Here is a 53,016-nt window from a genome sequence, read left to right as displayed (position 1 = left end):
CGGCCAGGAACTGGCCAGGCAGCGGGGCCTTATCCTCGTCGACACCAAGTACGAATTCGGCACGGACAGGGAAGGCAATATCGTCCTCGCCGACGAGATCCATACGCCGGACAGCAGCCGCTACTGGATCGCCGAGAGCTACGAAGAAGCCTTCCGGAACGGCACGCGCCCGAAAAGTTTCGACAAGGATTTCATCCGCGCCTGGGTGGTCGAGCGCTGCGACCCATATAAGGACGAGATCCCCCCGATCCCGGCGGAGCTGGTCGAGGACACTGCGAAAGTCTATCGCACCGCCTACGAAACGATCACCGGAGAGGTTTTCGTCCCCGACACCAGCGGCACGACCGTGCTCGATCGCATCCGCGGAAACCTGAAGCCCTATTTCAGCGCGCGTTGAACGGCCGTCCGAAAGCCGTCCGGCAGTTTTTGAAGAGGTGAGAGTGCGAAGACCCAGGCGCAAGGCTGAAGAGACGCGGGAGGATATCCTCGCTACGGCGGAAACCCTGTTCCGCGAGCGGGGCATCGCCAAGTGCTCGATCGCCGATGTCGCCCATGCGCTGCAGATGTCGCCCGCCAACGTCTTCAAGCATTTCCACTCCAAGGCGGCGCTGGCGGACGCCATCTGCGACCGGCATATCAGCCGCATGATCGGCCGGTTCGGGACGCTTGACGAACCGGCGCCGGCGCCCGAGCGGCTTGCGATCGTCGTTCGCAGGCTCATGGAGGCACATCTTCAGGACATTCGCGAAAACCCCTTCCTGTTCGAAATGATCTTCCTGATGTCCGAAGCCGATCTGCCGAGCGGACGGCACTACAAGGCCTTGATCGAAGACCTGTTCTTCGATCTCATCCGCCAGGGCGTCGAGAGCGGCGCCTACAAATGCGCCGAACCCCACGCGGTCAGCCGGCATGTGGCCGCCGCCTTCGCGAGCGTGCTGCATCCCGTCATTCTGGCCAAGTCCGACGAAGCCGAGCTCTACGACCGGTGCGAAGGTCTTGCCAGGCTTGTGAATGCTGCGCTGCAAAATCCTCTTGTAAAGTGACGATTTTTAACTTACGTCACTTTCCCGCAATGGAACGCTGGTTGGATCGTCTTTCGGCCACCACTGGTCTGACCGCTTAAGACGGGTTAACTTCCCCGACCTCCGCCCCGGCATATCGTCTGCCGTGGCAACTGCCCGAACGCTTTGCCTTGGATGACGCCATGACCGCACGCAAATTGATCCTTCCCCTGCTTCTTTCCGCGCTGCTCGCGGCTTGCAGCGATTCGGGCCAGCAGACCGCCGAAGGCGGCGGCGCGCCGCAGCGCCCGCCTCAGCCGGTCAGCGTCGTCGCCATGAAGAAATCCGTGCAGCCGATCACCGCCGTCCTGCCTGGCCGCGCTTCCGCCTTCCAGATCGCCGACATCCGGCCGCGGGTGACGGGAGAGATAAAGGAGATCGCCTTCAAGCAGGGCAGCGAGGTCAAGGCCGGCGATCTTCTCTACAAGATCGAGGACAGCACCTATGCGGCCGAGGTTGCGCAGGCGCGCGCCAGCGTTTCCAAGGCGGAAGCGAGCATTCCGAGCGCCCAGGCCAACCTTTCCCGCTACGAGCGGCTGGTCAACAGCGGCGCGACGCAGATCGAATACGAGAACGCGCGCGTGACGCTGCTTCAGGCCGAGGCCGATGTCGAACAGTCGAAGGCCGCGCTCCAGGCCGCCGAGATCAATCTCGGCCTCACGGAAATCCGCGCACCCTTCGACGGCGTTACCGCGATTTCCAATGTCAGCATCGGCAATATCGTCACGGCCAATCAGACGACCGCTCTGACGACGCTCCGCCAGCTGGATCCGATCTATATCGATCTGATCGATTCGAGCACCAATCTTCTGGAACTGCGCTCCGCCATGGCTTCGGGCCGGCTGAGCGGCGACCCGCGCAAGGCGGACATACGCCTCACCCTGGAAGACGGGACGGAATATTCCCACACGGGCAAGCTGGATATGTCGGAAATGGCGGTCAGCGAAACCACCGGCACCTACCAGATCCGCGCGCAGTTCGACAATCCCGATAACATAATCCTGCCGGGCATGTATGTGCGTGCGACGGTCACGCTCGGCAACGAGAATGGCTACCTCATCCCGCAGCGGGCCGCGACCCGCAACGCCCGCGGCGAGCTTTCCGCCAAGTTCGTGACCGCCGACAGCAAGGTCGAGACCCGTATTTTCCCCACCAGCAATGTTTCCGGCAACAATTGGCTCGTCACGGAAGGAGTTGCCGATGGCGACCGGTTGATCGTCGACGGCTTCCAGTGGATCGCCGATGGCGCCGCCGTCCAGCCGGTCGAGGCGACGGTCGACGATCAGGGCTTTGTCGTCGAAGCGGCAAAGCCTGCAGCCGCCCAGCCTTGAGCCAGCGTTGAGAATGACAGCAGAACCGGCAACGACGAACGCCGCAAGGAACAATTGAATGGCCAACTTCTTCATCCGGCGACCGGTCTTCGCCTGGGTCATCGCGATCGTTATCATGCTGGGAGGCGCGCTTGCCATCGCGACCCTGTCCATTTCGCAATACCCTGAGATCGCCCCGACAACGGTTCGCATTTCCGCGTCCTACAACGGCGCGAGCGCCGAAACGGTCGAGAAATCGGTAACGAGCATCATTGAGGACGGCATGACCGGGCTCGATGACCTGACTTACATGACCTCTTCGTCGTCGACGGGACGTTCCGAAGTGAGCTTGACCTTCGGCAACAGCATCCTGCCGGACATCGCCCAGGTTCAGGTGCAGAACAAGCTGCAGCTTGTGCAGTCCCAGCTGCCGGACGTGGTCCAGCAGGCGGGCATTCAGGTGGCGCGCTCCACCTCCAGCATCCTGATGGTCGGCGCGCTCGTTTCCACGGACGGCAAACGCAGCTCGGTGGATCTCGGCGACGTCTTCGCCACGCAGATCGAAGACCAGGTGAAGCGGCTCGAAGGCGTCGGCAGCATCGATATCTTCGGCTCCGGCTATGCCATGCGCGTCTGGCTCGATCCCTTCAAACTGCAGAAGTACCAGCTGACCGCAGCCGACGTGACCTCCGCCATTGAGGCGCAGAACACGCAGGTGTCGGTCGGCGCCCTCGGAGGCCTTCCGGCGACGGAAGGCCAGCAGCTGACCGTCACCATGACGGCGCAGAGCCAGTTGACCACGGTCGACGAGTTCGAGCGGATCATCCTGAAGGTCGAGCAGGACGGCGCTACCGTACGCCTGAGCGATGTCGCCCGTGTCGAGATCGGCCAGGAGTCCTATGGCGGAAGCTCGCGCCAGAACGGCCTTCCCTCCACCGGTTTTGCCGTCAACCTGGCAACCGGCGCGAATGCTCTCGATACGGCTGCCCGCGTGAAGGCGCAGCTGGCTGAGCTTGCCCCCAATCTCCCTGACGGCGTGGAAATCACCTATCCCTATGACACTACGCCATTTGTTCAGCTTTCCATCGAAAAGGTCGTCCATACACTGATCGAGGCCATCATCCTCGTCTTCGTTGTGCTTTTGATCTTCCTGCAGAACCTCAGGGCAACATTCATTCCGATGATCGCGGTGCCGGTGGTGCTGCTCGGCACCTTCGGCATCCTGGCGATCACCGGCTATTCGATCAACACGCTCACCATGTTCGCCATGGTTCTGGCGATCGGCCTGCTGGTCGACGACGCCATCGTCGTGGTCGAAAACGTCGAGCGCATCATGGACGAGGAGGGCCTGGGCCCTCTCGAAGCGACCGAAAAATCCATGGGCGAGATCACCGGCGCGATCATCGGCATCGCGCTCGTATTGACCGCCGTCTTCATTCCGATGGCTTTCTTCGGCGGTTCGACAGGCGTCATCTACCGCCAGTTCTCGGTTACCATCGTTTCGGCCATGCTCCTGTCGGCGCTGGTCGCCATCGTGCTGACGCCGGCGCTCTGCGCCACCATGCTGAAGCCGATCGATCATCACAAGAAGCGGCGCGGCATCGGCGCCTGGTTCAATCGCGGCTTCGACCGCACGACCAGGGGATACGTCTCTACGATCGGCTACCTGCTGAAGCGTCCGCTGCGGGTGATGTTGATGTTCGCTCTAGTCATCGGCGGCTGCGCCTGGTTCTTCACAAGGCTTCCGAGCTCCTTCCTGCCGCAGGAGGACCAGGGCGTCTTGCTGACCATTATCCAGACGCCCACGGGCTCCACCACCACGCGCACGGATGAGGTCGTCAAGAAGGTCGAGGCCTATTTCAAGGAGCAGGAGAAGGATAGCGTCGACACCGTGTTCGGCGTCCTCGGCTTCAGCTTCGGCGGCAGCGGGCAGAACAATGCGATCGTCTTCACGAAACTCAAGGACTTCGCGGAACGCACGAGGCCGGAACAATCGGCTGCGGCCGTCGTGCAGCGTGCCAGCGGCTACTTCTTCACGCTGCGCGATGCCCAGGTTTTCGCGCTGCTGCCGCCCGCCATCCAGGGCCTCGGCACGTCGAGCGGCTTCTCCATGTATCTCGTGGACAGCGGCAACAACGGCAATGACGCCCTGACGCAGGCATCGCAGCAGCTCATGCAGGCCGGCACGGGCAACCCGAACATCAGCTCGCTGCGCAGCAGCACCCAGCGTTCCGAAACCCAGTTGAAAATCCTGCTCGACCAGGAAAAGCTCGGTGCCATGGGCGTCGATCTGGCGTCGGTCAACTCGATGCTCGCCACCATCTTCGCCGGCCGCGACGTCAACGATTTCACGTTGAACAACGAGCTGAAACCGGTCTACGTCCAGGGCGATGCGGCCTATCGCATGCAACCGGACGACCTGAAGCACTGGTATGCGCGCAACAACCAAGGCGAAATGGTTCCCTTCTCGTCCTTCAGCACCGTCGAATGGATCAGCGGCACCCCGCAGCTCGCACGCTTCAACGGCACGAGCGCGATCCCGCTGGAAGGCGCGGCAGGTCCCGGCGTCAGCACCGGTCAGGCGATGGACGAAATGGAACGGCTGACGGCGCAACTGCCGGGCGGCTATTCGGTGGCCTGGCAGGGGATCTCCTATCAGGAACGGCTTTCAGGCTCGCAGGCGCCGATGCTCTATGCGCTGTCGGTGCTGATCGTCTTCCTCTGCCTGGCGGCGCTCTATGAAAGCTGGTCGATTCCCTTTTCGGTCATTCTGGCAGTCCCGGTCGGCGTGCTCGGCGCGCTCACCGCGGCGCATTTCTTCGGGCAGGAGAATGACGTCTACTTCAAGGTCGGTCTTCTGACGACGATCGGCCTGGCGGCGAAGAACGCGATCCTGATCGTGGAATTCGCCAAGGACCGTCAGGAGGGCGGAATGAGCATGATCGAGGCGACTTTGGAGGCGGCGCGGCTGCGTCTGAGGCCGATCGTCATGACCTCGCTCGCCTTCATTCTGGGCGTCGTCCCGCTGGCGATCGCCACCGGCGCCGGCTCCGCCGCCCAGAACGCGATCGGCATCGGGGTGCTGGGTGGTATGCTTTCTGCAACACTCCTCGGAATTTTCTTCGTTCCGTCCTTCTTTGTTGTCGTTAGACGGTTATCAAACCGTGAAAAAGCGTAGCATAAGGCATACGTTCGTTAACGTATTGGACGTTTAATGCCGTCAGGGGCCGCACGAATCGCTCCTGACGGTGCAAATCGGAAGCGGCATGAATGTCTGACTTCCACGCGTTGTAGGGCACCGGGACAGAAAAATGTTATTCATTCGTGTTGTCGCTCCTCTGACCACCGTACTCCTCCTCTCGGGCTGCGTTGTTGGCCCCAACCACACGCCGCCGGAAATCGCCCTTCCGGGCAAGTTTGCGGAAGCCGGCGCCACCAGCAATGGAGACGTGTCGCAGGTCGCCTGGTGGAAGGCCTTCAACGACAGCCGCCTGAACGGCTATGTTCAGCAGGGTCTGGGCCAGAACCTGGACGTGCTGCAGGCACTGGAGCGAATCAATCAGGCCCAGGCCTCCGTCGTCAGCGCCGGCGCCGGCTCCCTGCCGTCCCTCGATCTCGGCGGTTCGGCTGAACGGAGCGGCACCAAGGACATCGGAGGACCGCTCAGCCCGACATCGGCCAGCCCCCAGACGACGGTCAGCGGCAATCTGACTGCCTCCTGGTTCCTCGATCTTTTCGGGCTTTATCGCCGTTCCAAGGAATCGGCCCTCGCAAACCTCGATGCGGCCTATGCCAATGTCGACGTGGCGCGGCTGACGCTCCTGTCGCAGGTCGCTTCGTCCTATATCGATGTGCGGTATTATCAGGAACGGATCGCCATTGCCCGGCAGAACCTCGAATCACGCCGCGAAACGCTGAACCTCACGAAGCTGCAGCTCGAAGCGGGCGCCGCATCCAGGCTGGACGTCGTCCAGTCGGAAGGTCTCGTGAACTCGACGCTTGCGGAGCTGCCCGGCCTCGAGACCCAGTTCCGAACTGCCGCCCACCGCATCGCCACCCTTCTCGGCCTGCCGGCGTCGTCCCTCGTTCCCGAGCTTCAGAAGGGTGCGCGCCAGCCGGTCGCACGCTTCAACGCAAGGGCCGGCATTCCGGCGGACCTCATCCGCAACCGGCCCGACATCCGGGCTGCCGAACGCCAGCTCGCAGCCGCCGTTGCGCAGATCGGCGTCGCGGAAGCCCAGCTTTATCCGGCCATCACGCTCGGCGGCTCGATCACTCCGTCCTACACCAGGATTGCCGCAGGCGAGAGCGGCGTTCTCGGCTGGTCGTTCGGACCGGGTCTCAGCCTGCCCATTTTCGATGGCGGCGCGCTCCGTGCGAACCTGTCCAGCTCCGAGTCCGCGGCCCGCGAACAGTATCTCGCCTGGAAGCAGACGGTGCTGAACGCCGTCGAAGAGGTGGAAAACGCGCTTGCCGCCGTCGCCCGCGACCGCCGTACGGTCGAGGCCCTGCAGGCGACCGTAAGGTCCTACCAGGAAGCGCTGCAGCTCGCGACCGCGAGCTATCGCGACGGCGCGTCCTCGCTGCTCGACGTCCTCGATGCCCAGCGCCAGGTCTCGACCGCTCAGGCAAACCTGGCTCAGGCGGTGCAGCAGGTCGCCCAGGACTTTGTCGCCCTCAACGTGGCGATCGGCGGCGGCTACGGCTTCGGCCAGGTCGATGCCAAGGTCGCCGCGGCACTCGCCAAGAAATAAGTCCCGGCATCCGCCGGCAAGAAAAAACCTCCGGAGCCGCGGCTCCGGAGGCTTTTTTGTGTCAGCTTGAAGAAGCCGGAGAAATCAGTTCTTGGCGCGCTCGACGTAGGAATTGTCTTCCGTCGCGATGACAACCCGGGTGCCGGCATCGATATGCGGCGGCACCATGGTGCGGATGCCGTTGGAGAGGATGGCCGGCTTGTAGGAAGAGGATGCCGTCTGCCCTTTGACGACCGGTTCCGTCTCGACGATCTCGAGCGTCACATGGCGGGGCAGTTCGATCGCCAGCGGCACGCCTTCATGGATCGAGAGGATGCAGGTCATGCCTTCCTGCAGATAGGCCTTCTGATCGCCCATGGTATCGACATCGACCACGACCTGATCGTAGGTTTCCGGGTTCATGAAATGGAAGCCTTCGCCATCCTCGTAGAGATACTGGAAGTTCACGTCCTCGACGAAAGCGCGCTCCACCTGCTCGGTGGTCCGCCAGCGTTCCGACACCTTCACGCCATCGACGATGCGGCGCATGTCCACCTGGGTGACGGGCGTGCCCTTGCCCGGGTGGAAGTTCTGGGCAGTGAGAACGACATAGAGCTTGCCGTCGACTTCGAGGACATTGCCCTTGCGGACGGAAGAGGCGATGATCTTGACCATGATATTCCCTTGTGGTGCCGGCTTGTCACTGCCGAAAATGCATCGTAGAGGACCGGGCGATAACCGGCCCGAAGGACGGCCTTCGTGACCGAGTGTGTGTTTTCCGGGCGGAACTACCCTAAAACCGCGCGAAGTGGAAGCCTTGCCGGCAAGAACCGGCGAAGAAAGCCGCAAATGAGCCTGTCCCGAGCCGCTCCGTCCCGTTCGTCCTGGTGGACGCCGGAAAACCATGCGGACCGCCGGCCCTTCCTGATGGGCCGCAATGCGGTCCAGGCGGCGCTGCGCGGTTTCTTCACCCGCAACGATTTCATCGAGGTGGACACGGCGGCGCTGCAGGCCTCGCCGGGCAACGAGACGCATCTGCATGCCTTCGCGACGGAGGCGGTGGCGATCGACGGCACGAGAGCACCGCTCTATCTGCACACCTCGCCGGAATTCGCATGCAAGAAGCTGCTGGCGGCCGGCGAGACGCGCATCTTCACCTTCGCGCATGTCTACCGCAACCGGGAGCGCGGGCCGCTGCACCATCCGGAATTCACCATGCTGGAATGGTATCGCGCCGGCGAGAGTTACGGGCAGCTCATGACCGACTGCGCCGAGATGCTGGCGCTTGCGGCAGAGACCGCGAAGACGAAGCGCTTTGCCTTCCGCGACATGGAGATTGATCCGTTTGCAGAGCCGGAGCGCCTGACGCTCGCGGAAGCCTTCGACCGCTTCGCGGGCATCGATCTGCTGGCTTCCGTTGCCCCGGATGGCGGGACCGACCGCGATTTGCTGGCGGCGGGTCTGCAGCAATCCGGGATCCGGTTTGCCGCGGACGACACCTGGGCCGATCTTTTCAGCAAGGTTCTGGTGGAAAGGATCGAGCCCCATCTTGGCCGGGGCCGCGCGACGATCCTTTGCGAATACCCCGTTTCCGAAGCGGCCCTTGCCCGGCCTTCTGGCCGCGACCGACGCGTGGCGGAACGTTTCGAGCTCTATGCCTGCGGCGTCGAACTGGCCAACGCTTTCGGCGAGCTGACCGATGCCGGCGAACAGCGCCGCCGCTTCGAGCACGAGATGGCGGAAAAAGCGCGTATCTACGGCGAGCGCTATCCAATCGACGAGGATTTCCTCGACGCGCTTGCGGTCATGCCGGAGGCGAGCGGCGCCGCGCTCGGCTTCGACCGGCTCGCCATGCTGGCGACGGGCGCGACCCGTATCGACCAGGTGATGTGGGCGCCCGTCGCGGAGGTGTTCGAATGACGGCGGCCGCACGCTCGCTGAAAACGCCCGAGGATCTGGCATCGGCCGGGCTGATCGAGCCGGCGAGGCTCGACGGCATCCGCGCCGTGGCCGACCGCTATGCGATCGCGCTGACGCCGACGGTCGTCTCGCTGATCGACCGCGCCGATCCGGAAGACCCGATCGCGCGCCAGTTCGTGCCCGATCCGGGTGAGCTGCTGACCACGCCGGAGGAACGCCTCGACCCGATCGGCGACCATGCGCACAGCCCCGTCAAGGGAATCGTGCATCGTTATCCCGACCGGGTGCTGATGAAGGCGGTGCATGTCTGCCCGGTCTATTGCCGCTTCTGTTTCCGCCGCGAGATGGTCGGCCCCGAGGGCGACGGCACGCTTTCGCCGGACGAGCTTGCGGCCGCTCTCGGCTATATCCGCGAACACGCGGACGTCTGGGAAGTCATCCTCACCGGCGGTGACCCGCTGGTGCTGTCGCCGCGCCGGCTTTCCGCCATCATGCGCGGGCTTGCCGACATCCCGCATGTGAAGATCGTCCGCTTCCACACCCGCGTTCCTGTGGTCGAGCCGGATCGCGTGGACGAGGCGCTGATCGCCGCGTTGAGGGAGAGCCGCAAGGTGGTCTATGTAGCGCTGCACGCCAACCACCCGCGCGAACTGACCGAACCGGCTCGGGCCGCCTGCGCCCGGCTGATCGATGCCGGCTTTCCGATGGTCAGCCAGACGGTGTTGCTGAAGGGCGTCAACGACGATCCAATCGTGCTCGGCGAATTGATGAAAGCCTTCGTCGAGACGCGGATCAAGCCCTATTACCTGCATCATCCGGACCTCGCGCCCGGCACCGGCCACTTCCGGCTGGACATCGCCGAAGGCCAGAAGATCGTCTCGGCGCTGCGCGGCAATATTTCCGGCCTCTGCCAGCCGACCTACGTGCTGGATATTCCAGGCGGCCACGGCAAGGCGGTGATCGGCGAGAGCGCCGCGCGGCGCGAAGGCGGCTGTTATTCCGTCAGCGATTTCCACGGCGAAGAGCATATCTATCCTCCGAGATGACGAGCGCCGGCGTTCACGCGGCAGATTCTACCCGTGTTCTGGAGAGCCCACACGAATGCGGAACCTCATTGTATTTGTATAAAGCGGCTCCGCATTCGCGTGGCCTTCGGCGTTCTCTCGGGGCTTCCGGCCCCTACAGGTGATCATCTCGCCTCGCTGCGTGGCCTTTTCAGACCACTTGCACGGCTCAACCGAACCTGGCCTGGCGACCAGGGGGAGGCTTGATAGGAAAGCCCGTCTTTCGACGAACTCTCCATGGCTTTCACCTCTTCCATCTTCCCCGCACGTTACGGTTCCGATGGAAGCGCCGGCCCCCGCCTGCCCGCGAACGTCTCGCGAAACACTCCGGCGACGGAAGCAAGCGGATTGTAGGCATGGGTTCGGAGGGCGGGGATGAGAAAGAGGTTAAGTGGTTGATAAGACTTGAGTGGCCTTGAATTTTATCCATCAGTTCGGTGGATGCGGCCACACCCCCCTCTGCCCTGCCGGGCATCTCCCCCTCAAGGGGGGAGATCGGATGGGCACACCGGCTTCCCCAAACAAATAACAGCAAACTCCTACGAGCCGGTAGTTGGGCGGGAAGGTCATGCCGCTTGTGATCTCCCCACCTGTGGGGGAGATGTCCGGCAGGACAGAGGGGGGCGGAACGGTACGCCATTCATCCGCTCGCGGCTCGGCGCAGTCAGCCCCCGTCCGCAAGATAGCCCATCAATCCTCCCCGACCGGCATATAAAGATCGCCGCCGTCGCGATATTTGGCGGCCATGGCTTCCAGTCCTTCCTTCTGCGCCTCGGAACGGATGTCGTGCGAGATCCGCATCGAGCAGAATTTCGGCCCGCACATGGAGCAGAAATGCGCCACCTTGTGCGCCTCCTTCGGCAGCGTCTCGTCATGGAAGGAGCGCGCCGTTTCCGGGTCCAGCGACAGGTTGAACTGGTCTTCCCAGCGGAATTCGAACCGGGCGCGCGACAGCGCATCGTCCCGGATGCGCGCCGCCGGATGTCCCTTGGCGAGATCGGCGGCATGCGCTGCGATCTTGTAGGTGACGACGCCCGTCTTCACGTCGTCGCGGTCCGGCAGGCCCAGATGTTCCTTGGGCGTGACGTAGCAGAGCATGGCCGTGCCGAACCAGCCGATCATCGCCGCCCCGATGCCGGAGGTGATGTGGTCGTAACCGGGTGCGATGTCGGTCGTCAGCGGTCCGAGCGTGTAGAAGGGCGCCTCGCCGCAGGTCGCAAGCTGCTTGTCCATGTTCTCCTTGATCTTGTGCATCGGCACATGGCCGGGACCTTCGATCATCACCTGGCAGTCCTTCGCCCAGGCGATTTTCGTGAGCTCGCCAAGGGTTTCCAGTTCCGCGAACTGCGCCGCGTCGTTGGCGTCCGCGATCGAACCGGGGCGCAACCCGTCGCCGAGCGAGAAGGAGACGTCGTAAGCGCTGCAGATGTCGCAGATCTCCTCGAAGTGCTCGTAGAGAAAGCTCTCCCTGTGGTGATGCAGACACCACTTGGCCATGATGGAGCCGCCGCGCGACACGATGCCGGTGACGCGGTTGACGGTGAGCGGGATATAAGCGAGCCGCACGCCCGCATGGATGGTGAAATAGTCGACGCCCTGTTCCGCCTGCTCGATGAGCGTGTCGCGATAGACCTCCCAGGTGAGGTCCTCGGCTATGCCGTTCACCTTTTCGAGCGCCTGGTAGAGCGGCACGGTGCCGATCGGAACCGGCGAGTTGCGGATGATCCATTCGCGGATGTTGTGGATGTTGCGGCCGGTCGAGAGATCCATGACCGTATCGGCGCCCCAGCGGATCGCCCAGACCATCTTCTCCACCTCTTCCGCCATGGACGAGGTCACGGCCGAATTGCCGATATTGGCATTGATCTTCACCAGGAAATTCCGGCCGATGATCATCGGTTCGGATTCGGGATGGTTGATGTTGGCGGGGATGATCGCCCGACCCTCGGCGACTTCGCGGCGCACGAATTCCGGCGTCACGAAATCCGGAATATGCGCGCCGAAGCTTTCGCCATCCCTTGCCAGGGCTTCCTTGGCCGCTTGCCGGCCGAGATTCTCGCGAATGGCGATGAATTCCATCTCCGGCGTGACGATGCCGGCGCGCGCATAGGCGAGCTGGGTGACGGCTTTTCCGCTCTTTGCCTTGAGCGGTGCATTGCGAAGCGGAAATTCCGGCGTCAGGCGGTCGCCGGTGGCAAACCCGTTGTCTTCCGGCTTTACGATGCGGCCTTCATAGGATTCCACGTCGCCGCGTGCGCGAATCCAGCGCTCGCGAAGCCGCGGCAGGCCGGATTCGATCGCCGGCGTGTGAGCGGGATCGGTATAGGGACCGGAAGAATCATAGACGGTCACCGGCGGTTCGCCAGCCGTCGGATGCAGGGCGATCTCGCGCATCGGCACCCGGATATCCGGATGCATGGTGCCGGGCTTGAAGACTTTCGTGGAGGCCGGAAGCGGGCCGGTGGTGACGACCGGGGTGAGCTTGGGTGGGACAATATTCATGGTCGAGGCTCCAAGGTTTGACGTTTGGAGACCCAGTTCCAGTGTTGGAATGATGGAAAAGCGCCTGAGCGGATGAAACGGGAATCCCGCCATTGCCGTGAGCGCTCGCACCGTCCCTACGCCAGTATGAACTGGATCAGGTTCAACGGGTCACTGCGCCGCAATCGGCAAAGCCTGAATTGCCCAGCAGTATCTCAGCCCCTTGCCGGGACCCCCCTGGTGAATACCGGCATCAAAAACCCCGGCGCCTTCGCTGTCAAGCCGGCCTCTTTGCGGCCGGTCGCTCGAATTTGAACGAATCCCGCAGCCCTAATTTCATTACGTTTCTTACCGGAATCTTATGCTTTCCGGCCTAAACATGCACCCAGCGATGAACGCAACACCATCCGGGGGATGTCTGATGAACGAGACCATTCGCGAATTGCTGACACGGGTTGGCGGCCTCCCCGTCGCCGTGAGCGAGCTTGAGAACGGCGGCGACCTTTATGCGGCGGGCCTTTCTTCGTTCGCATCCGTGCAGCTCATGCTGGCGATCGAAGAGGCCTTCGATATCGAGTTTCCCGACAATCTCCTGAATCGCAAGTCTTTCGCCAGCATCTCGGCGATCGAAGAGACCGTATCCCGGATCCTGAAAGCCCGCGAGGCCGCGTGATGAGCCTCGCCGCCGTCGCAACCGATATGAGCCTTGGCGCACGCGCCCATCGTGTTGCGATGGTGGCCGCCGAATTCGCCGACCGCGTCGATCAGGAAGGCCGCTTCCCGCGCGAGGCGGTCGAGGCCCTGAAGGCCGAGCGGCTGCTGGGCATCCAGATTCCCTCTGCCTTTGGCGGCGAAGGCGCAACGACGCAGGAAATCGCCGAAGTCTGCTCCATTCTGGGCCAGGCCTGCGCCGCGAGCGCCATGGTCTTCGCCATGCACCAGATCAAGGTTTCCAGCCTTGTCGAGCACGGAACGGAAAGCGCCTGGCATAAGGATTTCATGCGCGAGCTCGCCGCCCGGCAGCTTCTGGTCGCCTCGGCGACGACGGAAGCCGGCATCGGCGGCAACATGCGCAACTCCATCTGCGCGATCGAAATCGACGGCGACATCTGCCGGCTGACGAAGGACGCGACCGTCATCTCCTACGGCGCCCATGCCGATGCGATCATGGTCACTTCGCGCAGCCACGAGAAGGCCGCTTCGGGCGACCAGGTCATGACCGTTTTCAGGAAGGGTCAGTACACGCTCCAGAAGACGGTCGACTGGGATACGCTCGGCATGCGCGGCACCTGCTCCGACGGCTTCCTGTTCAAGGGCGAAGCGCCGGCGGTCCAGGTATTCCCGAAGCCTTTCGCCGAGATCGCCGCGCAATCCATGCTCGCGACCTCGCATCTCCTCTGGAGCGCGGTGTGGTACGGCATCGCCGCCGACGCGGTCCTTCGCGCCCAGGCCTTCGTGCGCGCCGCCGCCCGCAAGGCGAACGGCGCCCAGCCGCCCGGCGCCGTCAGGCTGGCTGAAGCCTCGAACCTGCTGCAGCTCCTGAAGGCCAACATCCTTTCCGGCCTGAAGGTCTATGCGGATGCCAAGGCCGACCCGGACCAGCTCTCCTCGATGGCGTTTTCGATCGCCATGAACAACGTCAAGCTCGCCTCTTCCGAGACGATCCTGACGATCATCAACCAGGCTATGATCATCTGCGGCATCATGGGCTACAAGAACGGCACGCCCTACAGCCTCGGCCGGCACCTGCGCGATGCCCATTCCGCCCAGCTGATGATCTCCAACGACCGCATCCTCGGCAACACGTCGACCATGCTGCTCGTGCAGAAACCGGACACCAGCCTGCTCGGCTGACGCCCACCCGTCAAATGAATTGCCCTCAAGCGAATTGGATGAGGTGAAGCCATGGATATGCAAGTTTCCTTTCTCGACCGCCTGTTCGATGCGGGCCTTCTGATCGAGACCGGCGTCGACGGGCTCTATGGCCGCAGCGGCCAGTTCGAGGACGTGATCGCCGCCTTCGAACGGCTGATCGACAAGGTCGGCGGCGCCGATGGGGCGGAAGCCATGCGTTTTCCGCCCGGCATGAACCGCGAATTCTTCGAGACGAGCGGCTATATGAAGAGCTTCCCCCAGCTCGCCGGCACCGTGCATTCCTTCTGCGGCAGCGAGCTCGACCACATGAGCCTCCTGAAATGCATGGAGGTCGGCGACGACTGGACCAAGGACCAGCAGGCGACCGACATCGTGCTGACGCCGGCCGCCTGCTATCCGCTCTACCCGACGGTGGCGCGCCGCGGCAGGCTGCCGAAGACGGGCGGCCTCTACGACCTGCAGAGCTACTGCTTCCGCCATGAGCCCTCCAAGGACCCGGCCCGCCAGCAATTGTTCCGCATGCGCGAATACGTCTGCATGGGCACCGAGCAGCATGTCACCGATTTCCGCCAGCGCTGGATGGATCGCGGCGTCGAGATGATGAAGTCGGTCGGCCTCGACGTGACGATCGATGTCGCCAACGACCCCTTCTTCGGCCGGGCGGGAAAGATGCTCGCCAACAACCAGCGGGACCAGAACCTGAAGTTCGAGCTCCTGATCCCCATCACCTCGACCGCCAAGCCGACCGCCTGCATGAGCTTCAACTACCATCAGGATGCATTCGGCACGAAATGGGGCCTCTACCTGGAGGACGGTTCGACGGCGCACACCGCCTGCGTCGGGTTCGGCCTGGAGCGCATCGCGCTAGCCCTCTTCCACACGCACGGCCTCGACGTGAAGACATGGCCCGAGAACGTGCGCGCCGTCCTGTGGGGCTGACGCCATGACGGCCGTCTTTCCCGCTCTCGATCCGGCAGGCTACAAGCCGCATGCGCTGCATGCGGCCGAGCGCATGTGGCCGGAGACGAACTGCTACGTCGATCTCTGGATCGAAGTGCTTTCGGCCCAAGGCCTGCCGCCGGAGGCCATGCTCGGCTTCACGCTGACCCAGGATTTCGAAGGCGACCAGTTCACCTTCTTCAAGGTGCCGCTGGAGGACCTCGAAGCGCTTTACGGCATTCGCGTGACGGAGCTGGCGATCTTCGACCGGCCGGAACGGCATGTGACGGAGCAGATCGCCCGCGGCCGGCTGACGCTGATGGAACTCGACAGCTATTACCTGCCGGACACACGCGGTGTCACCTACCGCCAGGAGCACGGCAAGACGACGGTGGCGATCAACCGGCTCGATCTCCAGGACCGCACGCTGAACTACTTCCACAACGGCGGCTTCTTCCATCTGTCCGGCGAGGATTTCGACGGGCTGTTCCAGATGAATGCCGCTCCGGACGCGCTGCCCTTCCTGCCCTATACGGAATTCGCGAAATTCCCGGCCACCCATCCGGACGCCCGCGGGATCCGCGAGACGGCGTGGAGGCTGCTGCGACACCATTTTTCCCGGCGGCCCCGGGAAAACCCGATCCGCGCTTTCGCCGAAGTCTTTCCGGCACAGGTGCAACACGTGGCGGAGCGCGATTTCGGCTTCTTCCACAAATACGCCTTCAACACGCTGCGGCAGGTCGGCGCGAATTTCGAGCTTCTGGCGAGCCATCTCGCGTGGCTGAACGGCCAAGCCTTTGCGCAAGCGGAGAAACAGGCCCTGAAGATCTCGGAAGTGGCGAAGTCCACGCAATTCCAGCTTGCCCGCGCCGTCACCCGCAAGAAGTTCGAACCGCTGGCGGCCGCGCTCGACCCGGCCGCCGAAGCCTGGGACGTGCTGATGGCCGACCTGGCGCTGGCGGCCGCCGAGAACCGCGAGGCAGCGTGAGCGATCTTTCGGTCATCGGTGCCGAAGCCGGCCTTCTCGACGAAGGCTGGTCGCTGGTCTTGACCGAGCCGGGCGCTTGCGCGCTGCCCGGCGACCTCCCTTCGATGCTCGAAAGCATTCCGGCCATCGTGCCGGGAACGGTGGCGGCCGCACTCGAAGCCGCCGGCCGTTTCGGCCGCGATCATCCCGAACCGCTCACCGGCAAGGATGTCTGGTATCGCCGCTCGCTGGCCGGCGAGGCACCGGGGCCGGCAATCCTCCGTCTGGCCGGCCTTGCGACGATCTCCGAGGTCTTTCTCGACAACAGACTGGTTCTCACGTCCGGGAGCATGTTCGAAAGCCATGATGTGCCGGTGGATCTCGCCGGCGGCGAGACGCTGTCGATCTGCTTCCGGGCGCTGGAACCGCATCTGGAAAAGACGGGCCCACGTGCCCGCTGGCGGCCGCGATTGATGAGCCGCCAGGGCCTGCGCCTCATCCGCACGACGGCGCTCGGCTTCATGCCCGGCTGGTGTCCCGAAATCCATGCAGCCGGGCCGTGGCGGCCGGTTTCATTGGTCAGGCCGGGAAAAAACAGGATTTTCGATCTTTCCGTCTTTGCCGGATTGGCGAATGAGGAAGGTATCGTCAGGGTCAGCTTTGCTTACGAAGGCCCGGGCAGAAACCTCAGTCTTGCCTGCGACGAACGTGAAGCAGCGTTTACCTGTATCGAAGGACGGTATTTTGCCGAATTGCATGTCCCCGACGTAAAGCCCTGGTGGCCGCACACCCATGGCGAGCCGGCGCTTTATGACGTGGCACTTCGGATCGACGGCGAAGAGCTTCCGCTCGCCCGTACCGGCTTCCGGAGCATCGCGGTCGATCGCGGCGCCGATGGCAACGACTTCGCCGTGATCGTCAACGGCGAGAAGATCTTCTGCCGCGGCGCGGTCTGGACTTCCGCCGATGTCGGGACGCTGCCGGGCAACCGGGCAGCCTACGAACCGTGGCTGAAGCTCGCGAAAGAAGCGGGCATGAACGTGATCCGCATTCCCGGCATCGCGGCTTATGAGAGCCCTGAATTCTTCGCGCTTTGCGACGAGCTCGGCCTGATGGTCTGGCAGGACTTCATGTTCGCCAATTTCGATTATCCGGCCGCCGATCCGGATTTCGTGATTCACGTGAAAAAGGAAGCTGCGCAATTCCTGTCGGCGACGCAAGCCTCCCCTTCGCTCACCGTCCTTTGCGGCGGCAGCGAGATCTGGCAGCAGGGCGCCATGCTGGGCCTGCCGGAGCGCATCTGGAAAGTCCCGCTCTGCGGGGAAATCCTCGCGGAGCTCTCCGCCGAACATCGGCCGGACCTGCCCTATGTGGTGAATTCGCCTTCCGGCGGCGCGCTGCCCTTCTATCCCAATGCCGGCGTCGCGCATTATTACGGCGTCGGCGCCTACAAGCGCCCGCTTGAGGATGCCCGCCGGGCGAATGTGCGCTTTGCGGCCGAGTGCCTCGCCTTCTCCAACCTCTCGGGCAGCGAGACGCTTGGCCGCGGCAAGGCCGGCATTCCGCGCGATGCCGGCGCCGACTGGGATTTCGAGGACGTGCGCGACCATTATCTGGGCATGCTCTACGATGTCGATCCGCAGGAGCTCTGCCGGACCGATTTCGAACGCTATCTCGCGCTCTCGCGCGCCGTCACCGGCGAGGTGATGGAAGCGACATTTGCGGAATGGCGCCGGCCGGGCTCGACCTGCAACGGCGCACTCGTCTTCACCTTCCAGGACGTGATGCCCGGCCCGGGCTGGGGTGTGATTGGCGGGGACGGACAACCGAAACCCGCCTGGCATGCGCTGAGACGCGCCTTCCGGCCGGTGCAGGTCATGTTCGCCGACGAAGGCACAAACGGCCTAGACGTCCATCTGCTTAACGAGACCGCTGCCGAGATCCCGGTCGCGCTGGAAGTCGCCTGCCTGCGTGACGGAAAGCTGCCGGTGGTCTCCGGGCGGCGGGAGCTGACGCTCGGCTCCCGCCGCAGCGAGAGCATCGCCTGCACCGACCTGTTCGGCGCCTTCTTCGATACCAATTATGCCTATCGCTTCGGTCCACCCTCGCATGACGTGACGGTGGCCCGGCTGCGGCATGCGGAAACGGGCGAGCCGATTGCCGAAGCCTTTCATTTCCCGCTCGGCCGCGCAAAAGCCATGTACCCGGCGGAGATCACCGCATATCTGACCGAGGATCAGGGGAAATTCTGGCTGGAGCTCTCGGCCGACCTCTTCGCCCAGTCGGTCAACGTCGACGCGGCCGGCTATCGCCCCGGCGACAACTGGTTCCATCTGGCCCCCGGAAAGCCGAAACGGTTGCGCCTCGACCCGTTGCCCGGCAATGCCGGCCGGCCGAGCGGCGCGATCCGCACACCTAATAGCGATCGCATCGCGCGTTTCTGAGAACCCACTTCGTGAGGGGTAAGCGAAAGGCGATCCACCGGATGGGCTCAGGCGACGGCGATGCGCAGCCGGACGCCGCAAAAGGAACGGAGTTTTGGCCCGCGAGCTTTAAGCTCCCCGAGAAAAGGAAGCGAAAGCGAACGGCAGGCTGTACACATTTCGAGAACCGGAATCGAACAAATGCGGCATTTTTCCTTTTCTCTTCGGACTGGATATTGTCCGGCGCCAATTTTATGTATACACGCAATAGCCACCGACGTGGAGGAGGGAGATTTTAGATGAAGAACTATGTGCTGACGGTATCCTGCAAGACGACGCGCGGCATCGTGGCTGCGATTTCCGGCTTCCTGGCCGAGAACGGTTGCAACATCATCGACAGTTCGCAGTTCGACGATCTCGATACCGGCAAGTTCTTCATGCGCGTCAGCTTCCTGTCCGAGGAAGGTGCGGAGCGTCCCGCACTTGTCGAGGGCTTTGCGCCGGTCGCCGAAAGGTTCGCCATGGACTGGGACATCTTCGACGCGGAAAACCGCATGAAGGTGCTGCTGATGGTCTCCCGCTTCGGCCATTGCCTCAACGACCTGCTCTACCGCTGGAAGATCGGCGCGCTGCCGATCGACATCGTCGGCGTCGTCTCCAACCATTTCGACTACCAGAAGCTCGTCGTCAACAACGACATTCCCTTCCACCACATCAAGGTGACGAAGGAGAACAAGCCGCAGGCCGAGGCCCAGCTGATGGAGATCGTCGAGGACACCGGCACGGAACTCATCGTGCTCGCCCGCTACATGCAGGTCCTGTCCGACCAGCTCTGCGCGAAAATGTCGGGTAGGATCATCAACATCCATCACTCGTTCCTGCCGAGCTTCAAGGGCGCCAATCCTTACAAGCAGGCCTACCAGCGCGGCGTGAAGCTGATCGGCGCGACGGCTCATTACGTCACGGCCGATCTCGACGAAGGTCCGATCATCGAGCAGGACACGGTGCGCATCACCCATGCGCAGTCGCCGGACGACTACGTCTCGCTCGGCCGTGACGTGGAGGCCCAGGTGCTGGCCCGCGCCATCCACGCGCATATCCACCACCGCACCTTCATCAACGGCAACCGCACCGTCGTCTTCCCTCCGAGCCCGGGCTCCTACGCCTCGGAACGCATGGGCTGAAACCCGGCCAAGCTTGGCCGAAAGCTCCTATGGACGCGCGGTTTTGCCGCGCTATCCTCTTCGGAAGCGATCATCCGGAGAGGTTCATGTCCGACACGCAGCCAGACCAGCCGGAACCTTCTTCAACCGATCTCCCGATGGAGGCGGTGGAGGAGGTTCTGCGCGAGCAATACGGGCTTTCCGGACAGGTCTTCCCGATCGAGGGGCGGCAGAATCCTTATTTCCTGATCGACAACGGCCATATGCGCTACCTTCTGAAGATAGCGCCCGCCGACGCGCCTCTCGAGGAAATCGAGGCCGAACATGCGCTGATGCGCCATATCCTGCGTGAACCCGACGGCCCGCACGTTCCCGAGCCCGTCGCTACGAAGGATGGCGCGGATACGATCGTACTGCCGCTTGGAGGCGAGGACCGGCGCATCCGCCTGCTGACCTTTATCGAGGGCACCTCGCCGCCGGCGGATGAAAAGCTGTCGGAACAGGCGGTCGCCGCCTTCGGCTCGATCGCCGCCACGCTCGCCAGGAATCTCGAAGGCTTCGAGCACCCGGTCCTGGACCGGGAGCCGGAGAACGACCTGCGCAAGGCAGGTCCGCAGACGGTTTCGCTCCTCTCCACCGTCAGCGATCAGGAAATCCGCGACGTGATCGCCAAGGCCATGGTGACGATGCTGCGGCGCATCCAGCCGCTCGCACCGGACCTGCGCACAGCGGCCGCACATCAAAGCCTCGACGCCGATGCCGTGGTCGGCGATGTCGCGGATGGTTTCTGGCTGCCGACCGGGGTGACGGATTTCACCGGCATTTCGAGGGGCTGGCTGGTCGCAGGCCTCGCCAATACCTGCGCCTATCTTCTGTCGAACCAGGAAGGCGACCCGTTCGCCCTGCTGCCGGCGATCCGCGCCTATCACGACATGCACCCGCTCACCTCCGTCGAGTTCGAAGCGCTCTGGCCGCTCGTCGTCGCCCGCACAGCGCTTCTCGCCGCCAAGGCCGAGAACAGGCGCGTCCAGCTCCCCGATGACCGTCAGGCTGAGGAGGAGGCGGAAAAGCGCCGCATGCTCCTGGATAGGGCGACCGAAATCTCTCCGGCACTGATGTTTGCGGCGATCCTCGATGTGGCGGGACTGACGAAACCGCTGCCCGACATTGGCCGTCTGCTGCCCGGCGTCGATCCCGACAGCATCCGGCTCGTCGATCTGAGTGTCACGAGCCCGCTTCTCTACGGCGGCAACTGGACCGACCCGGAAAACGACTGGAAACTGCTTGCCCGCATCGCGTGGGAGACCGGCCGCGGGAGCACGCGCTACGGCGAATACCGCCTGTCGAAGACGACCGCCGATCCGCAGCGGGAGCCGGAGAGCTTCTCGCTCCATATCGACGCCTGCGTGCCGGCCGGCACGGCGGCGGTCGCGCCCTTTGCGGGGACGCTTCGGAGCACCGGCCCGCGGCTTGTTCTCGCGGGCCGCGACCTCACCCTGCATATCGAAGGCCTGGACTGCATCGCAGCCGAGGATACGGAACTCGAGGCGGGAGACCCGCTCGGACAGGTCGCCGGCGCCGAAAATTCGGTCGGCGGCCTGCGCCTGCGCTTCTGCCGCGATCCGGATCTCGTGCCGCCGCTCTTCTGCGTCGCCGACAAGGCCGGAACATGGTCGAAGCTGTGCCCCTCGCCGTCGGCTCTGCTCGGCTTCGATGCGGATGCGCCGGCGCCGAAACACCTCGGCCAGCCGGTCCGCGGCTGGAAGGAGTATCTTTTCGACGCGGCAGGCCGCACCCGTTTCGATCTTGCGGAGAATGCGCCGTTGATCGGCCATGGCCATTCGCAGATCGCCGTCGCGGCCTACCGCCAGCTTCTCGTGCTGGACGCTGCGCTCTCCGGCCCGTCCGAAGCCGAGCAGCTCCTCACGCAGCGCCTCCGGGAACTGGCTCCGGAAGGACTGGAGGCCGTGCTTGTCCTGCCGGGATATCGCGAGGCGCTGGATTACGCCCTGAAACTAGCCCGCTCGCATACCGGAAAGAACGATATCGTTCACCTCAACGGCCCCTTGCCGGAGATGGCCGGTGATGCGGCAATCCTCGGGACCGGAAGCATCCAGGACGCGACGGCCGCGCTCGAAGACGACGGCAAGGCCGGATTGCTGATTTCCGGCTTTCCGGATTCCGTCGACAGTCTATCCGAAGCGATCGACGCGCTTGCCCGGAATGAAGGTCTCCTCATCGCCGAGGAGACCCGCACGGGATGGGGAAGGCTCGGCCATCACGCCTGGGGCTTCGAGGCACGGAACCTCTCACCCGACATCGTCATCGCAGGCCTCTCAGGCGGGACGATCGGGGTTCTGTTCACACGCGAGAATATCGCGGCCGAAAGCGAGGCCCTGCCCCGGATAAACCCGGTCGCCTGCGCGACCGCAGCCGCGATCCTCGACGTCTGCGAAGAGGAAGCGCTCCGGGAAAATGCCCGCCTTGTCGGCGATCACCTGAGATCGGCCTTTGAAGAGCTTGCAACCCGTAGCCCGGCAATCCGCTCCATCCGGGGCATGGGGCTTTGCCTCGTTCTCGAGTTCGCGGATGATGCGGCGGCAAGTGCCATTCATGGCGGTCTGGCGCAAAGGGGTATTTTCACCACCTGGCATGGCCATGCCGAGCTGCTGATCGCGCCGCCGCTTTGCTTCAGCCGGGAAAGCGCCGACCTGCTCGTGGCTCGCCTCGAAACGCTTCTCTCGGAAAGTTGATCTTGCCTTCCGGCTGGAATTTTCAGAGGCGATCCTTGCGCCGGCCCAAACACCACCTATTTAAACCGGGACGGACGATGGCCGCGAATGTGCGAACGAAATTTCACAATTCCGCCTTCTTCCTGTCATCGGTAAGAAAAAAATTCTAGTTATACCGATTTTCATTGATCGCGCTGTGGGACTCGCTTACAGACGGTCATGGTTCGACCGGAGTGAGTCCGATCGATTTTCGCGCAACACCATGAGGGAGAGTGACATGTCTGAACCTGTTATCGTCGCCGCCTTCGGTGAAGGTGCGTCCAAAATGATTGGCACGGATCGCCGCTCCCTTCCGTGCTGTCGAATGTAACGCTTTCGGTTCAATCGTTCCTGAAAATTTCATTCGCCAAAGCTGCATTCAAGCGGCCATTGCGGGAGTCTGCCATGCAGAAGCAAGTTATTGAATTCGGCGGGGAGCCCGTCGGTATTGTCATCCCGGACGAGGATCGGCTGAAGTTCATCGCCGTCAAATTCCACGTCATCGATCTCGACGAGCGGCGCTTCAATTCCGCCGACGAAGTGCGCCTCGCTATTCGCGATCTGGTGCGCTCGCGCAACCTCGCGCCGACGGCGCATGTCTGACACTTTTTGAAACCCCTGAAAAAGCCGCCTCCGGGCGGCTTTTTCATTTGGTTGCTGCGATAAGGAATCAGAACGCGGTGAACGTGATCGTCGTCAACGACCGCTCGATGCCGGGAATTGCCGCGATCTTCTCGTTCACGAACCGGCCGATTTCATCGTTTTCCTTGATATAGACCTTGAGCAGCAGGTCCCAATCGCCGCTGGTGGAATAGAGTTCGGACACGAGTTCCGTCTTGTAGATGGCATCGGCAACCTCATAGGTCTTGCCGGGCTTGCAGCGGAGCTGGACGAAAATGGGTTTCATCGGACGTCTTCCCGTCGGTCGGATCGCCTTTTTGCGATCATGATGGATATGAAACGACTATTGGCCGATGCGGCCGCCGTTCGCAAGCCGCTCCTTCTCGATCTCCATCGTGATCCAGCTCCGGAAGGCGGCAAGCGGCGGATAGGTGGCGCGATCCGGAGGATAGGCGAGATAGTATTGCCCCGTCTCCATCCCCTCGGCTTCCACGGCAGGCACCAGAAGGCCCCGTTCCAGTTCCCGGCCGATCAGGAAGCGCGGCAGAAGCGCCGCACCAAGGCCCGCGGCGGCGGCCTCCACCATCGGCATGAACTGGTCGAACAGCATGCCGTGCAGCGCATCGAAAGCGATCCGGTTCGTCTTGAACCACTGTTCCCATGCGTCGGGCCGCGTATTGAGATGCAGAAGCGGCGCCTTCAGCACGTCCGCGGGCGTTTCGAGGTCGTGCCGCAGCCTGAACTCGGGGCTGCAGGCCGGCAGCACGTCCTCGTCCATCAGGAAGGTGAGCGCCGCGCCCGGCCAGCGCGCCGCGCCGAAATGGATCGCCGCATCCAGCGTATCGAAACGAAAATCGAAGGGCTCCAGCCGCGTGATCAGGTTCACCACCATGCCCGGATGGGCATCGAGAAAATGCCTGATCCGCGGGGTCAGCCAGCGGGTGCCGAAGAACGGCAGGATGGCGAGGTTGAGCGTGCCGCCGGCGGGATTGGCCCGAAGGTTGAGAGAGGCATTGGAGATGCGGCGAAGCGCCTCCCGCACCTCGCGGGCATAGGTGTCGCCGGCGATCGTCAGGCGGATCGTCTGGCGCTCGCGCAGGAACAGCGCCACGCCGAGCTGCTTTTCGAGCGCCGATATCTGGCGGCTGACGGCGCTTTGGGTGAGGCCGAGCTCGTTCGCCGCCGCCGTGACGCTGCCGGTGCGTGCCGCCGCTTCGAAGGCCGCCAGAAGCGAGAACGAGGGAAGGAAGCGCCGGGGCGGCAGCATGTCATTCCTCCGGCGAATGACCTGTTGAGAACATGTCGATATTCATCGATAACAGCCCTCTGTAAAGAGTTGGTGAGTGCTGCCTCCGGACAATCCATCATGCTGAACGATCCCCGCTCTCACGGCCTCTGGGAAAAGACCGCGCCCCCGCCGCCGCCGGCGCCGCGGCTGGAGGAGGGCGTTTCGGCCGATGTGGTGATCGTCGGCGGAGGCTACACGGGTCTTTCGGCGGCGCTGCATCTGGCCCAAGCCGGCGTCGATGTCCGGCTGCTGGAAGCGGCGGAAATAGGCTTCGGCGGCGCCGGCCGCAATGTCGGCCTCATCAATGCCGGCATGTGGGTGATGCCCGACGACTTTCCGAAGGAGCTCGGCCCGGTTTACGGTGAGAAGCTGCTCGATCTGCTCGGCAACGGCCCCTATCTCGTCCGCGAGCTGATCGAGAAGCATGGCATTGCCTGCGAGCTCGAAAAGAACGGCACCCTGCATTGCGCCGTCGGCCCGGGCGGCATGAAGGAACTGGAGGAACGCGCGAGGCAGTGGCAGAAGCGGGGTGCGCCGGTGACGCTTCTCGACCGTGCCGAGACCGAGCGGCGCATCGGCACCAGGGCCTATGCCGGTTCCTTGCTCGACATGCGCGCCGGCACGCTGCAGCCGCTCGCCTATGCCCGCGGCCTGGCGCATGCGGCCGTCAAAGCCGGCGCGAAACTTCATACCGGCAGCGCGGTGACCGGTGCCGGCGAAGCGAATGGCCGGAAAGTCGTGAAGACGGCCGAGGGAGAAGTCTCCGCCGACTGGATCATCGTCGCGACCGACGCCTACAGCACCGGCCCCTGGGAAACCGTGCGCCGCGAGCAGGTGCATCTTCCCTATTTCAATCTCGCCACGGCGCCGCTCGGCGACAATCTGCGCCGATCCATCCTGCCTAGCCGCGAAGGTTGCTGGGATACCAGGGAAATCCTCTCCTCCTTCCGGATGGACCAGGCGGGCCGGCTGATCTTCGGTTCGGTCGGCGCGCTGCGCGGCACGGGCACGGCGATCCACAAGGCCTGGTCGCGGCGATCCCTGAGGCGCATCTTTCCGCAGCTCGGCGGCGTGGAATTCGAGGCCGAGTGGTACGGAAAGATCGGCATGACGGACAACGCACTCCCGCGCCTCCACAGGTTCGGCCGCAAGGTGATCGGCTTTTCGGGCTATAATGGCCGCGGCATCGCGCCCGGCACGAGTTTCGGCAAGCTCCTGGCGCGCCATATCCTCGGCCACGTGGCCGAAGCCGACCTGCCCTTGCCGTTCACCGAGCCGAAGGAACCGGGCTTGCGTGCGCTGAAGGAAGCCTATTACGAGGCGGGCGCGCAGTTCGCCCATTTCGCCGGCGAGCGGTTCTGATTGTAAAACCGCCGCCCGATTTCTAAGATTGACCGAAATTCGATACCGGAGACTGACATGACGCTCGCCACTCTCGATCTCGCCGCTGAGGTGAAAACTATTCTGGGCGGTCTCGGCGTGAAGGCCGAAAGCTATACGGGCGGCACGCTCGCCGTCCGCTCGCCGATCACCGGCGCGGAGATCGGCAGGCTGCCGGAAGAGACGCCCGCCGGCGCCGAAAAGGCCATCGAAGCGGCCCACGAGGCCTTCCTCGAATGGCGGCTGGTGCCGGCGCCGAAGCGTGGCGAGCTGATCCGCCTGCTCGGCGAGGAACTGCGCGCCGCAAAGAGCGCGCTCGGCCGCCTCGTCTCGATCGAGGTCGGCAAGGTCACCTCGGAAGGTCTTGGCGAAGTGCAGGAAATGATCGACATCTGCGATTTCGCGGTCGGCCTCTCCCGCCAGCTCTACGGCCTGACGATCGCCACCGAGCGCGCCGATCACCGCATGATGGAAACTTGGCATCCGCTCGGCGCGATCGGCATCATCTCGGCCTTCAACTTCCCCGTGGCCGTCTGGTCGTGGAATGCGGCGCTCGCGATCGTCTGCGGCAATTCCACTGTCTGGAAACCCTCCGAAAAGACGCCGCTGACGGCGCTCGCCACCCAGGCGATCTTCGACAAGGCGCTTGCCCGCTTCGTGGCCGACGGCGGCAAGGCGCCGAAGAACCCCTCGACCCTCCTGATCGGCGGCCGCGAGGTCGGCGAGGTGCTGGTCGACCACGAGAAGGTTCCGCTGGTTTCGGCCACCGGCTCGACCGCCATGGGCCGCGCCGTCGGGCCGCGGCTGGCGCAGCGTTTCGCCCGCTCGATCCTCGAACTCGGCGGCAACAATGCCGCAATCGTGGCGCCTTCCGCCGATCTCGATCTGACGCTGCGCGGCGTCGCCTTCGCCGCCATGGGCACGGCCGGCCAGCGCTGCACGACGCTTCGCCGCCTCTTCGTGCACGACAGCGTCTACGACGCCTTCGTGCCGCGCCTCACCAAGGCCTACCAGTCGGTCTCGATCGGCAGCCCGCTCGAAAACGGAACGCTCGTCGGTCCGCTGATCGACAAGACGGCCTATGACAGGATGCAAAAAGCGCTGGAAGCCGCCAAGAGCGAGGGCGGCAAGGTGACCGGCGGCGAGCGCGTCCACCAGAACGAGGCTGCCGATGCCTATTACGTACGCCCGGCGATCGTCGAGATGCCGGACCAGGCAGGGCCGGTGAAGGAAGAAACCTTTGCGCCGATCCTCTATGTGATGAAATATTCGAGCTTCGACGAGGCACTGGCGCTGCACAACGACGTGCCGCAGGGCCTTTCCTCGTCGATCTTCACCAACGACATGCGCGAGGCCGAGACCTTCGTCTCCGCCCGCGGTTCGGACTGCGGCATCGCCAACGTCAATATCGGCCCGTCCGGCGCCGAGATCGGCGGAGCCTTCGGCGGCGAGAAGGAAACCGGCGGCGGTCGCGAATCCGGCTCCGATGCCTGGAAGGCCTATATGCGCCGCGCCACCAACACGCTGAACTACGGCCGCACCCTGCCGCTGGCGCAGGGTGTCAAATTCGATATCGAATGATGACGGCCGGCCCGCTGAACCTCCTGACCGACATCGAAGGCGTGGCCGTCGGCCATGCGACCGATCTTGCGCTCGGCTCCGGCGTAACGGCAATCGTTTTCGACGAACCGGCGATTGCTTCCGGCTCCGTGCTCGGAGGCGCGCCGGGCGGGCGGGATACCGCGTTGCTCGACCCGTCGATGACCGTGCAGGCGGTGGACGCCTTCGTTCTCTCCGGCGGCTCGGCCTTCGGGCTCGACGCGGCGGGCGGGGTGCAGGCGGGCCTGCGCGAGATCGGCCGCGGTTTCCAGGTCGGATCGGTGCGCGTGCCGATCGTGCCGCAGGCGATCCTGATGGACCTGCTGAACGGTGGAGACAAGGATTGGGGCCTGCATTCGCCCTATCGGGAAATGGGCTACGAAGCCTTCAGGGCGGCGGGGGCGGGACCGTTTGCGCTCGGCACCGTTGGCGCCGGCACCGGGGCCACGACCGCGACCTTCAAGGGCGGCATCGGCTCGGCAAGTGCGAGGACTTCGGCGGGTCATAGCGTTGCGGCGCTGATGGCCGTCAATGCCATGGGGTCGGCGACGGTAGGCGATGGCCCGCATTTCTGGGCGGCCCCTTACGAGCAGGACGGAGAGTTCGGTGGACTCGGCCTGCCGGAAAAATTCACCGAAGGCCATTCGGCGCTCAGAATGAAGGGCGTCAACCTGAAAGCCACCACGATCGGCGTGATCGTGACCGATGCGGCGCTCACCAAGGCGCAGGCACATCGCCTGTCGATCATGGCGCATGACGGGCTCGCCCGTGCCGTGCTGCCGGCGCATCTGCCGGGCGACGGTGATACGATCTTTTCCGCCGCCACCGGCGCAAGGCCGCTCGGCGACATGACCGCCTTTGCCGAACTCTGCCATCTGGCGACACTGGTCACGGCTCGCGCGGTGGCGCGCGGCATCTACGAAGCAACGGCTCTGCCGGTGCCGAATGCGCAAGCCGCATGGCGCGATAAGTTTTCTTCGCCAGCTAAATAGTTTTCAGGGCCGTTTCCACCCGTGACCAACCCGCTTCACCGGGAAGGCCGATGCGCAGATCGTGCGGCCGCTCCTCGAAACGCCGCGTGATGATGCCGCGCTCGCCGAGATGCCGGTAGATAGCCTGCGCACGCGGATCGCGGATGAAGCGGAAGAGCGACGTGCCGCCCGCGACCGCAATTCCAGCTGAGATCAGCAGCACGTCCAGCCGTGCGGCATCCTGTTCCAGCTTCGCTCGCGTCGCTTGCCGCCAAGGGACATCTGCCAGCGCCTCGCCGGCCACATGCAAAGCCGGACCGGAAACGGCCCAGGGGCCGAGCCGACTCTCGATCTTCGCGATGATATCCGGATGCGAAATCGCAAAACCGAGCCTTAGGCCCGCCATGCCGTAAAACTTGCCGAAGGAGCGCAGGACCAGAAGACCTCCTTCATCGACCATGTCGGCCATGCTTTCGGCCTCGGACACCTCCATGAAGGCCTCGTCCACGACCAGAAGACCGCCCTTCGCCCGCATCGCGGCCGCAAGCGTGAGGAGATCGCTCTTCGGGACGATGCGGCCGGTCGGGTTGTTGGGATTGACGACGACGGCGAGATCTGCGGAGGCCAGCCGGTCCGGATCGTCCGTTTCGATGACGCCGAAGCCGGCCATTTTCGCGGCACGGGCATGTTCCGCATAGGTGGGCGACAAAACCGCCGCCGAACTCCCGCTTCGGAGAAGGCCGGCGATGATCGGCAACAGGATCTGCGTGCCCGGCCCCGCCGCGACATGCGCCGCCGACGGTGCGCCATAGGCATTGGCTGCGATCGCCTTCAGCTCTTGCGCCAAAGCCGGCTCCGGCAGTCGCGCGAAGGCATTGCCGGGGATTGGCGAATGCGGATAGGAATGCGGGTTGATGCCGGTCGACAGGTCGATCCACGGCTCGGGCGCCTGCGGAAACAGCGCCCGTGCTCTGGCGAGATTGCCGCCGTGCCGGATCGGATCGCTCGCTTCATCACGAACCTCAAGGCTTGCCACCGCTAATGTTCCTTCTCGCATTCGCCGCGCTGATCGTGGAGCGCATATTCGGATACCCGGATTGGCTGTTCCGGGCGATCGGCCATCCGGTCACCTGGTTCGGCCGGCTGATATCCCGGCTCGACAGGGACTGGAACCGCGAGGCCGACGATTTCGCGGCCCGCAAGCGCATGGGCGCATATGCCCTGCTGACACTGCTCGGCATTGCGATCGCGGCCGCGCTGGCCGTCGAATACGGCCTGTTGACGCTGCCTTTCGGTCCGGTCCTGCTGGTCCTGATTGCAGCCAGCCTTCCCGCCCAGAAAAGTCTCGAAAGCCATGTCGAGGCGGTTGCCGATGCGATGAAACATGGCGGGCTCGAAGCCGGCCGGAAAGCAGTCTCGATGATCGTCGGCCGCGATCCGGAAAAGCTGGACGAGGCCGCCGTCTGCCGCGCGGCGATCGAAAGCCTGGCGGAGAATTTCTCCGACGGCGTCGTGGCGCCCGCCTTCTGGATGGGTGTCGGCGGACTTGCGGGCGGAGCCGCCTACAAGGCGGCCAATACCGCCGACAGCATGATCGGCCACCGCAGCCCGCGCCACGAAGCCTTCGGCTGGGCTGCTGCGCGTTTCGACGACCTGATCAACCTGCCTGCCTCGCGGCTGAGCGCGCTTCTTTTCGTCATTGCGGCTCTTTTCATCGACAAAGCCTCGCCCCGGAATGCCATCAGGGCCGTGTTGCGGGACGCCGGATACCATCGCTCGCCGAATGCCGGCTGGCCGGAAGCGGCGATGGCCGGCGCGCTCGGCATCGCTCTGGCGGGACCGAGAAGCTATGGCGGGCAGATGATCGAGGCACGCTTCATGGGCGAGGGCGGCCGGACGGAACTGACCCATGACGATATCCGCCGTGCGCTGAAGCTCGCCCGCGCGGCAGACGCGCTGCTGATCGGCCTTTTCGGCCTGCTGGCATGGATCATCTGGCAAGTCTGAGCAGTCCGTCGAGATCGAGATGCTGTTCCATATGGCCGGCAAGCCGGTCCAGCACCTCCTCCACGCCGGCTTCGTAGTCGAGGCCTGAGGCCGTGCCCCCCAGCCGCATCAGCCAGGCGGAGCGTTGCCGGTCGTCGGCGAACAGGCCGTGCAGATAGGTGCCCCAGACCCGGCCATCGGCGGAGCTCGCGCCATCCGCCTCGCCGCCGATCATCGAGAAGGGCCGGGCGCAATCCGCGCCAACTGTTCGCCCGACATGCATTTCGTAGCCGGCCAGGGAAACTCCGTCGAAACTGGTGCCGGAAACCGCCTCCAGCCGCTTGTCGGCGGAAAGAACCGTCTCGACATCGAGCAGACCAAGCCCTTCCACCGATCCGGGAGGGCCTTCGATGCCGTCCGGATCGGAGATTTTCTTTCCAAGCATCTGATAGCCGCCGCAAAGTCCGAGAACCCGCCCGGCGCGGCGGACATGCGCGGCGATATCGACGTCGAAACCGGCGGCTCTGAACGCAGCCAGATCCGAGATCGTCGCCTTCGAGCCGACCAGCAGAACGAGATCGCAATCGCCGGGGATCGCCTGACCTGCGCGGACCCGAACCAGCTCCACATCCGGTTCGGCTTCGAGCGGGTCGAGATCGTCGAAATTCGAGATATGCGGCAGGATCGGCACCGCGATGCGGATCTTCGCTCCGGTCTTGAGGGCAGAAGGACCATTCAGCCCGAGCGCATCTTCCGCCGGCAGCCGCGCGGCATCGGGAAAATGCGGCAGCAGGCCGATCGATCGCCAGCCGGTCAAGTCCCCGATCATTCGCATGCCGTCCGCAAACAGGGCCGGGTCGCCACGAAAACGGTTGACGATGAAGCCGCGGATCATCGCCGCATCGTCCGGATCGAGCACCGATTTCGTGCCGGCAAGGCTGGCGATCACCCCGCCGCGATCGATATCGCCGATCAGCACGACCGGCACGTTGGCGGCACGCGCGAAACCCATGTTGGCGATATCGTTTTGGCGCAGGTTGATTTCGGACGCGCTGCCGGCGCCTTCCACGAGCACCAGATCGGCCTGGCTGCGGAGCAGATCGAAGCTTTCCAGCACCCGCGGCATCAGCTTCGGTTTGAGCTGCTGGTATTCCGCCGCTTTGGCATTGCCTTCCACCCGGCCCTGCACGACGACCTGTGCGCCGACTTCGCTCTGGGGTTTCAGCAGGACCGGGTTCATATGGACGCTGAGCGGCACTTTCGCAGCGCGCGCCTGCAGCGCCTGTGCCCGGCCGATCTCGCCGCCATCCGCCGTCACCGCCGCATTGTTCGACATGTTCTGCGGCTTGAAGGGCAGGACCTTCAGGCCGCGCAGGGTGAAGGCGCGGGCAAGCCCGGCCACCACCAGCGACTTGCCCACATCCGAGCCCGTTCCCTGAAACATGAGAGATCGGGCAACCATCGCTCAGAACTCGATGCCGGCCTGGGCCTTCACGCCGGCCTTGAAGTGATGCTTCACCAGCGTCATCTCGGTTACCATATCGGCGGCCTCGATCAAGGCCGGCTTGGCGTTGCGGCCGGTGACGACCACATGCAGGTCGGGCCGCCGGGCCTGCAGCGCGGCAACCACCTTGTCGAGATCGAGGTAGTCGTAGCGCAGAGCGATATTGAGCTCGTCGAGGATGACGAGGCCGATCGTCTCGTCGGCCATCAGGTCGAGCGCCTTTTCCCACGCTTTTTCGGCAGCGGCGATGTCCCGCTTCAGGTCCTGCGTTTCCCAGGTGAACCCTTCGCCCATCGTATGCCAGACGACCCGGTCGCCGAACACGGCGAGCGCCGGCTGCTCGCCGGTCGACCAGGCGCCCTTGATGAACTGCACCACGCCGACGCGCCGGTTGTTGCCGAGCATGCGGAGCGCCAGGCCGAAGGCGGCGGTGGATTTGCCCTTGCCGGGACCGGTGTGGATGATGAGAAGACCCTTTTCGAGGGTCTTCTCCGCGACTTCGGCATCTTGAACCGCCTTGCGGTTCGCCATCTTGACGCGATGGCGTTCGGCTGCCGCCTGATCGATCTCCTTCACCGCGGAGCCAGCCCCGCCAGCGGACGCGCCGCGGCGTCTTCGCCGGCCCGGAAACGTTCGCGGACCACGCCGGCAAGCGCGCCCAGCGCCGCCCAGAACACCAGATTGGTGACGTAAACGGCATTGACGAAGCGGGCATGCAGCTCCAGCGGCACCGCCGTTTCATGCGTCGGCGGCAACGGGGCGCCAACCACATGCGGCGCGATCAGCAGAACGATCGCCGGTACGGCAAACACGACGGAACGGGTATAGGCGAGCAGGCCGAGGCCGAATGCTGTGCAGACGGCTGTCGAAATCCACCAGACCTGGCGCGGACCGAGCTCGGCGGCCGGCATGCCCGGCAGTTCCGGCGGCAGGCCGAGGCCAGGTGCGAGGCTGACGGCAAGAAAGCCGGCCATGCCGAACATCAACCCGCCGTGCCAGCCCTTGAGGCCTCCGAGGGCTTCCGAGATTGCGATCAGCACAAGGCCGAAGCCGATTGCCGAGAGAATGTTGGCGGCGGCAGTGTAGATGAAGCGCTCGAAACCGTCGGCGGGAGCCCAGGCTTCCTCGCCGTGACTATGTTCGGCAGCCGCAGGAGCCGCGGCACCGGCAGCCGGGGCAGCCTCATGGCTGTGGCTGTGACCGGCCTCGGCGCCGCCGGCATTTTCATAGGTCTCCGCCTGCAGGATGAGCGGCACCGTCGAGAAGCTCTGCAAGACGGTCAGCAGAAGTCCGGCCACAAGCCCGGCGATCACCGCCGTTAGGACGATGTTGCGAAACAGCGACATTTGGAAATTCCTCTCAGTGGCAGGGGAAGGCCAGCGAGTGGCGCGTATCGTGGGCGGCGTTGTGGACGACTTCCAGATGCGAGAAGCCGACAAAACCGACGATGAACAGGCCGAGAATAGCCGTCATGCTGAGGGGGATGATCTTCGAAGCGGAAACGCCGACTGCACTTGCGGCAGAATTCGTGACCATGTGTTTCGTCCTTTCGCCCTCCACCCGAGGGCCGTTCAAGTTCCGTTTGCCGAAGGCAGGTCTCCTGGCTCGCGAATCAGGCGCCTCGCATCCGCCTTCCCGGGAAAACCCAGTGGCATTTGGATGGAAGCTCTCCGCTTACAGTTGCGGGGGCAGCCGCGGGTTCGACGGGTCCCTCCGTCTCACCGCATTCCCTCTCGGCCCTTCCGGGCACCATCGACCGCTCCACTATAGCCGAATTCCGCCTTCCCGCAATCGCCTTTGCGACACCCGCTGCACTCCATTGACATGGACCTGCGACCGGGCTTACTTGGAAGGGAGACGGTCCTTCTCCGGCAACGGAGAAGGTCAAGAGGGAATGCGGTGCGACCCCGATGAGGGTCAAAGCCGCGGCTGCCCCCGCAACTGTAAGCGGAGAGCCCGAGCCAAGAAGCCACTGGAGAGACGATCCGGGAAGGCTGGCTCAGAGGCGAGGACCCGCGAGCCAGGAGACCTGCCGTCGAAAGACATCGTGCTCGCCGGGCGGGGTGCTCCGGGTCGAGGATTTCGTTCACGGCCGAACCGGCGAGAGCCGGACGTGCCCGCACCCCGACATGTTTTACGTGGCGGACAGGCGGCCGAGTGACGAATGATGATTGACGAGCAGCCCGGAAACGAAGCGGACGTGACGATCTTCGTGTGCACCAACTGCCGCGACGAATCGAACGCCGAGATGCGCCCGGGCGTGGCGCTGATAGCGGCGCTCAAGGAAGCGACGGCCGGCAAGCCGCTTGCCGTCAAACCCGTCACCTGCCTTGCCAATTGCGAAAAAAGCCCGAGCGCGGCCTTCAACCACCGATCCGGCTGGTCCTATGTGTTCGGCTATCTCGCGCCGGAAAACGTCGAGGACATCGTCACCGGTGCAATGATGCTGGCCGAGGACGAGCGCGGTTTCCTTCCCCTTCGCGGCCGCCCCGCCTGCCTGCGCGGCAAGGGCATGACGGCCCGCATTCCACCCTTCCATCATCACGAGGACATGCCTTCATGAGCGTCAATTTCGATCGCGTCCCCTGCACCGTCGTCACCGGTTTCCTGGGCGCCGGCAAGACCACGCTGATCCGCAACCTGATCGAGAAGCTGGACGGCAAGCGGCTGGCGATCATCGTCAACGAATTCGGCGATGTCGGGATCGACGGCGAGGTGCTGAAGGGGTGCGGCATCGAGACCTGCCCCGAGGACAATATCATCGAGCTCGCCAACGGCTGCATCTGCTGCACCGTCGCCGACGATTTCGTCCCGGCGATCGACCAGATCCTCTCCCGCGAGCCGCGCGTCGACCATATTCTGATCGAAACCTCCGGCCTCGCCCTGCCGAAGCCTCTCGTTCAGGCCTTCCAATGGCCGGATGTGAAGGCGCGCGTCACCGTCGACGGTGTCGTTGCGGTCGTGGACGGCGTGGCGCTTGCGGAGGGCAGGGTCGCCGACGACCATGACGCACTGGAAGCTCAGCGCCAGGCCGATGGCTCGATCGACCACGACGATCCCGTGGAGGAGGTTTTTGAAGATCAGGTCGCCTGCGCCGACATGATCGTGCTGACCAAGACCGACCTTCTGGATTCCGGCGGGCTTGCGAGCGCGAAAGACAGGGTGGCGGCCCATTTGCCGCGAGCGGTCAAGATCGTGCCGGCGGCCAACGGCGCCATCGATCCGGCCGTGCTCATCGGCCTCGGGCTCGCGGTCGAGGACGATATCGAGAACCGCAAGACGCATCACGACGACGAACTCGACCACGATCACGACGATTTCGACAGCTTCGTCGTCGACCTGCCGGCCGTGGCGGATCCGCAGGAACTCGCCGCCCGCATCTCCGCGACGGCGGAAGCGCAGAACGTATTGCGCATAAAAGGCTTCGTGGAGGTCGCGGATAAGCCGATGCGCCTGCAGGTCCAGGCTGTAGGATCGCGCGTGAACCATTATTTCGACCGCGCTTGGACGCCCGGCGAAACGCGGCGGAGCCGCCTTGTCGTGATCGGCGAAAAGGGGATCGACCGCGCGGCGATCGAAAGGATGCTGGCTGCCTGACAGGGTCTCGGTAGAAGGATGCACATACTCGCCACCACATCGTCGTCGCTCGACGACCTGATCGAGCCGGTCGACCTCGACCAGCCGCCGGCCGATGTGGTGGTGCTGTCCTTTTCGGGCAGCGATCTGAACGGGGTTGCCGCGGCCTGGGATACGGCAACGGACGGCAAAGGTGACGCCCCCGGTCCCTCTCCGAGCCTCTGCCTCGCCAACCTGTCCGATCTCCGTCACCCGATGTCCGTCGATCTCTGGGTGGAGAAAACGGCAGCGCATGCCAGGGTCATCCTCGTGCGCATTCTCGGCGGCTACGACCGCTGGGCCTACGGCGTGGACGAACTTTCACGCATGGCGAAGCGGAAGAAGATCGCGTTGGCCCTGCTGCCGGGTGAATGCAGCATGCGTGACGATAGGCTCGCTGCTGCCTCCACGGTATCGAACGAGGAGCTTGCCGGCATTCTCGCCTGCTTCCGCGAGGGCGGACCGGGCAATATGCGGCTTCTGACACGGCGGCTGGCAAGGCTTGCGGAAGGTGGGGCGCAGGCGTTGCCGCAGGCCGTTCCGATGCCGAAGGCCGGCTTCTACAGACCGGGTCAGGGCATCGTGGGGGCCGACGCATTGCTGGCCGACCTCCCAGCCGAGACGCCGCGCCTGCCGATCCTCTTCTACCGCTCGATGCTGCTCGCCAATGATGCGGCGCCGGTCGACGCGTTGTTCCAGGCGCTCGCTGCGCGCGGTTTCGCGCCGATCCCGATCTTCGTCAGCGGGCTGAAGGATGGAGATGCCATCGCTTTCGTAGAGCAGACGATCGCGGACCTTGAGCCTGCAGCGATCATTGCCACGACGGCTTTCGCCAGCGGCTCGGATGAAAAGGGCGAAACGATCTTCGACCGGACCAGCGTGCCGGTTTTCCAGGTTGTCGTCGCCACGACCCGCCGCGAGGGCTGGGTGGAAGGCCGACGGGGCCTGAACCCGGCCGACCTCGCCATGCATGTCGTCCTGCCGGAACTCGACGGCCGCATCCTTGCCGGCGCGATCTCCTTCAAGGCCGGCGAAAACTCCGCCAGCCTCCTTAACCAGCCGGAACCGGATCGGATCGAACAGGCGGCCGATCGCATCGCCGCCTTCCTGCGGCTGAAGGCGGCACCCCGCGCCGGGCGGAAGATCGTCATCCTCATGCCCGACTATCCGAGTGCGCCCGGCCGCACAGGTTATGCCGTCGGGCTGGACGTGCCGCAAAGCGTGCTCTCGATGCTGCATGAACTTTCCAAAGCCGGCTATGCGGTCGAAGATATTCCCGAGACGTCGCGGGAGCTTCTTGATCTTCTGGACCGGAAATCCGGCGCCCTGCAGCTTTCCGATTACATCCCGGCACCCGGTGCAGAAGCAGCCTGGGGTTCGCCTGAGCTCGACGCCGATCTGGAAGGCGGCACCTATCGCTTCCGCGCTGCGCGGTTCGGCAATATCACGGTCGCGCTGGCGCCGGATCGCGGCCGAAATGCCGACCGGCGCGCCGATTACCATAGCCCCGATTTGCCGCCGCGCCATGCCCTGATCGCCTTCGGACAGTGGATGCGCAAGCAGCTCGGCGCCCATGCGATCGTGCATGTCGGCGCGCACGGCACGCTGGAATGGCTGCCGGGCAAGACGGTGGCGCTGTCGAAGGGTTGCTTTCCGGAACTCGTAACCGGGAGCCTGCCGGTCATCTATCCCTTCATCGTCTCCAACCCTGGCGAGGCGGCCGTCGCCAAGCGGCGGATATCCGCCGTCACCATCGGCCACCTGCCGCCGGTGCTGACCGGAGCCGGCCTGTCGGACGAGCAGAAGAAGCTCGAACTGCTGGTCGACGAATACGCGCAGGCCGACGGGCTCGACCGCCGCCGCCGCGATAGATTGGCCAGGCTGATCGTCGAGACCGCCCGCGACACCGGCCTGGCTTCCGAAGCCGGCGTTTCCCGCGATGACGATCCGGACACGGCGCTTACCCGCATCGACGCCTTTCTTTGCGACCTGAAGGATTTCGCGATCAAGGACGGTCAGCATGTCTTCGGACATGTGGCATCCGGCGACGACGATCCGCGGCGGATTGCCAGTGCTGAAGCCGAGCGGACGGCCCTGCTCGACGCGCTGGATGGCAGACATATCCGCCCCGGCCCCTCCGGCGCGCCCGCCCGCGGCCGCCTCGACGTGATGCCGACAGGCCGCAATCTCTTCGCCAGCGATCCACGGACGCTCCCGACGCCGACCGCTTTCGAACTCGGCAAGCGGGCTGCCGACGAAATACTGCGCCGCTATCTGCAGGATCACGGCGAATGGCCGAAAAGCCTCGTCTTCGACCTTTGGGGCAGCGCGTCGCTCCGAAGCGGCGGCGAGGAGGTGGCTCAGGTTCTGGCCCTGATGGGCGCCAGGCCTATACAGGATGCGGCGACCGGCCGCGTCACCGGCATCGAGGTTCTGCCGCCGGCACAGCTCGGTCGCCCGCGTATCGATGTGACGCTCAGGATTTCCGGCCTCTTCCGCGACATGTTTCCGGCGCTGATCGCGCTTCTCGATGCCGCTATGCGCGCCATCGCCGCCCGTGAGGAAGCACCGGGCGACAATCCGCTGGCTGAAGAGGCGCGCAGGCTCGGCCATGTGCCGCCGCGCATCTTCGGTTCGGCTCCCGGCACCTACGGCTCCGGCATCGAGGAAAAGCTTGCCGACGGCAGCTGGGCGGAGCGGGAAGAACTCGGCCGCATCTATCTCGATTCTACGAGCCACGCTTTCGGCGGCCCGGAAGGTGACGCTTCCGAGGTTCCGGGCCGTTTTGCCGAGCGGGTGGGAAGCGCCGACCTCCTGGTCCATACGGGAGACGACCCCGGTCGCGACCTGCTTGACGGTTCGGCCGACGTCGCCTTCATCGGCGGGTTTTCCGCAGCCGTTGCAGCTCTTGGCGGCAAGGCGGACGTGATCGCTCTGGACACGACCGATCCGCAAAAACCGAAAGCACGCTCGATCTCGGAAGCGGTGACACGTGTGGTGCGCGCCCGCGCGGTCAATCCGCGCTTCATCGCGGGCCAGATGCGCCATGGCCCGCGCGGTGCGGCGGAGCTGGTGGAAACGGTTGACCGGCTCATCGGTTTTGCCGAGACCACCCATGCCATTCCGCAATCCCTGATCGACGCCACCTATGATGCCTATCTGGGCGACGAGACCGTGCGGGATTTTCTGCTGTCCCAGAATCCGGAAGGTGCGCGCCATATGGGCGAACGCTTCCGTTCGGCACTTCGCCGCGGCCTATGGCATCCGCGCCGCAACGCGGTCGACGCCGAGCTGGAAATGCTGACGGAGGAGGTCGCATGACGGCGCTCCCGCTCGATCGCACGGCTCTGGACCCGCTGTCCGATTCGAACATGCAAAGGGGAGCCTGCCCGGCGCTTTCCGCACCGATGATGACCGGCGACGGACTTCTCGCCCGCGTGGCGCTGACGGATGCGATCACGCCCGCGCAGCTTGCAGGCCTTTGCCGGCTCGCCCTTCGCCACGGCAACGGCATTCTCGATATTTCCGCCCGCGGCAATCTGCAGGTCCGAGGATTGACCGAGATGTCGGCACCTTTGCTCGACACGGATGTCCGCGCGTTGAATCTGCCGTTGCGGGAAGGCCTCGCCGTGGAAACCCCGCCGCTCGCCGGCCTCGACGATGGCGAGATCGCCGATCCGCGCCCGCTCGCCGAGGCTATTCGTCAAGAGGCACACGGTATCGATGGGCTGGCTCCGAAAATGTCCGTGGTCGTGGACGGGCAGGGCACACTGCGCCTTTCCCATCTTCTGGCGGATATCCGGCTGAGCGCCGTTCGGTCGGATGGAGGCATTCGCTGGAAGCTGCTGCTCGGCGGCGCTGAAGCGACGGGCAGGATCTATGGCCTGTTCGGCGAGACCGACGCCATCGAGGCCGCCATCCTTCTGCTTCGAGAGCTTGCCGTGACGGGCAGCAAGGCCCGCGGCCGAGATCTGGCAAGCGGCCTTCCCTTGAACGATGGCGCCGCGCCTTCCGCCTCCCCCTTCGGCATATTCGCGCTCTCAGATAATCTTTGTGCCGCCGGCATCGGCCCTGCCCTCGGCCAGGCACAGGCTGAAGACCTCATCGCGCTTTGCACCGAAGCCGAGCGGCTGGGGGTAAGATCGCTGAAGCCGGCGCTCGATCATTCCCTGATGTTCTTCGGACCACGCCCGGCCTGCAAACTCCTGGTGGATTTTGCAGGACGCAAAGGCTTCATCACCGCCCCGGGCGATCCGCGCGGAAACATCGCCGCCTGTCCCGGAAGCCCGGCCTGCAGTTCCGCGACGATCGCCACGCACGAGATCGCGGCCAATGCCGCCGGCGAATACGCCGATCTGCTGGACGGTTCGTTCAAGCTGCACATCACCGGCTGCCCGAAAGGCTGCGCTCATCCGCAGCCCGCAGCGCTTTCTCTCTGCGGCACGGCCGACGGCGTTTCGCTGGTCGCGCAGGGAAAAACCTCGGAAAAACCCTTTGCTTCCGTGGCATTTGCCGATACCAACGCCTCCCTTGGCCGTATCGCCGAGCTCGTTCGGGCGGAACGAGACGAGGGAGAGAATTCGGCCGCTTGTCTCGCCCGGCTGGGACCGGGCCGACTTGCTGCCGCCGTTATGTCAGGACGATCATGAACAGTTACGACTATATCCGCGAAGGCGACGCGATCTACGAACGATCCTTCGCGATCATCCGCGAGGAAGCCGATCTTTCCTCCTTTTCCTCCGAACAGGCGGAAATCGCCGTGCGCATGATCCACGCCTGCGGGCTTGTCGAGGCGGCCGGACATTTCCGCTTCTCGAAGGATTTCGTCGCCAGGGCGCGCGGCGCGCTTTATGACGGCCGGCCGATCTATTGCGACGCCGAGATGGTGGCGCACGGCATCACCCGCGCCCGCCTGCCGGCCGACAACGACGTGATCTGCACGCTGCGCGACAGCCGCACGATCGAGCTTGCCAAGACGATCGGCAACACCCGCTCCGCCGCGGCGCTCGATCTCTGGGACGAGATGGAAGGCGCGCTGGTGGCGATCGGCAACGCGCCGACCGCGCTCTTTCGCCTGCTCGAAATGCTGGACGCCGGCGCGCCGCGGCCCGCCGCGATCATCGGCATGCCGGTCGGCTTCGTCGGCGCCGCCGAATCCAAGGAAGCGCTGATGGAATCGGGGCTCGGCATTCCCTATGCCGTGGTGCGCGGCCGCATGGGCGGCTCTGCGATGACGGCAGCCTGCATCAATGCGCTTGCGAGGGCGGGGCTTTGAACGCGGCGATCCTCAAAGGCAGGCTGACTGGCGTCGGCACCGGGCCGGGCGACCCGGAACTCCTGACGCTGAAGGCGGTACGGGCCATCAACGAGGCGGACGTGATCGCTTTCTTCTGCAAGAAGGGGAGCAACGGCAATGGCCGCGCGATCGTCGAGGCCCATATCCGCCCCGGCACGCTGGAACTGCCTTTGGTCTATCCCGTAACGACGGAGGCCAACAAGGAGGAGGCGGAATATCGCGGCCCGATCTCCGACTTCTTCGACCGCTCGGCGGAAGAGATTGCCGCCTATCTCAATACGGGCAGGAACGTCGCCGTCCTGAGCGAAGGCGATCCCCTGTTCTACGGTTCCTACATGCATCTGCATGTGCGGCTGGCTTCGCGCTATCGGGCCGACGTGGTGGCCGGCGTCACGGCCATGTCCGGCTGCTGGTCGATGACCGGCCTGCCGCTGGTGCAGGGCGACGACATCCTGAGCGTTTTGCCGGGCACGCTGCCGGAGGAAAAGCTTGTCGAACGGCTGAAGGACACCGACGGCGCCGTCATCATGAAAGTCGGCCGCAACCTTCCGAAGATCCGCCGGGCGCTGGCTTCGGTCGGAAAACTCTCCGGCGCGCTCTATGTGGAGCGCGGCACCATGGCGAACGGCGCGGCACAGCGGCTGGAGGAGCGCGACGAAAGCCCCGCACCCTATTTTTCCATCGTGCTCGTACCCGGCTGGAAGACGCGGCCCAGGGGGGAGCGGGGAGCGGATCGATGAGCGGCTCTCTCGTCGTTGTCGGCCTCGGCCCGGGAAATCCCGACCAGATGACGCAGGAGGCGCTCGCGGCAGTGACCGCAGCGGAGGATTTTTTCGGCTATTTTCCCTACATCGACCGCCTGAACCTGAGGCCCGATCAACGCCGCCACGCGTCCGACAACCGCGAGGAGCTGGCGCGCGCGAGGGCGGCGCTCGAAACGGCCGCCGGAGGCGGCAAGGTCTGCGTCGTTTCCGGCGGCGATCCCGGCGTCTTCGCCATGGCGGCTGCGGTCTGCGAAGCGATCGACGTGGGTCCGGCAGAATGGCGCGATATCGATTTTTCCGTCGTGCCGGGGGTGACGGCCATGCTGGCGGTCGCGGCGAGGGCCGGCGCGCCGCTTGGCCATGATTTCTGCGCTATCTCGCTCTCCAACAACCTGAAACCTTGGAAAGTCATCGAAAAGCGGCTCGTGGCCGCCGCAACGGCAGGCTTCGTGATGGCCTTCTACAATCCGGTCAGCAAGGCGCGACCGCACCAGCTCGGCGACGCCTTCGCGCTTCTGCGCCGGCATCTGCCGGGCGAGGTGCCGGTGATCTTCGGCCGGGCGGCCGGGCGGCCGGACGAAGCGATCCGCATCGTGCCGCTTGAAGCGGCCGAAAGCGGCATGGCCGACATGGCGACCTGCGTCATCGTCGGAACGGCGGAAACGCGGATCGTCGAACGGCAAGGAAAGCGCCCGATCGTCTACTCGCCGCGTTATTTCAAGGATGGTTTCGGGGGTGCCGGCGCATGAGCGAGCCAGGCCAGCATATCCTCGACGATCTCGACGGACGGCACGTCCGGCAGGTCCGGCCGGCGCACCAGTATCACCTCGATGCCGAGCGTGCGGGCGGCGGCGATCTTGCCGTAGCTCGAAGGACCCCCGCTGTTCTTGGCGACGATCGCCTCAATCGCATGCTCTTCGAGAAGCCGCGCCTCGTCCGCTTCTGCGAAGGGACCGCGCGAGGTGAGGTAGACCGCATGCGGTACATCCAGCGGCGGCTCGACCGGATCGACGCTGCGGATCAGGTAATGGTGCCGAGGAGCGGCTTCGAAGGGCAGAAGCTCCTGGCGGCCGAGGGTGAGAAAGACCTTTCGCGGCACGCTGCCAAGAGCCTCGACGGCCTCGCCGACGCTGCCGACTTCCCTCCAGCGGTCACCCGCCTGCCGCTGCCACGGGGACCGGCGGAGCGCGATCAGCGGCACGTCCGCCAGTCTGCTCGCTTCGGCCGCATTGCGGGAAATCTGCGCGGCGTAGGGATGTGTGGCGTCGATCAGGATCGAGATGCCCTTTTCCCGGATATAGGCCGCCAGACCCTCCGCGCCTCCGAAACCGCCGACGCGCACCGGCACCGGCTGTTCGGCCGGCGCGCGGGTGCGCCCGGCCAACGAGAGTTCCGTGGCAAAACGCGGATCGCCGGCGAGCTTTTCGGCCAATTTTCTGGCTTCCGCCGTTCCGCCGAGAATGAGGATGGAGTGTTTCAAGGTGCCTCCTGATTCAGCGGAAAAAGCTTTAAACCAAAGCCGCTGGCTGTCCATCGTCGGTATTGGCGAGGACGGCGTAAAAGGACTTGGCGAGAACGCCCGCAATGCGATTTCCTCCGCCTCGGTTGTCTTCGGCGGCAAGCGGCATCTGGAGCTGGCCGCACCGCTGATCACCGGCGGCTCGCGGGCCTGGCCGACGCCTTTCGATGCCGCCATGCGCGATGTCGTGGCGCTGCGCGGGCAGAAGGTATGCGTGCTGGCCTCCGGCGATCCGTTCCTCTTCGGTGTCGGCGCCACCCTTTCGCGCCATGTGGCGGCCGAGGAGTTCACCACCTATCCGGCGCCTTCCGCCTTCTCGCTGGCTGCCTCGAGGCTCGGCTGGCCGCTGCAGGAGGTCGAAACCGTATCGCTGCATGGCCGGCCGCTCGATTTGATCCGGCCGCTATTGCATCCCGGCCGGCGGGTCATCGCGCTGACCTCGGACGAAAAGGGTCCGGTAGAGCTGGCGGAACTGCTGGCCGCCAACGGTTTCGGTTCGTCCCGTTTGACGGTCCTGGAAGCGCTGGGCGGCGAGGCGGAGCGCGTCCGTTCCGCGCAAGCAAACCGGTTTTCACTGCCGGCTATCAATGCTCTGAACGTAGTTGCCGTGGAGGTGGCCGCAGGTGACGACGCCCGTATCCTGCCTCGTGCTTTCGGGCTGGACGACGCTTTGTTCGACCATGACGGGCAGATCACCAAACGGGAGATCCGCGCACTGACATTGTCCGCGCTGGCGCCGCGGCGCGGCGAGCTTCTATGGGATATCGGTGCCGGATCCGGCTCGATCGGCATCGAGTGGATGCTGGCCGATCCGTCGCTCAAGGCCGTTGCCATCGAGGCCGATGCTGAACGGGCGGCGCGCATTCGGAGAAATGCTGTCTCCTTTGGCGTGCCCGGCTTGCGGATCGTCGAGGGCGAGGCTCCGGCAGCCCTGGTGGGTCTGCCCGCACCGGACGCGATCTTCATCGGCGGCGGGGGCAGCGATCCCGGCGTTTTCGACGCCGCCGTCGATGCGCTGAGACCCGGCGGACGGCTGGTCGCCAATGCCGTGACGCTGGAGATGGAGGCCCTGCTGCTCGCGGCTCAGGCGAGACTCGGTGGCGAACTTATCCGCATCGAAGTGTCGCGTGCGGGACCGATCGGATCGATGCAGGGCTGGAAACCGGCCATGCCGGTGACCCAATGGCGCTGGAGAAAGCCGGGAGAACCGCAATGATCGTCGCAGGCCTGGGCTGCCGCAAAGGGACGTCAGCCGAATCCATCCTCTCCGCACTGGACGCAGCCTGCGCCGCGGCCGGTATTCCACGTGAATCAGTAACGGCACTGGCGACGGGTGAGATCAAACGACATGAGGCCGGCATTGTCGAGCTGGCCGGAAAACTCGGGCTGTCGCTGCATGTTCTCGACGACGCCATGCTGAAACAAGCCGAAGGCCGTACGAAAACCGTATCGCAACATAGCCTCGCGCAGACCGCCACGCCAAGTCTCTCGGAGGCCGCGGCACTTGCCCTCGCCGGCGAGGAAGCCGAGCTCATCGCTCCCCGGCTGATTGCCGATGGCGCGACCTGCGCGCTGGCGCGCTCGAAGGAATTGTTCATGAAGGACGGGGCATGACCGTGCATTTCATCGGCGCCGGACCGGGCGCCGCAGACCTCATCACCGTACGCGGACGCGATATCCTCGCCCGCTCGCCCGTCTGCCTCTATGCCGGCTCGATCATGCCGAAAGAGCTGCTCGACTACTGCCCGAAGGATGCGCGGATCGTCGATACCGGCTCTCTTTCGCTGGACGACATCGAAGCGGAATATGTCGCGGCCCATAAGGCGGGAAAGGATGTTGCGCGGCTGCATTCCGGCGATCTTTCCGTCTGGAGCGCGGTGGCCGAGCAGGTCCGCCGGCTGGAGAAACACGGCATCGATTATACCCTGACCCCGGGCGTGCCGTCCTTCGCGGCAGCCGCGGCGGCGTTGAAGCGCGAGCTGACGATCCCGGAAGTGGCGCAGAGCCTGGTACTCACCCGCGTTTCCGGCCGGGCGTCGAAGATGCCGGAGGGGGAAACCCTTGCCGCCTTCGGTGCGACAGGTGCAACGCTGGCGATCCATCTCGCCATCCATGCGCTCGGGAAGATCGTCGCGGAACTGACGCCGCTTTATGGGCCGGATTGCCCGGTAGCGATCGTCGTGCGCGCCTCCTGGCCGGAGGAGCGTATCATCCGCGGCACGCTTGCCGACATCGAGGCAAGGCTTGCAGAAGAACCGGCCGAGCGCACGGCATTGATCTTCGTCGGCAAGGGGCTCGGCTCCACCGACTTTGTCGAGAGCCAGCTTTACAATGCCGACTATGTAAGACGCTTCCGGCCCGGCTGGGCTCAGGCGGACAAGGGTTCCGAATGATCCGAGGGAGTGAACGGAGTTTGGCCCGCCAACCGGCCTTCGCGATCGAAGACCAGGATTTCCAGCGAGATTGCCGGGTCCTTGAGCGCCCTGGCGGCCGTCGTCCAGGCGAGCGTGGCGATGCGATCGCCGAGCGCCAGCCCGCTTTCACCGGCAAGGCCGAAGGCTTGCGAAACGGTATTGGCCGTCGCGATGCGTTGAACCAGACCGGCATCCGCGCCGGCTTCCGCCGCGACCTTTGCGAGCGCTTCGAGATCGGCAAGGCCGCGTTTGGAATGAACGTCGAGCATGCCCTGGGCGAGCTTGGTCATCTTGGCAACGCCGCCGGCGATCGTCACTTTCGGTACGGGATGGTCCCGCAGGTATTTCAGCATACCGCCGACGAAATCGCCCATGTCGATCAGCGCGATCTCCGGGAGGCCATGATGCGTCTGCACCGCCTTTTCGGACGTGTTGCCGGTGGAACCGGCCACATGGGTAAGACCGGCGGCCCGCGCCACGTCGATGCCGCGCCAGATGGAATGGATCCAGGCCGAGCAGGAAAAAGGAATGACGATCCCGGTCGTGCCGAGGATGGAGATGCCGCCCAGGATGCCGAGCCGGCCATTGAGCGTCTTCTCGGCGATCTTCTCGCCGTCCGCGACGGAAATCTCCACCTCGAAATCGGCTTCACCGCCCGCTACCTCGGCGATCGCTTCGGCAATCATCTTCCGCGGCACCGGATTGATGGCAGGCTCGCCGACGGCGAGAGGCAAGCCGGGGCGGGTGACGGTGCCGACGCCTTTGCCGGCCTTGAACGTGATGCCGCTGCCACGTACGCCGCGCCGGATGGTGCTGATGATGAGGGCTCCGTGGGTGACGTCCGGATCGTCGCCGGCATCCTTGACGATGCCGGCCCGGGCGAAGCCGTCACCCCTTTCCTCCAAAGCCAATGCAAAGCTCGGCCGCTGACCGCCAGGCAGCGTCACCTCCACCATGTCCGGAAATTTGCCGGAAACGAGCGCAAGACAGGCTGCCTTGCTGGCTGCCGCCGCGCAGGTTCCCGTGGTCCAGCCACGGCGCAGGTTCTTGCCATCCGCTTCCATGGCCGTTTCTATAGCCCGACCGATGGCACGCGTCATCGGCCAAAGGTCCGCATATGAATGAAAGCATTGAAAAGATCGTCGACGCACCCGTCTTCGGACCCGGCCATGTCTGGCTCGCCGGCGCAGGCCCCGGCCATCCGCGCTACCTGACGCTGGAAGTGGCCGATGCGATCGGCAAGGCCGACGTGATCGTGCATGACGCTCTGGTCTCCGATGCCGTGCTCTCGCTCGCAAGGAACGGCGAGTTGATCTTCGTCGGAAAGCGCGGCGGCAGGCCGTCGGTTGCACAGGACGACATTATCGGCCTGCTGATCGATCTCGCCCGGCAAGGCAGGCGCGTCCTGCGGCTGAAGGGCGGCGACCCCTTCGTCTTCGGACGCGGCGGCGAGGAGGCCGAAGCCCTCGCCAGGGAAAACATTCCCTTCCGCATCCTGCCGGGCATGACCTCCGCTCTGGCGGCGCTCGCCGCGGCCAATATCCCGGCGACGATGCGCGGGCTCAGCCGCGCGATCACGCTCGCGACCGGCCACGCCGCCGGCAGCCCTGACGATCTCGACTGGAAGGCGCTGGCAAAAACCGGCGAGCCGATCGTCGTCTATATGGGCCTGAAGACCATCGGTGCGATCGCCCGGCTGCTGATGGATGGCGGATTGCCGCCGCAAACGCCGGTCGCCGTGCTGATGGCCGCCACCACGCCGGACGAACGCACGCTCACCGCGACACTCGCGACTGTCGCAGCCGAGGTCGAGCGCCAGAATTTTGCCGCGCCCGCGCTGATCGTCATCGGCAGGATCGTCTCGATGCAGGCGATACTTTCGGGCCAGAACCGATGACCGCGCGCGCCCTCGTCATCGGCGCGCCGCGCTCCGGCTCCGGCAAGACCAGCGTCACGATCGGCCTGCTGCGGGCCTTCGCCCGGCGCGGCGTGAAGGTGCGCGGCATCAAGACCGGGCCGGACTATATCGATCCCGGCTTCCATGAGGCCGCGACGCATCTGCCGGGGCTCAATCTCGACAGCTGGGCCATGGCGCCGGACCTGCTGCGGCATCTGGCGCGGCAGCAGGCCGACGATGCCGAGCTCATCCTGATCGAAAGCGCCATGGGCCTGTTCGATGGGATTCCGGGGGAAAAGAACCGTTCCGGCGCGGCTTCCGATCTCGCGCGCCTCTTCGGCCTGCCGGTTCTGCTCGTGCTGGACGTCTCCGGCCAGTCGCAGACGGCGGCGGCGATCGCCTACGGCTTTGCTCATTACGATCCGCAGGTGAAGATCGCCGCCTGCATCCTGAACCGCGCCGGCAGCGAGCGGCACAGGAAACTGAGCGGCGAGGCGATCGAGGCGATCGGCCTGCCGGTCGTCGGCACGATCCTGCGCGACCCGACGCTGATCCTTCCCGAACGGCATCTCGGCCTCGTGCAGGCGAGCGAGCATCCGGAAATGGATGCGCATATCGAGCGGCTGGCGGATGCCATGGAAGCCTCGCTCGATCTCGATGCGATCTACGCCGCCGCCAAACCTTTCGATATCCCGCCCGGATCATCGGAAAAAATCTTGCCGCCGCCGGGGCAGCGGATCGCGTTAGCCGAAGACGCCGCCTTCACCTTCCTGTACCCGCATCTGAAACGCGGCTGGCGGGAAGCCGGCGCGGAGATCGTCCCCTTTTCGCCGCTCGCCGACGAAGCGCCGCCCACCGGCTGCGATATCTGCTGGTTGCCCGGAGGCTACCCGGAATTGCATGCCGGACAGCTGGCATCGGCCGAAAACTTCAAGAGAGGCCTGAAGCGGTTCGCCGATACGAAGCCGGTTCATGGCGAATGCGGCGGCTACATGGTTCTCGGCGAAACCCTGGAGGATGCCGAGGGCATCACCCATGCCATGACCGGCCTCCTTTCGCATCGGACCAGCTTCGCGAAACGCAGGATGAATCTCGGCTATCGCCAGGCCGAACTCATGGCCGATAGCCCTGCCGGCCGGCAAGGCACGGTCATCCGGGGCCATGAGTTCCACTATGCCAGCGTGGTCTCGGCTGGGACCGATGCGCCCTTCGCGGCCATTGCGGATGGCGCCGGCCGGCCGATCGGCCAGACGGGCGGCCGGCGCGGATTGGTCAGCGGCGCCTTTTTCCACGCGATCGCCCGCGCGTAAGCGGGTAAAAGTCACCTTCGGTTGCAACCGTTTTCCGATGCGCAGGGAACCGTCGCATCGGCGTCACTTTATGTCGCTCAGAATGCAGCGCACGCGCGGGATACGCACCTTAATCCTCTGAAAGGCTTTGCCCGAGGGCAGGAAGCTAAATCCGGTGCGGCCTTGACGGCGAATAGCCGCAGGAATCGCGCTCTCTGAAAGGACGGAAAGACCGGCGGCAACCGGAGCATTTCCCAGACATCGATGACAGGCGAATTCGACCACGCGGAAGAGGAAACCGCCGGATGCGCCTGAATATGCAATTTCAACGCTCAACGATAAAAGGAACAGGGGAATGAACGATTTTACCAAATATCTCGCCGGCCGGGTGACGGCAGGAGGCATGAACCGCCGCGAATTCATGGGCCGCGCCATGGCTGCGGGCCTGACGCTGGCAGCCGCAAGCCAGCTCTTTACCGAAAGCGCCGAGGCGCAGCAGCCGAAGAAGGGCGGTCACTTGAAACTCGGGCTCGAGGGCGCCGCCGCCACCGACTCCAGGGATCCCGCCAAGGCGCTCTCGCAGTTCATGTTCGTCGTCAGCCGCTGCTGGGGCGACATGATCGTCGAAGCCGAGCCGCTGACCGGCAAGCCCGTGCCGGCGCTCGCCGAAAGCTGGGAGCCTTCCCCGGACGCCGTCACCTGGACCTTCAAGATCCGTTCCGGCGTGAAATTCCACAACGGCAAGACGCTGACCGTCGACGACATCGTTGCCACGCTCAGACGGCACACGGACGAGAAGGCGGAATCCGGCGCGCTCGGCGTCATGAAATCGATCAAGGACATCAAGGCGGACGGCGACAATCTCGTCCTGACGCTGACCGAAGGCAATGCCGACCTGCCGCTCCTGCTCACCGACTATCACCTCGTGGTCCAGCCGAACGGCGGCGTTGACGATCCGAACGCGATGATCGGCACCGGGCCTTACAAGGTGGCGAGTTTCGAACCCGGCGTGCGCGCCACGTTCGAGAAAAATGCCGACGACTGGCGTTCCGACCGTGGTTTCGTGGATTCCGTCGAGCTCATCGCCATGAATGACGCCACGGCCCGTATTGCCGCTCTGTCCTCCGGCCAGGTGCACTATATCAACCGCGTCGATCCGAAGACCGTCGCGCTTTTGAAGCGCGCGCCGACCGTCGAAATCCTGTCGACCTCCGGCCGCGGCCATTACGTCTTCATCATGCATTGCAACACCGCGCCGTTCGACAACAACGACCTGCGTCTTGCGCTGAAATATGCCATGGACCGCGAGAACATGGTCAAGACCATCCTCGGCGGTTACGGCAAGGTGGGCAACGACTTCCCGATCAACAGCACCTACGCCCTCTTCCCGGAAGGGATCGAGCAGCGCGCCTACGATCCGGACAAGGCCTCGTTCCATTACAAGAAGTCGGGCCATAGCGGTTCGGTCCTGCTGCGCACGTCGGAAGTCGCCTTCCCGGGCGCCGTCGATGCCGCCGTGCTTTATCAGCAGAGCGCCAAGAAAGCCGGCATCAATGTCGAGGTGAAGCGCGAGCCGGGCGACGGCTACTGGACCAACGTATGGAACGTGCAGCCTTTCTCGACGTCCTACTGGGGCGGCCGTCCGACCCAGGACCAGATGTATTCCACCGCCTATCTTTCCACTGCCGACTGGAACGACACCCGTTTCAAGCGACCGGACTTCGACAAGCTGCTTCTGGAGGCACGCTCCGAGCTGGACGAGACGAAGCGCAAGGACATGTATCGCACCATGGCGATGATGGTGCGTGACGAAGGCGGCCTGATCCTGCCGATGTTCAACGACTTCGTGAACGCCGCCAGCAAGAAGGTGAAGGGCTACGTCCACGATATCGGCAACGACATGTCGAACGGCTATGTCGCGACCCGCGTCTGGCTCGACGCCTGATTTCTGAAACCGCGGCTTCGCCGCATGACCGAGGGATCGCAGATCCGACTGCGATCCTCCTTCCGTTTCAGAACGAGGGCCTTGCCGATGTCCAACTCCACGGAAACAGAGAGCCTGCCGGGACAGCGTTTCAGGGAGCGGTTTCCGCTTCTCGCGCTGGTGATCGAGCGGATGCTGCTGTCGGTCCTGCTGCTGTTCGCCGTCTCGGTGCTGATCTTCGGCGGCGTCGAGGCGCTGCCGGGCGATTTCGCCTCGACCTATCTCGGCCAGTCGGCAACGCCCCAGGCGGTCGCCAACATCCGCGCCGAACTCGGCCTCGACCGGCCGCTCGTCACCCGCTATTTCGAATGGCTGGGCGGGGCCGTGCAGGGCGATTTCGGCACGTCCTGGGCGAGCCGGAACTCCGTCTCCGAACAGGTGGGCAACAGGCTCGGCAATTCGCTCTTCCTCGCCGGTTTCGCGGCGGTGATCGCCGTGCCGCTCGCGGTCGGGCTCGGCATGCTGTCCGTCCATTTCCGCGACCGCCTGCCGGACAAGATCATCAACGTCATTTCGCTCGCGGCGATCTCGTTGCCGGAATTCTTCATCGGCTATCTGCTGATCCTCTATTTTGCGGTGAATTTCGGCGTCGCGACCTTCCCGGCGACGGTTTTCGAGGGCATGGGCCTGATTGAACGGATCAAGGCGATCGCGCTTCCCACCGCAACGCTGGTGCTTGTGGTCCTTGCCCATATGATGCGCATGACGCGGGCAGCGATCCTTTCCGTCATGTCGTCGGCCTATATGGAAACGGCCGAGCTCAAGGGGCTTTCCGCCTGGCGGGCGATTGTCAAGCACGCCGCACCCAATGCGCTCGCGCCGATCATCAATGTCGTGGCCCTCAATCTCGCCTATCTCGTTGTCGGGGTCGTGGTGGTGGAGGTGGTCTTCGTCTATCCCGGCATGGGCCAGTACATGGTCGACGCGGTGACGGTGCGCGACATGCCGGTGGTGCAGGCCTGCGGCCTGATCTTCGCCGCCGTCTACATCTTCCTCAACATGCTGGCAGATATCCTGGCGATCGTCGCCAATCCCCGCCTGAGGCATCCGCGATGAGATTGAGAGACATTTCCATCACCGCATGGATCGGCATGATCGGCATCGCGCTGGCCCTGATCTGCGCCGTCTTCGCGCCGCTGATCGCCCCCTACGGTGAAACCGAAGTGGTCGGCGGCGTCTGGCAGGAGGCGGATGCGCAATTCTTCTTCGGGCTCGACAATCTCGGCCGCGACATCCTTTCGCGGCTGATCTACGGCGCCCGTACCACGCTCTTCGTGGCGCTGGCGGCGACCGTCATCTCCTTTTCGCTCGGCATCCTGCTGAGCTTCATCGCCGCCGTTTCGGGCGGCGTCATCGATACGGTCTTTTCGCGCTTCAACGACCTGATGATGTCGATCCCGACGCTGATCTTCGCGCTGGTCGTGCTGGCCGTGCTGCCGCAGCACCTGGTCGTGCTGATCCTCGTCATGGCGATTCTGGATTCGACCCGCGTCTATCGCCTGGGCCGTGCCGTGGCCTTGGATGTCGCGGTGATGGAATTCGTCGAGGCCGCCAGGCTGCGCGGGGAAGGCACCACCTGGATCATCTTCCGCGAAATCCTGCCGAACACGCTTTCGCCGCTGCTTGCGGAATTCGGCCTTCGCTTCGCCTTCTCGATCCTCTTCCTCTCGACCCTCTCCTTCCTCGGCCTTGGCATTCAACCGCCGACGGCGGACTGGGGCGGCATGGTGAAGGAAAACAAGGACGGCATCATCTTCGGCATCTCGGCAGCCCTGGTGCCCGGCTCCGCGATCGCGGCGCTCGCCGTCTGCGTCAACCTCGTCGTCGATTGGCTGCTCAAGCGAACCTCCAGCCTGAAGGGAGGCCGCGGCGATGCCTGAGACTTCGTCAAACCTTTTGACCGTCCGCAATCTCAAGATCGAGGCGACCAGCTACCCGCCCGGCGAACCGCCGAAACGCATCACCATCGTCGACGGCGTGTCCTTCGACCTTCAGAAGGGCAGGGTGCTCGGCCTAATCGGCGAATCCGGCGCGGGCAAATCGACGATCGGCCTTTCCGCTCTCGCCTACGGCCGTGGCGGCGCCGAGATCACCGGCGGCGAGGTCATCCTCAACGGCACGAATATCCTGGCGCTCGGCAAGGGCGGCATCCGCAAGGTGCGCGGAGCCCGCGTCTGCTACG

47 protein-coding genes and 3 riboswitches (2 of these 50 cut by a window edge) are annotated in these 53,016 nt (G+C 64.5%); of the genes, 35 read left to right on the top strand and 12 right to left on the bottom strand.

All coding sequences use genetic code 11. From position 1 onward, the window contains the following. The 5 genes from QTA58_RS09940 to QTA58_RS09920 all read left to right on the top strand — a co-directional run. Nucleotides 1-397, top strand: partial view of a phosphoribosylaminoimidazolesuccinocarboxamide synthase gene (locus tag QTA58_RS09940; RefSeq protein ID WP_289672644.1) — the 3' portion only. Its footprint begins 554 nt before the window's first position; the window shows 397 of its 951 coding nt (coding positions 555-951); its start codon lies beyond the left edge, outside the window; the stop codon is at nucleotides 395-397. A 43-nt stretch (nucleotides 398-440) separates the two neighbouring features. Then, nucleotides 441-1,043 carry a TetR family transcriptional regulator gene (locus tag QTA58_RS09935; RefSeq protein WP_085421488.1) on the top strand — a complete coding sequence of 201 codons (603 nt, stop codon included), beginning with the start codon at nucleotides 441-443 and terminating at the stop codon, nucleotides 1,041-1,043. 161 nt (nucleotides 1,044-1,204) lie between these two features. Continuing rightward, a complete protein-coding gene (locus tag QTA58_RS09930) occupies nucleotides 1,205-2,392 on the top strand; it encodes an efflux RND transporter periplasmic adaptor subunit (RefSeq protein ID WP_289672643.1) in 1,188 nt (395 codons plus the stop codon). A 58-nt stretch (nucleotides 2,393-2,450) separates the two neighbouring features. Then, nucleotides 2,451-5,549 (top strand): efflux RND transporter permease subunit, encoded by a 3,099-nt coding sequence (locus QTA58_RS09925; protein WP_085421490.1) that lies wholly within the window; start codon nucleotides 2,451-2,453, stop codon nucleotides 5,547-5,549. Between the two features lie 133 nt (nucleotides 5,550-5,682). Beyond that, entirely contained in the window at nucleotides 5,683-7,125 is a 1,443-nt protein-coding gene (locus QTA58_RS09920; RefSeq protein WP_289672642.1) for an efflux transporter outer membrane subunit, read from the top strand. Between the two features lie 84 nt (nucleotides 7,126-7,209). Here the strand turns inward: QTA58_RS09920 and efp are convergent, their stop codons facing one another. After that, nucleotides 7,210-7,779, bottom strand: coding sequence for an elongation factor P (efp, locus tag QTA58_RS09915; protein ID WP_085421492.1), 570 nt, complete (start codon nucleotides 7,777-7,779; stop codon nucleotides 7,210-7,212). A 174-nt stretch (nucleotides 7,780-7,953) separates the two neighbouring features. On the opposite strand from efp, the gene epmA reads away from it, so the two are divergent. Further along, entirely contained in the window at nucleotides 7,954-9,024 is a 1,071-nt protein-coding gene (gene epmA, locus QTA58_RS09910) for an EF-P lysine aminoacylase EpmA (protein WP_289672641.1), read from the top strand. Next, the gene (locus tag QTA58_RS09905; RefSeq protein ID WP_289672640.1) at nucleotides 9,021-10,070 is read left to right on the top strand and encodes a lysine-2,3-aminomutase-like protein; all 1,050 of its coding nucleotides are present in this window, start codon (nucleotides 9,021-9,023) and stop codon (nucleotides 10,068-10,070) included. The genes epmA and QTA58_RS09905 overlap by 4 nt, the downstream gene beginning before the upstream one ends. A 708-nt stretch (nucleotides 10,071-10,778) precedes the next feature. Here QTA58_RS09905 and thiC read toward each other — a convergent pair. Next, entirely contained in the window at nucleotides 10,779-12,590 is a 1,812-nt protein-coding gene (gene thiC / locus QTA58_RS09900) for a phosphomethylpyrimidine synthase ThiC (protein ID WP_289672639.1), read from the bottom strand. 95 nt (nucleotides 12,591-12,685) lie between these two features. Further along, a riboswitch (TPP riboswitch) is annotated at nucleotides 12,686-12,818 on the bottom strand. 172 nt (nucleotides 12,819-12,990) lie between these two features. On the opposite strand from thiC, the gene QTA58_RS09895 reads away from it, so the two are divergent. The 8 genes from QTA58_RS09895 to QTA58_RS09860 all read left to right on the top strand — a co-directional run bounded on the left by QTA58_RS09895 (nucleotide 12,991) and on the right by QTA58_RS09860 (nucleotide 23,310). After that, the gene (locus QTA58_RS09895; protein ID WP_289672638.1) at nucleotides 12,991-13,242 is read left to right on the top strand and encodes an acyl carrier protein; all 252 of its coding nucleotides are present in this window, start codon (nucleotides 12,991-12,993) and stop codon (nucleotides 13,240-13,242) included. Next, entirely contained in the window at nucleotides 13,242-14,423 is a 1,182-nt protein-coding gene (locus QTA58_RS09890) for an acyl-CoA dehydrogenase family protein (RefSeq protein WP_289672637.1), read from the top strand. Before QTA58_RS09895 ends, QTA58_RS09890 begins: the two co-directional genes overlap by 1 nt. Nucleotides 14,424-14,474: 51 nt before the next feature. After that, entirely contained in the window at nucleotides 14,475-15,383 is a 909-nt protein-coding gene (locus QTA58_RS09885; RefSeq protein ID WP_289672636.1) for an amino acid--[acyl-carrier-protein] ligase, read from the top strand. A 4-nt stretch (nucleotides 15,384-15,387) separates the two neighbouring features. Then, nucleotides 15,388-16,371: a DUF1839 family protein gene (locus QTA58_RS09880; protein WP_289672635.1), complete on the top strand. Its 984-nt coding sequence runs from the start codon at nucleotides 15,388-15,390 to the stop codon at nucleotides 16,369-16,371. After that, nucleotides 16,368-18,794 (top strand): glycoside hydrolase family 2 protein, encoded by a 2,427-nt coding sequence (locus QTA58_RS09875; RefSeq protein ID WP_289672634.1) that lies wholly within the window; start codon nucleotides 16,368-16,370, stop codon nucleotides 18,792-18,794. Before QTA58_RS09880 ends, QTA58_RS09875 begins: the two co-directional genes overlap by 4 nt. Before the next feature lie 278 nt (nucleotides 18,795-19,072). Next, the gene (gene purU, locus QTA58_RS09870; RefSeq protein WP_289672633.1) at nucleotides 19,073-19,957 is read left to right on the top strand and encodes a formyltetrahydrofolate deformylase; all 885 of its coding nucleotides are present in this window, start codon (nucleotides 19,073-19,075) and stop codon (nucleotides 19,955-19,957) included. Nucleotides 19,958-20,043: 86 nt separating this feature from the next. Beyond that, entirely contained in the window at nucleotides 20,044-22,689 is a 2,646-nt protein-coding gene (locus QTA58_RS09865; protein ID WP_289672632.1) for an aminotransferase class III-fold pyridoxal phosphate-dependent enzyme, read from the top strand. A gap of 423 nt (nucleotides 22,690-23,112) precedes the next feature. Next, entirely contained in the window at nucleotides 23,113-23,310 is a 198-nt protein-coding gene (locus QTA58_RS09860) for a hypothetical protein (RefSeq protein WP_085421504.1), read from the top strand. A gap of 67 nt (nucleotides 23,311-23,377) precedes the next feature. Here the strand turns inward: QTA58_RS09860 and QTA58_RS09855 are convergent, their stop codons facing one another. After that, a complete protein-coding gene (locus tag QTA58_RS09855) occupies nucleotides 23,378-23,614 on the bottom strand; it encodes an Lrp/AsnC ligand binding domain-containing protein (protein WP_085421505.1) in 237 nt (78 codons plus the stop codon). Nucleotides 23,615-23,671: 57 nt separating this feature from the next. Further along, nucleotides 23,672-24,595 carry a LysR family transcriptional regulator gene (locus QTA58_RS09850; RefSeq protein ID WP_289672631.1) on the bottom strand — a complete coding sequence of 308 codons (924 nt, stop codon included), beginning with the start codon at nucleotides 24,593-24,595 and terminating at the stop codon, nucleotides 23,672-23,674. Between the two features lie 99 nt (nucleotides 24,596-24,694). Here QTA58_RS09850 and QTA58_RS09845 point away from each other — a divergent pair, with 99 nt between their 5' ends. The 3 genes from QTA58_RS09845 to QTA58_RS09835 are packed head-to-tail and all read left to right on the top strand — an operon-like array spanning nucleotide 24,695 to nucleotide 28,587. Next, on the top strand, nucleotides 24,695-25,978 hold the full coding sequence (locus QTA58_RS09845; protein ID WP_289672630.1) for an FAD-binding oxidoreductase: 1,284 nt from the start codon (nucleotides 24,695-24,697) through the stop codon (nucleotides 25,976-25,978). A 57-nt stretch (nucleotides 25,979-26,035) separates the two neighbouring features. Then, on the top strand, nucleotides 26,036-27,577 hold the full coding sequence (locus tag QTA58_RS09840) for an aldehyde dehydrogenase family protein (protein ID WP_289672629.1): 1,542 nt from the start codon (nucleotides 26,036-26,038) through the stop codon (nucleotides 27,575-27,577). Beyond that, entirely contained in the window at nucleotides 27,574-28,587 is a 1,014-nt protein-coding gene (locus QTA58_RS09835; protein ID WP_289672628.1) for a P1 family peptidase, read from the top strand. Before QTA58_RS09840 ends, QTA58_RS09835 begins: the two co-directional genes overlap by 4 nt. Here QTA58_RS09835 and cobD read toward each other — a convergent pair. Then, nucleotides 28,580-29,602, bottom strand: a complete 1,023-nt coding sequence (gene cobD, locus QTA58_RS09830) for a threonine-phosphate decarboxylase CobD (RefSeq protein WP_289672627.1) — start codon at nucleotides 29,600-29,602, stop codon at nucleotides 28,580-28,582. The two genes, QTA58_RS09835 and cobD, sit on opposite strands and share 8 nt — an antisense overlap. A gap of 5 nt (nucleotides 29,603-29,607) precedes the next feature. On the opposite strand from cobD, the gene cbiB reads away from it, so the two are divergent. Beyond that, complete coding sequence (cbiB, locus tag QTA58_RS09825; protein WP_289672626.1) at nucleotides 29,608-30,573, top strand: adenosylcobinamide-phosphate synthase CbiB; 966 nt, start codon at nucleotides 29,608-29,610, stop codon at nucleotides 30,571-30,573. Here cbiB and QTA58_RS09820 read toward each other — a convergent pair. The 4 genes from QTA58_RS09820 to QTA58_RS09805 are packed head-to-tail and all read right to left on the bottom strand — an operon-like array spanning nucleotide 30,557 to nucleotide 33,592. Continuing rightward, nucleotides 30,557-32,014, bottom strand: a complete 1,458-nt coding sequence (locus QTA58_RS09820; protein WP_289672625.1) for a cobyric acid synthase — start codon at nucleotides 32,012-32,014, stop codon at nucleotides 30,557-30,559. The genes cbiB and QTA58_RS09820 overlap by 17 nt on opposite strands. A gap of 3 nt (nucleotides 32,015-32,017) precedes the next feature. Further along, nucleotides 32,018-32,632, bottom strand: a complete 615-nt coding sequence (cobO, locus tag QTA58_RS09815; protein WP_289672624.1) for a cob(I)yrinic acid a,c-diamide adenosyltransferase — start codon at nucleotides 32,630-32,632, stop codon at nucleotides 32,018-32,020. Then, a complete protein-coding gene (locus QTA58_RS09810; RefSeq protein WP_289672623.1) occupies nucleotides 32,629-33,402 on the bottom strand; it encodes a CbtA family protein in 774 nt (257 codons plus the stop codon). Before QTA58_RS09810 ends, cobO begins: the two co-directional genes overlap by 4 nt. Before the next feature lie 13 nt (nucleotides 33,403-33,415). Beyond that, nucleotides 33,416-33,592 (bottom strand): CbtB-domain containing protein, encoded by a 177-nt coding sequence (locus QTA58_RS09805; RefSeq protein WP_085421513.1) that lies wholly within the window; start codon nucleotides 33,590-33,592, stop codon nucleotides 33,416-33,418. Between the two features lie 36 nt (nucleotides 33,593-33,628). Continuing rightward, a riboswitch (cobalamin riboswitch) is annotated at nucleotides 33,629-33,825 on the bottom strand. 72 nt (nucleotides 33,826-33,897) lie between these two features. After that, a riboswitch (cobalamin riboswitch) is annotated at nucleotides 33,898-34,108 on the top strand. A 112-nt stretch (nucleotides 34,109-34,220) separates the two neighbouring features. On the opposite strand from QTA58_RS09805, the gene QTA58_RS09800 reads away from it, so the two are divergent. The 7 genes from QTA58_RS09800 to QTA58_RS09770 are packed head-to-tail and all read left to right on the top strand — an operon-like array spanning nucleotide 34,221 to nucleotide 42,480. Continuing rightward, the gene (locus tag QTA58_RS09800; RefSeq protein ID WP_289672622.1) at nucleotides 34,221-34,619 is read left to right on the top strand and encodes a DUF1636 domain-containing protein; all 399 of its coding nucleotides are present in this window, start codon (nucleotides 34,221-34,223) and stop codon (nucleotides 34,617-34,619) included. Beyond that, nucleotides 34,616-35,653 (top strand): cobalamin biosynthesis protein CobW, encoded by a 1,038-nt coding sequence (cobW, locus tag QTA58_RS09795; protein WP_085421515.1) that lies wholly within the window; start codon nucleotides 34,616-34,618, stop codon nucleotides 35,651-35,653. The genes QTA58_RS09800 and cobW overlap by 4 nt, the downstream gene beginning before the upstream one ends. Before the next feature lie 18 nt (nucleotides 35,654-35,671). Next, the gene (cobN, locus tag QTA58_RS09790; RefSeq protein WP_289672621.1) at nucleotides 35,672-38,992 is read left to right on the top strand and encodes a cobaltochelatase subunit CobN; all 3,321 of its coding nucleotides are present in this window, start codon (nucleotides 35,672-35,674) and stop codon (nucleotides 38,990-38,992) included. Next, the gene (gene cobG / locus QTA58_RS09785) at nucleotides 38,989-40,320 is read left to right on the top strand and encodes a precorrin-3B synthase (protein ID WP_289672620.1); all 1,332 of its coding nucleotides are present in this window, start codon (nucleotides 38,989-38,991) and stop codon (nucleotides 40,318-40,320) included. The genes cobN and cobG overlap by 4 nt, the downstream gene beginning before the upstream one ends. Further along, the gene (locus QTA58_RS09780; RefSeq protein WP_085421517.1) at nucleotides 40,317-40,946 is read left to right on the top strand and encodes a precorrin-8X methylmutase; all 630 of its coding nucleotides are present in this window, start codon (nucleotides 40,317-40,319) and stop codon (nucleotides 40,944-40,946) included. Before cobG ends, QTA58_RS09780 begins: the two co-directional genes overlap by 4 nt. Continuing rightward, a complete protein-coding gene (locus QTA58_RS09775) occupies nucleotides 40,943-41,707 on the top strand; it encodes a precorrin-2 C(20)-methyltransferase (RefSeq protein WP_289672619.1) in 765 nt (254 codons plus the stop codon). Before QTA58_RS09780 ends, QTA58_RS09775 begins: the two co-directional genes overlap by 4 nt. Next, entirely contained in the window at nucleotides 41,704-42,480 is a 777-nt protein-coding gene (locus tag QTA58_RS09770) for a precorrin-3B C(17)-methyltransferase (protein WP_289672618.1), read from the top strand. Before QTA58_RS09775 ends, QTA58_RS09770 begins: the two co-directional genes overlap by 4 nt. On the opposite strand, the gene QTA58_RS09765 is transcribed toward QTA58_RS09770, so the two are convergent. Continuing rightward, nucleotides 42,444-43,211: a cobalt-precorrin-6A reductase gene (locus QTA58_RS09765; RefSeq protein ID WP_289672617.1), complete on the bottom strand. Its 768-nt coding sequence runs from the start codon at nucleotides 43,209-43,211 to the stop codon at nucleotides 42,444-42,446. The two genes, QTA58_RS09770 and QTA58_RS09765, sit on opposite strands and share 37 nt — an antisense overlap. A gap of 1 nt (nucleotide 43,212) precedes the next feature. Here QTA58_RS09765 and cbiE point away from each other — a divergent pair, with 1 nt between their 5' ends. From cbiE to cobM, 3 genes are read left to right on the top strand one after another with little or no spacing between them, the layout of a single operon-like run. Beyond that, nucleotides 43,213-44,466, top strand: a complete 1,254-nt coding sequence (cbiE, locus tag QTA58_RS09760; RefSeq protein ID WP_289672616.1) for a precorrin-6y C5,15-methyltransferase (decarboxylating) subunit CbiE — start codon at nucleotides 43,213-43,215, stop codon at nucleotides 44,464-44,466. Beyond that, entirely contained in the window at nucleotides 44,463-44,864 is a 402-nt protein-coding gene (locus tag QTA58_RS09755) for a cobalamin biosynthesis protein (protein ID WP_289672615.1), read from the top strand. Before cbiE ends, QTA58_RS09755 begins: the two co-directional genes overlap by 4 nt. After that, entirely contained in the window at nucleotides 44,861-45,643 is a 783-nt protein-coding gene (cobM, locus tag QTA58_RS09750) for a precorrin-4 C(11)-methyltransferase (protein ID WP_289672614.1), read from the top strand. The genes QTA58_RS09755 and cobM overlap by 4 nt, the downstream gene beginning before the upstream one ends. Here cobM and QTA58_RS09745 read toward each other — a convergent pair. Then, nucleotides 45,619-46,728: a cobalt-precorrin-5B (C(1))-methyltransferase gene (locus QTA58_RS09745; RefSeq protein ID WP_289673088.1), complete on the bottom strand. Its 1,110-nt coding sequence runs from the start codon at nucleotides 46,726-46,728 to the stop codon at nucleotides 45,619-45,621. The genes cobM and QTA58_RS09745 overlap by 25 nt on opposite strands. A gap of 53 nt (nucleotides 46,729-46,781) precedes the next feature. Between QTA58_RS09745 and cobA the strand changes: the two genes are divergently transcribed. Then, nucleotides 46,782-47,561: a uroporphyrinogen-III C-methyltransferase gene (gene cobA / locus QTA58_RS09740; RefSeq protein WP_289672613.1), complete on the top strand. Its 780-nt coding sequence runs from the start codon at nucleotides 46,782-46,784 to the stop codon at nucleotides 47,559-47,561. Beyond that, nucleotides 47,558-48,871 carry a cobyrinate a,c-diamide synthase gene (locus tag QTA58_RS09735; RefSeq protein ID WP_289672612.1) on the top strand — a complete coding sequence of 438 codons (1,314 nt, stop codon included), beginning with the start codon at nucleotides 47,558-47,560 and terminating at the stop codon, nucleotides 48,869-48,871. Before cobA ends, QTA58_RS09735 begins: the two co-directional genes overlap by 4 nt. 63 nt (nucleotides 48,872-48,934) lie before the next feature. Here QTA58_RS09735 and QTA58_RS09730 read toward each other — a convergent pair whose 3' ends face one another. Further along, nucleotides 48,935-49,222: a hypothetical protein gene (locus QTA58_RS09730; RefSeq protein ID WP_289672611.1), complete on the bottom strand. Its 288-nt coding sequence runs from the start codon at nucleotides 49,220-49,222 to the stop codon at nucleotides 48,935-48,937. Between QTA58_RS09730 and QTA58_RS09725 the strand changes: the two genes are divergently transcribed. The 4 genes from QTA58_RS09725 to QTA58_RS09710 form a co-directional block, all read left to right on the top strand. Beyond that, a complete protein-coding gene (locus QTA58_RS09725; protein WP_289672610.1) occupies nucleotides 49,206-50,795 on the top strand; it encodes an ABC transporter substrate-binding protein in 1,590 nt (529 codons plus the stop codon). The two genes, QTA58_RS09730 and QTA58_RS09725, sit on opposite strands and share 17 nt — an antisense overlap. A gap of 87 nt (nucleotides 50,796-50,882) precedes the next feature. Continuing rightward, complete coding sequence (locus QTA58_RS09720) at nucleotides 50,883-51,890, top strand: ABC transporter permease (RefSeq protein WP_085421528.1); 1,008 nt, start codon at nucleotides 50,883-50,885, stop codon at nucleotides 51,888-51,890. Then, a complete protein-coding gene (locus tag QTA58_RS09715; RefSeq protein WP_085421529.1) occupies nucleotides 51,887-52,714 on the top strand; it encodes an ABC transporter permease in 828 nt (275 codons plus the stop codon). Before QTA58_RS09720 ends, QTA58_RS09715 begins: the two co-directional genes overlap by 4 nt. Then, nucleotides 52,707-53,016 carry the 5' portion of an ABC transporter ATP-binding protein gene (locus QTA58_RS09710; protein ID WP_289672609.1) on the top strand. The gene runs 1,334 nt beyond the window's last position, so only the first 310 of its 1,644 coding nucleotides appear in the window; its start codon is at nucleotides 52,707-52,709; the stop codon falls past the right edge of the window. Before QTA58_RS09715 ends, QTA58_RS09710 begins: the two co-directional genes overlap by 8 nt.

Source organism: Neorhizobium sp. CSC1952 (assembly GCF_030378245.1).
GTDB lineage: Bacteria > Pseudomonadota > Alphaproteobacteria > Rhizobiales > Rhizobiaceae > Neorhizobium > Neorhizobium oryzae_A.
The sequence above is the reverse complement of the archived record's forward strand: the minus strand, read 5'-3'. Positions and strand labels throughout refer to the sequence as shown.

Excerpts from the sequence above, each read along its gene's own strand:
- QTA58_RS09930 (WP_289672643.1), top strand. The coding sequence starts at position 1,205 with ATGACCGCACGCAAATTGATCCTTCCCCTGCTTCTTTCCGCGCTGCTC.
- QTA58_RS09925 (WP_085421490.1), top strand. The coding sequence starts at position 2,451 with ATGGCCAACTTCTTCATCCGGCGACCGGTCTTCGCCTGGGTCATCGCG.
- QTA58_RS09920 (WP_289672642.1), top strand. The coding sequence starts at position 5,683 with ATGTTATTCATTCGTGTTGTCGCTCCTCTGACCACCGTACTCCTCCTC.
- efp (WP_085421492.1), bottom strand. The coding sequence starts at position 7,779 with ATGGTCAAGATCATCGCCTCTTCCGTCCGCAAGGGCAATGTCCTCGAA.
- epmA (WP_289672641.1), top strand. The coding sequence starts at position 7,954 with ATGAGCCTGTCCCGAGCCGCTCCGTCCCGTTCGTCCTGGTGGACGCCG.
- QTA58_RS09905 (WP_289672640.1), top strand. The coding sequence starts at position 9,021 with ATGACGGCGGCCGCACGCTCGCTGAAAACGCCCGAGGATCTGGCATCG.
- thiC (WP_289672639.1), bottom strand. The coding sequence starts at position 12,590 with ATGAATATTGTCCCACCCAAGCTCACCCCGGTCGTCACCACCGGCCCG.
- QTA58_RS09895 (WP_289672638.1), top strand. The coding sequence starts at position 12,991 with ATGAACGAGACCATTCGCGAATTGCTGACACGGGTTGGCGGCCTCCCC.
- QTA58_RS09890 (WP_289672637.1), top strand. The coding sequence starts at position 13,242 with ATGAGCCTCGCCGCCGTCGCAACCGATATGAGCCTTGGCGCACGCGCC.
- QTA58_RS09885 (WP_289672636.1), top strand. The coding sequence starts at position 14,475 with ATGGATATGCAAGTTTCCTTTCTCGACCGCCTGTTCGATGCGGGCCTT.
- QTA58_RS09880 (WP_289672635.1), top strand. The coding sequence starts at position 15,388 with ATGACGGCCGTCTTTCCCGCTCTCGATCCGGCAGGCTACAAGCCGCAT.
- purU (WP_289672633.1), top strand. The coding sequence starts at position 19,073 with ATGAAGAACTATGTGCTGACGGTATCCTGCAAGACGACGCGCGGCATC.
- QTA58_RS09865 (WP_289672632.1), top strand. The coding sequence starts at position 20,044 with ATGTCCGACACGCAGCCAGACCAGCCGGAACCTTCTTCAACCGATCTC.
- QTA58_RS09860 (WP_085421504.1), top strand. The coding sequence starts at position 23,113 with ATGCAGAAGCAAGTTATTGAATTCGGCGGGGAGCCCGTCGGTATTGTC.
- QTA58_RS09855 (WP_085421505.1), bottom strand. The coding sequence starts at position 23,614 with ATGAAACCCATTTTCGTCCAGCTCCGCTGCAAGCCCGGCAAGACCTAT.
- QTA58_RS09850 (WP_289672631.1), bottom strand. The coding sequence starts at position 24,595 with ATGCTGCCGCCCCGGCGCTTCCTTCCCTCGTTCTCGCTTCTGGCGGCC.
- QTA58_RS09845 (WP_289672630.1), top strand. The coding sequence starts at position 24,695 with ATGCTGAACGATCCCCGCTCTCACGGCCTCTGGGAAAAGACCGCGCCC.
- QTA58_RS09840 (WP_289672629.1), top strand. The coding sequence starts at position 26,036 with ATGACGCTCGCCACTCTCGATCTCGCCGCTGAGGTGAAAACTATTCTG.
- QTA58_RS09835 (WP_289672628.1), top strand. The coding sequence starts at position 27,574 with ATGATGACGGCCGGCCCGCTGAACCTCCTGACCGACATCGAAGGCGTG.
- cbiB (WP_289672626.1), top strand. The coding sequence starts at position 29,608 with ATGTTCCTTCTCGCATTCGCCGCGCTGATCGTGGAGCGCATATTCGGA.
- QTA58_RS09820 (WP_289672625.1), bottom strand. The coding sequence starts at position 32,014 with ATGGTTGCCCGATCTCTCATGTTTCAGGGAACGGGCTCGGATGTGGGC.
- QTA58_RS09810 (WP_289672623.1), bottom strand. The coding sequence starts at position 33,402 with ATGTCGCTGTTTCGCAACATCGTCCTAACGGCGGTGATCGCCGGGCTT.
- QTA58_RS09805 (WP_085421513.1), bottom strand. The coding sequence starts at position 33,592 with ATGGTCACGAATTCTGCCGCAAGTGCAGTCGGCGTTTCCGCTTCGAAG.
- QTA58_RS09800 (WP_289672622.1), top strand. The coding sequence starts at position 34,221 with ATGATGATTGACGAGCAGCCCGGAAACGAAGCGGACGTGACGATCTTC.
- cobW (WP_085421515.1), top strand. The coding sequence starts at position 34,616 with ATGAGCGTCAATTTCGATCGCGTCCCCTGCACCGTCGTCACCGGTTTC.
- cobN (WP_289672621.1), top strand. The coding sequence starts at position 35,672 with ATGCACATACTCGCCACCACATCGTCGTCGCTCGACGACCTGATCGAG.
- cobG (WP_289672620.1), top strand. The coding sequence starts at position 38,989 with ATGACGGCGCTCCCGCTCGATCGCACGGCTCTGGACCCGCTGTCCGAT.
- QTA58_RS09780 (WP_085421517.1), top strand. The coding sequence starts at position 40,317 with ATGAACAGTTACGACTATATCCGCGAAGGCGACGCGATCTACGAACGA.
- QTA58_RS09770 (WP_289672618.1), top strand. The coding sequence starts at position 41,704 with ATGAGCGGCTCTCTCGTCGTTGTCGGCCTCGGCCCGGGAAATCCCGAC.
- QTA58_RS09755 (WP_289672615.1), top strand. The coding sequence starts at position 44,463 with ATGATCGTCGCAGGCCTGGGCTGCCGCAAAGGGACGTCAGCCGAATCC.
- cobM (WP_289672614.1), top strand. The coding sequence starts at position 44,861 with ATGACCGTGCATTTCATCGGCGCCGGACCGGGCGCCGCAGACCTCATC.
- QTA58_RS09745 (WP_289673088.1), bottom strand. The coding sequence starts at position 46,728 with ATGGAAGCGGATGGCAAGAACCTGCGCCGTGGCTGGACCACGGGAACC.
- cobA (WP_289672613.1), top strand. The coding sequence starts at position 46,782 with ATGAATGAAAGCATTGAAAAGATCGTCGACGCACCCGTCTTCGGACCC.
- QTA58_RS09735 (WP_289672612.1), top strand. The coding sequence starts at position 47,558 with ATGACCGCGCGCGCCCTCGTCATCGGCGCGCCGCGCTCCGGCTCCGGC.
- QTA58_RS09725 (WP_289672610.1), top strand. The coding sequence starts at position 49,206 with ATGAACGATTTTACCAAATATCTCGCCGGCCGGGTGACGGCAGGAGGC.
- QTA58_RS09720 (WP_085421528.1), top strand. The coding sequence starts at position 50,883 with ATGTCCAACTCCACGGAAACAGAGAGCCTGCCGGGACAGCGTTTCAGG.
- QTA58_RS09715 (WP_085421529.1), top strand. The coding sequence starts at position 51,887 with ATGAGATTGAGAGACATTTCCATCACCGCATGGATCGGCATGATCGGC.